Consider the following 56,673-nt stretch of genomic DNA (forward strand, 5'->3'; position numbering starts at 1 on the left):
AGCACGGTAACGTGTGCAGGTGACTGGTACTAATAGGCCGAGGACTTACCACAAAGAAGCTACGCGTCCACTGTGCGGTATCTGAAACAACACACAGATACCATTCACCCCCAACACCCACGAGATTCATCTCGACGGGTGGTTCGGGCGGGGGAATTGAATGTGTGACAGTTTCATAGAGTTACGGCGGCCATAGCGGAGGGGAAACGCCCGGCCCCATTCCGAACCCGGAAGCTAAGCCCTCCAGCGCCGATGGTACTGCACTCGACAGGGTGTGGGAGAGTAGGACACCGCCGAACATCCGTTACCGAAAGGGGACCCAATATACTGGGTCCCCTTTCGTGTTTTTTCTGCATAGCGTGTGTTGTCTGAAAGGAGATGCTGTGTCGGACAACAACGAAGGCCGTCGTTCGTATGGGAGCGGCGGTCCTGACCGCAGTCGGTCGGGGGACAACCGTGGCGCAGGCGCCGGCGGCCCCCGCGGCGGGAGAGGCGATGGCCCCCGCGGCAACACCGGCGGCGGAGCCCGCGGCGGCAGCGGCGGAGGCCGTCCGGATCGGCGCGGCGACGGTCCGCCGAGGCGTCGCGGCGGAGAGGGCAGCTTCGGTCCGCCCCCGCGCGACGGTGGAGCGCACGCCGAGCGACGCGCCCCGCGACCGGAAGAACCGGATCTGCCCGAAGACGTCCAGGCGGGCGAGCTCGACCCGGCCGTTCGTCGGGACCTGCTCAGCCTCGACAAGTCGAACGCCAATGCGGTGGCCCGTCACCTGGTGATGGCAGGCAAGCTGATCGACGACGACCCGCGCCTCGCCCTGGCCCATGCGCGTGCCGCCCGGCAGCGGGCAGGCCGCGTCGCGGTCGTTCGGGAGACCGCGGGCATCACCGCGTATCACGCGGGCGAGTGGGCCGAGGCCCTCTCCGAGCTGCGTGCCGCACGACGGATGGCAGGCGGACCCGGTCTGCTCGCCGTCATGGCCGACTGCGAACGCGGTCTCGGCCGACCCGAGCGGGCGATCGAGCTCGGCCGCAGCGACGAGGCCAGGACCCTGACCGGCGACGAGGCGACGGAGCTCCGCATCGTGGTCGCCGGTGCCCGGATGGATCTCGGCCAGTTCGATCAGGCCGTGGTGACCCTGCAGACGCCGGAACTCGATGCCGCCAAGGATGGCCCGACCGCGGCCCGCCTGTTCTACGCGTACGCCGACGCCCTGGTGGCGGCGGGCCGCATCGAGGACGGCCTCAAGTGGTTCCTCAACTCCGCTGCCGCCGATCACGACGGCGACACGGACGCAGAGGATCGGGTGGCCGAACTCTCCGGCGACCAGTGACGGTGGGGACCCCGCCGTCACTGCGCGACCTGCACGATGTGTTGCTGCTGGACCTCGACGGAACCGTGTACCAGGGTGCACACGCGATTCCGGGGGCCAGGGAGGCGCTCGTCGGCGGGTCGGCACGACTGTTCTACGTGACGAACAACGCGAGCCGCAGCCCGCTCGCGGTCGCGCAGCACCTGCGTGAGCTCGGTTTTCCCACCGCCGAATCGGAGGTGGTGACGAGTTCCCAATCCGCCGCTCGGTTGCTCGCGGAGGGACTCGAGCCGGGTTCGTCCGTCCTGGTCATCGGCACCGAGGCGCTCGCCGAGGAGGTTCGTCTGGTCGGGCTGAAGCCCGTCAGGAGGTTCGACGAGAACCCGGTGGCCGTTGTTCAGGGGCACTCCACGGAGACCGGCTGGGCGATCCTCGCGGAGGCCACGCTGGCGATCCGCGCTGGAGCGCTCTGGGTGGCCTCGAACGTCGACACCACGCTGCCAACCGAACGCGGGCTGTGCCCTGGCAACGGCGCGATGGTGGCGGCCGTGCGGGCGGCGACGGGCCGCGAGCCGCTGGTCGCGGGCAAGCCGGCCCGTCCGTTGATGGACGATGCCCTGCGGCGCAGCGGTTCCGAGCGACCGTTGGTGGTCGGCGACCGGATCGACACGGACATCGCGGGTGCGAACGCCGTCGGTGTGGACTCGCTGCTGGTGCTCAGTGGCGTCAGTACCGTCGCGGACCTGCTGCGCGCGCCCGAGTCGTACCGACCCACCTATCTGGCGTCCCGGCTGGCCGAGCTCGATCTACCGGCCGAGCGGCTGAGCATCCGCCCGCATCCGGGGGTGAGCGTGCGGCGCGAGGGCTCCGACCTGGTCGTGACCTGCGATGCTGCCTTCAGCCCGGACACTCTCGACGTGGTTCGGTCGGTGCTGGACGCGGTCTGGGCCGGGCCGGAGTTCGACGGCCTCATGGCCGGGGATCCGGTCTCCGCAGCGGCCGTGGCGGACCTCGTCGGTTGATCCGGCAAGCGACGCCGCGGGCGGGTTTTCGCCGTGTCGCGGTGTGGGCGTGCGGGCCTCGAATCGGCTAGCGTTGGCCCCGATGAGTACGCCAATGCCACGCCCCGGGCAGCACCTTCCCGGACCACAGACCACCGTCGACCCCGACCGTATCCACGCCGAGGTCGACGTGCTCCTGGCGCGCCTGGACTCGGTGGGGCCAGCGGACGACGATGCGACCGGTCACGGCCGGATCCCGGGACAGGCCCAGCTCCTCGAGCAGGCGCACGAGGTCCTGGTGCACGCGCTCGCCACAGTGGACAAGATCTGAGGTGGCTCGGCGCGCACGGGTCGACGCCGAGCTGGTTCGGCGGGGATTGGCCCGATCAAGAGAACACGCAGCCCAGCTGATCGGGGCCGGCCGTGTCCTGATCGCGGGGACCGTCGCGGTCAAGGCCGCGACCGCGGTCGAGGCGGGCACCCCACTGCTGGTGACCGAAGAGGTCGACGAGGTCTCGTGGGCGTCGCGCGGCGCACACAAGATTCTCGGGGCGCTCGAGGCATTCGAACCATCCGGGCTCTCCGTCGACGGCAAGCGGTGCCTCGACGCCGGTGCCTCCACCGGCGGATTCACCGATGTCCTGCTCAGTCGCGGCGCCCGTGAGGTGGTCGCCGTCGACGTCGGGTACGGGCAGTTGGTGTGGCGACTGCAGTCCGACGACCGCGTCACCGTCGTGGACCGGACCAACGTGCGTTCGCTGGAGCCCGAGCAGACCGGGGGACCGGTCGAGGTGGTGGTCGCGGACCTGTCGTTCATCTCGCTCAAGCTCGTCCTACCCGCGTTCGTCCGCTGCACCGCCGACGGCGCCGACCTGGTGCCGATGGTGAAACCGCAGTTCGAGGTGGGCAAGGATCGGGTCGGATCCGGCGGCGTCGTGCGTGACCCCGCCCTCCGGATCGAGGCCGTCGTCGAGGTGGCAGAAGCCGCGGACGCGCTCGGGCTCCGGACCCTCGGTGCGGTCGCCAGCCCCCTGCCCGGTCCCTCGGGCAACGTCGAATACTTCTTGTGGCTGAGGAAGCAGGCCGAACCAGGGGTGGATTCGATGCGCGAGGTCATCGAGCGAGCAGTACAGGAGGGGCCCCAGTGAACCCGGAACCGGCGACGCCGTCGCCGAGCCGCGAGATCCTGGTCGTCGCCCACACCGGCAGGGCCGAGATCACCGCCACCGCGCTGCGGGTGGCGAAGATCCTCGAGAAGGCCGGCGTCGGATTGCGGGTGCTGGCGACCGAGGCCGACCAGACGGATCCCACCGCTGCGCACGACCACGACTCCTTCCGCCTGCCCGACCTCGCGTTGCGCGTCGTCGAGCCGGGTCCGTCGGCCGCTGTCGGCTGCGAGCTTGTGCTGGTCCTCGGCGGCGACGGCACGTTCCTGCGGGGAGCCGAACTGGCAAGGGCCGCTTCGATTCCGGTGCTCGGCATCAATCTCGGCCGGATCGGGTTCCTCGCCGAGACCGAGGCGGAGCATCTCGAGGAGGCCCTCGCGATGGTGGTCCGGCGTGAGTACCGCGTGGAGCACCGGATGACGCTCGACGTGATCGTCCGGGTGGACGACGAGATCATCGACCGCGGGTGGGCGCTGAACGAGGCCAGCATCGAGAACGTGTCCCGGCTCGGCGTGCTCGAGGTGGTCCTCGAGGTGGACGGCCGCCCCGTTTCGTCGTTCGGCTGCGACGGCGTGCTCGTCGCGACGCCGACCGGGTCGACCGCATACGCGTTCTCCGCGGGCGGGCCGGTGGTGTGGCCGGAACTCGAGGCGCTGCTGGTGATCCCGAGCAATGCGCACGCGTTGTTCGCGCGGCCGCTGGTGACGAGCCCCGAATCGCTGATCGCGGTCGAGACCTTCGCCGGGGGCCACAACGGGCTGGTCTTCTGCGACGGCAGCCGCACCATGAACCTTCCGGCGGGCGGCCGGGTGGAGGTGGTCCGGGGCCGGGAGCCGGTGAAGTGGATCCGGCTCGACTCGGCACCGTTTGCGGACCGGATGGTGCGCAAGTTCGAGCTCCCGGTCAAGGGTTGGCGGGGACGAAGGGCCGACGGCGAAGGGGGCAACACCAGTGCTCGCTGAAATCCGGATCGACGGTCTCGGTGTCATCTCGAAGGCGGCGGCGCAGTTCCACGAGGGGCTGACGGTCCTCACCGGTGAGACCGGTGCGGGCAAGACGATGGTGGTCACCAGCCTGCACCTGCTCAGCGGTGCCCGCGCCGACGCGGGCCGGGTGCGGCTCGGCGCCGACCGCGCCGTGGTGGAGGGCAGGTTCTCCACCGCCAACGCGTCGGCCAGGGTGGTCTCCGAGGTGGACCGGTTGCTCGAGTCGACCGGCGCCGAGCGGGACGAGGACGGCACGATCATCGCGCTGCGCACCGTAAGCAGCGACGGCCGCTCCCGTGCCCACCTGGGTGGACGGAGCGTGCCTGCAGGGGCCCTGTCCGAGCTGACCGGGCCACTCCTGACGGTGCACGGCCAGAACGACCAGCTCCGGCTGCAGCGCCCCGATCAGCAGCGTCAGGCCCTCGACGAGTTTGGCGGCGCACCGATCGGGTCCCTGCTCGACAAGTACCGGTCCCTGCGCGCGGAGTGGATCGAGGCCCGCGACGAGCTCGCCGAGCGCACCCGCAGCAGCAGGGAGTTGGCGCAGGAGGTCGACCGGCTCGAGTTCGGGCTCAACGAGATCAACGCGGTGGCGCCCCAACCGGGCGAGGACCTGTCGATCGTCGCCGACGTCCGGCGCCTGAGCGACCTCGATTCGCTGCGGTCGGCGGCGGCCGATGCGCAGGTCGCCATGCTCGGCGGGGCGGCCGAGGCCGACGGCATCGACGGCGGCGGCGGCGACGGCGTTGGTGCGCTGGACCTGCTGGGGGAGGCGCGCACCCGGATCGAGTCCTCCGACGACCCGGCGCTGACCGCGCTCGGCCCGCGACTGGCCGAGGCCATCGCGGTCGTCACGGACGTCTCGTCCGACCTCACCGGCTACCTGGCGGACCTGCCGTCGGATCCGGGTGCGCTCGACACCCTGCTGAACCGGCAGGCCGAGCTGAAGACGCTGACCAGGAAGTATGCGGCCGACGTCGACGGGGTGCTGGCCTGGGCCGACCAGGCCCGCGAGCGGCTGTCCAAGATCGACGTCTCCGCCGAGGCGCTGGCGGCGCTGGCGGCCAGGGTGGACGACTGTGCGGCCGCGGTTGCCGTCGCCGCCACAGCACTGAGCCAGGCCAGGACGAAGTGTGCGGTCAAGCTCGGCAAGGCGGTGACCACCGAGCTCGGCGGTCTCGCGATGGGCAAGGCCCGGCTGGAGGTCACCGTGCAATTGCTGGTGGCAGGCGCCCAGGACGCCGCGCCGCTGACGGTGGACGGTCGCGAGCTGCACGCCGGGTCCGCGGGAGTCGACGAGGTGGAGTTCCGGCTCGCCGCGCACAGCGGGGCGCAGGCCCTCCCGATCAGCAAGAGCGCCTCGGGCGGCGAGCTGTCGCGGGTGATGCTCGCCCTCGAGGTGGTGCTCGCCGGCGCCGAGGGCAGCGCGACGATGGTGTTCGACGAGGTCGATGCAGGCGTTGGCGGTCGCGCCGCGGTGGAGATCGGCAGGCGCCTGGCGCGCCTGGCGCGTACCCACCAGGTGATCGTGGTGACGCACCTGCCGCAGGTGGCCGCGTTCGCCGACACCCACCTGGTCGTGGACAAGGTCGACGGCCGCAAGGGCGCCGACAGCGGGGTACGGACCCTGACGGAGGAGGAGCGCGTGGTCGAGCTGGCCCGGATGCTCGCGGGTCTCGACAACACCCAGACCGGTCGCGCACACGCCGAGGAGTTGTTGGCGACGGCGAAGGCCGCGCGCACCGAATAAGCGCGGGGTCCACCCCCGATCGCTTCGGTCGCACGTCGCCGCTTTTTGTCCTCCTGTCAGGCCCGTTCGGCGCGCCTCCGCTGGTCCGGGCCCCGACGGGGTCATCATCGATGGCATGAAAATGCCGTCCCTGTTGTCACGAAACACCGAATCGTTGCCGGGGATCAGCGGCATCGCCCGGGTCGACCGAGACACGACGAAGCTGTTGCGTCGCGTCGGCCCAGGCGACATCGTGGTCCTCGACGAACTGGATCTGGATCGGATCACCGCCGACGCGTTGGTGGAGGCCGGGGTGCTCGCGGTCGTCAACGTGTCACCGTCCATTTCCGGCCGCTACCCCAACCTCGGACCCGAAGTCATCGTCGCCAACGGGATCACGCTGATCGATTCCGTCGGCGACGAGGTCTTCAAGAAGGTCAAGGACGGGGCCAAGGTCCGCCTCAACGAAGGCGGCGTCTACGCCGGTGAGCGCAGGCTCGCCAACGGCGTCGAGCAGAGCGAGGCCGAGATCTCCGACCTCATGATCGAGGCGAAGACCGGACTGGTCGATCACCTGGAGGCCTTCTCCGGCAACACCATCGAGTTCATCAGGACCGAGAGTCCGCTGCTCATCGACGGGGTCGGGGTGCCCGACATCGACGTCGACCTGCAGGACCGGCACGTGGTGGTGGTCGCCGACGGAACCGACCACGTCGCCGATCTGAAGAACCTCAAGCCGTTCATCAAGGAGTACTCGCCGATCCTCATCGGCGTCGGCGCAGGCGCGGACGCGTTGGCCGATGCCGGCTACCGCCCGGATCTGATCGTCGGCGACCCGGAGGACATCAGCAGCGCCACCCTCAAGTCCGGTGCCGAGGTCGTCCTGCCCGCGGACCCGGATGGGCACGCGAAGGGCCTCGAACGGATCCAGGACCTCGGGATCGGGGCGATGACCTTCCCGGCCTCAGGGGCACCCGCTGACCTGGCCCTGCTGCTCGCGGACCATCACGGCGCCTCGCTGATCGTCACCGTCGGCAGCACCGTCTCGCTGGACGAGTTCTTCGATCGGGGTCGACGGGAGAGCAACCCGGCGGCCTTCATGACCAGGCTCAAGGTCGGACCCAAGCTGGTCGACGCGAAGGCGGTCGCGACGCTGTACCGCAGCCGTGTCTCGGGCGGCGCCATCGCGCTGCTCGTGCTGGCCGCACTGACGGCGGTGATCGTCGCGCTGGTCGTCTCGAACATCGGCGATGAGGCCCTCGACTGGGCCATCGCGACCTGGAACAGCTTCGCGACGTGGGTGCAGGGACTGTTCACGTGATCTCTATGCGTCAACACGCTATCTCGATAGCGGCGATCTTCCTTGCGTTGGCGGTCGGGGTGGTGCTCGGTTCGGGCACCCTCTCCGGCGGTCTGTTGTCCGGTCTCCGCGACGACAAGTCGGAGCTGCAGGGCCAGGTCAACGCCTTGCAGGAAACGAACAACCAGCTCGAACAGCAGCTCAACTCCGCGGACGGGTTCGATGCGGCGGTGTCCGGCCGGGTGGTGCACGACGCCCTCGCGCAGCGCACGGTGATCCTGGTGACCTCGCCGGACGCCGACCCCGGCGATCTCGAGGGTGTCACCAGGATGATCGGCGCGGCGGGCGGGAGCGTGACCGGCCGGGTCTCGCTGACCGATTCGTTCGTCGACGCCGCCAACGGCGATCAGCTGCGCACCACCATCACCAACGTGATCCCGGCCGGGGTCCAGCTCAGGACAGGTGCGGTCGACCAGGGCAGCCTGGCAGGCGATCTGCTCGGCTCGGTGCTGCTGCTGAACGCCCAGAACGCACAGCCGCAGAGCACCCCCGAGGAGCTGGCGCTCGCGCTCGAGACGCTCCGCTCCGGTGGCTTCATCGCTTACGACAACGGCACGGTCAAGCCCGCCCAGCTCGCGCTGGTGCTCACCGGGTCAGGCAAGGCCCCTGACGGGTCCGAGGGCGGCAACCGGGGCGCGATCATCGCGCGGTTCGCAGGCGCGATGGACTCCCGAGGCGCGGGCACCGTGCTGGCGGGCAGGCCCGGCGCGGCGGCGGGCAACGGTCCCATCGCCGTGGTCCGGTCCGACACGGCGCTGTCGTCTGGCGTGACCACCGTCGACAACGTGGACAGGGAGGCGGGCCGCATCACCACCGTCCTCGGTCTCCAGGAACAGCTCGCGGGGCAGGCAGGCCGCTACGGCACCGGCCCGAACGCGACGGCGATCACAGTCGGCGCTCCGGTCGGCTGAGGTCACAGCAAATGTCCGGCCCACGGGGCGATGACCAGCGGTTCGCGGCGTGCCATGCGGATAAACCGACGCGTTGGTGTTACCGTGAAGTCCCGTGGGTCGGCAGGCCCCAGCTCTACCATTAGCCAAGCCCTGCAAGGTCGTCACGGGAGCTCTTTTGCCACTTTCACGCAGTCAATCGCGTACCGCCACCAAGCACATCTTCGTCAGCGGGGGCGTTGCGTCGTCGCTCGGCAAGGGTCTGACGGCGTCGAGCCTCGGGCAGTTGCTCACCGCCCGCGGGTTGCGGGTGACCATGCAGAAACTGGACCCGTATCTCAACGTCGATCCGGGCACCATGAACCCGTTCCAGCACGGTGAGGTGTTCGTCACCGAGGACGGCGCGGAGACCGATCTGGACGTCGGGCACTACGAGCGCTTCCTGGACCGGGATCTGTCCGGGATCGCCAATGTCACCACCGGCCAGGTCTATTCGTCGGTCATCGCCAAGGAGCGGCGCGGCGAATATCTGGGCGACACGGTCCAGGTGATCCCGCACATCACCGATGAGATCAAGAGCCGGATCCTCGCCATGAGCGGTCCGGACGCGGAGGGCCAGAGCCCGGACGTGGTGATCACCGAGATCGGTGGCACCGTCGGCGACATCGAGTCGCAGCCCTTCCTGGAGGCGGCACGACAGGTCCGGCACGACATCGGCCGGGACAACGTCTTCTTCCTGCACGTCTCGCTGGTGCCGTACCTCGGCCCCTCCGGTGAGCTCAAGACGAAGCCGACCCAGCACTCGGTGGCGGCGCTGCGGAACATCGGTATCCAGCCGGACGCGCTGATCCTGCGCTGCGACCGCGATGTGCCGCAGCCGCTGAAGTCGAAGATCGCGCTGATGTGCGACGTCGACGTCGACGCCTGCATCTCGACGCCCGACGCCCCGTCCATCTACGACATCCCGAAGGTGCTGCACCGCGAGGGTCTCGACGCCTACGTCGTGCGCAAGCTGGGCCTGCCCTTCCGTGACGTCGACTGGACCGTGTGGGGCGCGCTGCTCAAGCGCGTGCACGAGCCGCGCGAGTCGGTTCGGATCGCGCTGGTGGGCAAGTACGTCGACCTGCCGGACGCGTACCTCTCGGTGACCGAGGCGCTGCGGGCGGGCGGGTTCGCGCACCGCGCCAAGGTCGAGATCGACTGGGTGCCCTCCGACGCCTGCGAGACCGAGGCAGGGGCGCAGGAGAAGCTCGGCGAGGTCGACGCGGTGCTGATCCCAGGTGGATTCGGTATCCGTGGCATCGAGGGCAAGCTCGGAGCGATCCGGTTCGCCCGCACCCGCGGGATCCCGCTGCTCGGTCTGTGCCTCGGACTGCAGGCCGTGGTCATCGAGGCCGCCCGTTCGGTTGGCCTCGACGACGCGAACTCCGCGGAGTTCGAGCCGGACACCAAGCATCCCGTGATCTCCACGATGGCCGATCAGGAGGAGATCGTCGCGGGTGAGGCCGATCTCGGTGGAACCATGCGGCTCGGTGCCTACCCGGCGGTCCTGGAGAAGGGTTCGGTCGTCGCGCGGGCGTACGGCTCCGAGAACGTCTCCGAGCGCCACCGGCACCGCTACGAGGTCAACAACGCGTACCGGGACCGGATCGCGAAGAGCGGCTTGAAGTTCAGCGGCACCTCGCCGGACGGACACCTCGTCGAGTTCGTCGAGCTGCCCGCGGACAAGCATCCGTTCTTCGTTGCGACGCAGGCACACCCGGAGCTCAAGAGCCGTCCGACCCGGCCGCACCCGCTGTTCGCGGCCTTCATCGGCGCGGCGCTGAAGTACAAGGCCGCCGAGCGGCTCGAGGTGGACGTGCACCCCGAGGACGCTCTCGGGTCCGCGGAGGACGACGTCGAGTCGGTCGACTCGCCGATCGTGCGCTGACCCACCGGTACACGATGAGCAGGCCGGGAGAGCACGAGTTCGAAACCCTCGACACGCGAACCGTGTACGAGGGCGGCATCATCACGCTGCGGGTCGACCGGGTGGCCATGCCCGGCGGCCGCGCGGCGGACCGCGAGGTCGTCGAGCACTACGGCGCGGTCGCCGTAGTGGCCGTCGACGAGCGGGACCGGCTGATCCTCATCAACCAGTATCGGCACCCGCTGGGCAGGCGGGTGTGGGAGCTGCCCGCCGGGCTGCTCGACGAGGCGGACGAGGATCCCGTCGATGCGGCGCGGCGCGAGCTGGCCGAGGAGACGGGCCTCGCCGCCGAGCGGTGGTCGGTGCTGGTGGACGTCGCGGTCTCGCCGGGCTTCACCGACGAGGTGGTGCGGGTGTACCTCGCGACCGGGCTCACCGACGTGCATCAGCCGACCCCGACCGACGAGGAGGCCGACCTCGAGGTCGATCGGGTGCCGGTCGACGAGGCGGTCGGCCGGGCGCTGTCGGGGGAGATCGTGAACGCGACGGCGCTGTCCGGGATCCTCGCGCTCGCCGCCGCCAGGGCCCGCGACGGCGGCTCGGATGTGACGGGGCGGCCGGCGGATTCGGACTGGCTCGATCGTCCGGTCGCGATGTCGCGGCGCAGGCACGGCGGCCAGAGCGGAGCCGGCGGAGCGAACATCGACGGCTCGAGCGGAGCCGGCGGAGCGAACATCGACGGCTCGAGCGGAGCCGGCGGAGCGAACATCGACGGGGCTTAGGCGTGCTCGCCGACCAGGTGGAGACGTACCTCGACCATCTTGCGGTCGAACGCGGGGTGGCGGCGAACACCCTCAGTTCCTATCGGCGTGACCTGATCCGCTACCAGCGGTACCTGGCGGATCGGGGTATCGATGACCTGGTCACGGTGCGGGAACGCGAGATCAGCGGGTTCGTCGTCGCGCTGCGCAAGGGCGACCCGGTGGCGGAGCTACCGCCGCTGGCCCCGAGCTCGACCGCGCGGGCACTGATCGCGGTCCGCGGGCTGCACAAGTTCGCGACCGCCGAGGGCATCACGGCCGTGGACGTCGCGCGTGAGGTCAAGCCGCACGCGCCCGGCCAGCAGCTGCCGAAGTCGCTGCCGGTGGATCAGGTGCTGGCGTTGCTCGAGGCCACCGGCGGCCCCGACGCGGCCGATCAGCCGCGGGCCCTGCGCGATCGGGCGCTGCTGGAGCTCCTCTACTCCACGGGCGCCCGCATCTCGGAGGCGGTCGGGCTTGACATCGACGACGTCGACGCGGTCGACCGCGCCGTGCTGCTGCGAGGCAAGGGCGGCAAGGAGCGGGTGGTGCCGATCGGCAGGCCCGCGATCGCCGCCCTCGAGGCGTACCTGGTGCGTGGGCGCGCGGCGCACGCGGTACGCGGCGGACCCGCCGTGTTCCTGAACATCCGGGGCGGGCGACTTTCCAGGCAGAGCGCGTGGCAGGTGCTGCGCAGCGCGGCCGATCGGATCGGGATCGCCGAAGGGGTTTCCCCGCACACGCTCCGGCACTCGTTCGCGACCCACCTGCTCGACGGCGGCGCCGACATCCGGGTGGTGCAGGAGCTGCTCGGGCACGCATCGGTGACGACGACGCAGATCTACACCCTCGTGACCGTGGGGGCGCTGCGCGAGGTCTGGGCCGGCGCGCATCCGCGGGCGTTGTGAAGGGGGAGTGAATGGATACGGTCCGATTCTTCGAACTGGTGACGGAATGGTTCGAGGTGCTCGGTGTCCTGTCGATGGTGGTGGGATTCGCCTTCGCCTTCGTGCTCGCCGCGCGAACGTGGAAGCGGACCGGCGACGGCGGTCGGGCGTTCAAGAGCCTGCGGGAGTCGCTGGGCGGAGCGATTCTGCTCGGGCTGGAGCTGCTCGTCGCCGCGGACATCGTCAAGACCGTCACGTCCGTGCCCTCGCTGACGGATGTCGCCGTGCTCGGGATGATCGTGCTGATCCGGACCGTCCTTAGCCTGTCGATCGAGATCGAGATCGACGGCGTCGCTCCGTGGCGGCGGGCGCTCGTCACCGGCCCGCAGGTGCTGGCGCGCGCATCGCGTCGATCCGGGTCGGGAGAACCCGGCGCGACCGAGGACGCCACCGGCGGGTGAGCCGGGCCGCGATGCCCATCGCGGCTGCTCGGGGCCCTGCATGATCGAGCCCGTAGCCGTGCCCCGCGTGTCCGTTGACCGAACGCCGCCCGCCAAGCGGTAGCGTTTGTCCATCAGGGACGACAGACAGGGGAGCAGCAGACCGTGGTGACACCGCAGCCGCCAGCGGCGGAGTCTGAGCGTTCGGGTGCCTACTTCTACACCCGGAAGCCGGAACCGCCTACCCGTCAACAAACCGACCGCACCGAGGGAAACGGTGCCGCACCCGCCGAGGCGGCGCTCGGCCCGACCGGCCGCCCACTTCGCGAGGTGCCCGATCCCACGCCGGTGACCACTCACGGCCCCGCCCAGATCATCGCGATGTGCAACCAGAAGGGCGGCGTCGGCAAGACGACCTCCACGATCAACCTGGGCGCAGCGCTTGCCGAGTGCGGCCGCCGCGTGCTGCTCGTCGATCTCGACCCGCAGGGAGCGCTGTCCGCAGGCCTCGGCGTCGCACATCACGACCTCGAACTGACGGTGCACAACCTGCTCGTCGAGCCGAGGGTCTCGATCGACGAGGTGCTGATGCGCACCCGGGTGGAGAACCTGGACCTGCTGCCCAGCAACATCGACCTGTCCGCCGCCGAGATCCAGCTGGTCACCGAGGTGGGCCGCGAGCAGACGCTCGGGCGGGTGTTGTACCCGGTGCTCGACCGCTACGACTACATCCTGATCGACTGCCAGCCTTCTCTCGGCCTGCTCACCGTCAACGCGCTGGCCTGCGCCGAGGGCGTGATCATCCCGATGGAGTGCGAGTACTTCAGCCTCCGCGGGCTCGCGCTGCTCAACGACACGGTGGAGAAGGTGCACGAGCGTCTGAACCCCAAGCTGTCGCTGTCGGGCATCGTGGTGACGATGTTCGACGCCAGGACGCTGCACTCGCGCGAGGTCATGGCCAGGCTCGTCGAGGTGTTCGGTGATCTGGTCTACGACACGGTGGTGAACCGGACGGTGCGGTTCCCAGAGACCAGCGTCGCGGGCGAACCCATCACCACGTGGGCGCCTAAGTCAGGCGGCGCGGAGGCGTATCGGGCGCTCGCCCGCGAGGTGATACACCGGTCCGGACGGTAGATGGACACCGACGAGGCCGAGCGAGTGGCCGAGGCTCCACCGGGGGAACCGGTCGGCGGGGGGACGGCGGACGACGCACCGATCGAGGAACTGCCGTCGGCCGCCCCTGAGACTGCGGTCGAACCGGGCTTCCGGCTGAAGCTACGCAACTTCGAGGGGCCGTTCGACCTGCTCCTGACGCTGATCAGCCAGCGAAGGCTCGACGTCACCGAGGTGGCGTTGCACAAGGTCACAGACGAGTTCATCGCGTACACCAGGTCACTGGGCAGCGAGATGCCCCTCGACCAGACGACCGAGTTCCTCGTGGTCGCCGCCACCCTGCTCGACCTCAAGGCCGCCCGGCTGTTGCCCTCCGGCGACGTCGAGGACGCCGAGGACCTGGCGTTGCTGGAGGCAAGGGACCTGCTGTTCGCGCGGCTCCTGCAGTACAAGGCGTACAAGCAGGTCGCGATGCTGTTCGCCGAGCTGGAGGCGGCGGCGCTGCGGCGCTATCCGCGTTCGGTGTCGCTGGAGGACCAGTTCGCCGGACTGCTGCCCGAGGTCCTGCTCGGCGTCGACCCCCGGCGGTTCGCGGAGATCGCGGCCACCGCCTTCGCGCCGCGACCGGTGCCGACCGTTGGCCTCGACCACCTGCACGCCCCGACGGTCTCGGTGCCCGAGCAGGCGTCGATGGTGCTCGACATGCTCAAGCAGCGCGGCAAGGGAAACTGGGCGACGTTCGGGGACCTCGTCGCCGGTTGCGACCTGACGGTGCAGATCGTGGCAAGATTTTTGGCGTTGCTCGAGCTCTACCGCGAGCGGGCGGTCGCGTTCGAGCAGCCGGAGCCGCTCGGCGAACTGATGGTCAGCTGGACCGGCGACATCGACGCGGACGGGCAGACGCTGGTGAGTGCGGAGGATTACGGATGAGCGAGCTCGATCAGGCGCCCAGGCTCGACGACGAGGGCGCCCTCGACCAGGACGACCGGCTCGAGGACGAGGAGCTGGAGGCGGCGCTGGAGTCGTTGCTGCTGGTCGTGGACTCGCCCGCGAGCAACGAGGCGCTCGCGTCCGCGGTCGACGACTCGGCCGACCGGGTCGATGCGACGCTGCGCCGGATGTCCGCGGCACTGACCGCACGGCGCAGCGGGATCGACCTCAGGTACGCCGGGGACGGCTGGCGTTTCTACACCAGAAACCAGTACGCGCCGTACGTCGAGCGGCTGCTTCTCGACGGCGCTAGGTCGAAGCTCACACGCGCGGCGTTGGAAACCTTGGCAGTTGTTGCGTACCGTCAACCTTTGACCCGTGCTCGGGTGAGCGCGGTTCGTGGCGTCAATGTGGACGGCGTCGTGCGAACCCTGCTCGCCCGCGGACTGATCTCGGAGGCCGGTGTGGACTCCGAGACCAACGCGACGACGTACTCGACGACGGAGCTTTTCCTCGAGCGGCTCGGGCTCGCCTCGCTGGCCGACCTGCCCGCGTTGGCGCCGCTGCTGCCCGATGTCGACATCATCGACGACATCAGTGACGACATGGAGTCAGACCCCCGGTTCACCAAATTGGGAGCCGGCAGGGCGGGATCCGAACCCGATTTGGATCCCGGCTTAGATACTGAAGAGTGACAGGACACCCAAGTGAACAATTCCGCTCGCCGTGATGGCACACCGGACCGGGGCAGGAGCAATCCCGCCCACAAGAGCTCGAGCCGCAGGGACTCGCCCCAGAAGGGGTCGGGGTCGCGAGGCTCGGCACCCCGCGATTCCGCCCGTGGTGGCGAATCGCGCGGCTCATACGATCGCACCGAGCGTGGCGGAGCCCCTCGCGGTTCCTTCGGCCGCACCGAGCGCGGCGCGACCCCCAGGAGCGGCGAATCCCGCGGCTCGCAGGACCGCTCCCAGCGTGGCGGCGCACCGCGTGGCGCCCAGGATCGCACCGAGCGTGGCGGCGCACCGCGTGGCGCTCAGGATCGCACCGAACGCGGCGGCGCACCGCGTGGCGCCCAGGATCGCACCGAGCGTGGCGGCGCACCGCGTGGCGCCCAGGATCGCACCGAGCGTGGCGGCGCACCGCGTACCGGCGCACCTCGTAGCGGCGGCTACCCCCGCGGCGGCGTACAGCGGCCGGCCCTGTCCAAGCGTGGCAAGCCCAAGGCCGCCAAGCCGCAGCGCGCGCCCTCCGTCGCGCCGACCATCAGCAACGCCAAGCCGGCCCGCCACCAGTACGCGGAGGGTTCGGGTCCCGCGAAGCTGCCCGCAGGCGAGGGCATGCGCCTGCAGAAGGTGCTCGCCCAGGCGGGTGTCGCCTCGCGCCGCGCTGCCGAGGAGCTGATCGAGCAGGGACGCGTCGAGGTCGACGGCCGCATCGTCGTCGAGCAGGGCCTGCGGGTGGACCCCGAGAACGCGGTGGTCCGGGTCGACGGCGTCCGCGTCGTCGTCAAGAAGGATCTGGTCCACATCGCGCTCAACAAGCCGCGCGGCTGGCAGTCCACCATGTCCGACGACCTGGGCAGGCCCTGCATCGGCGACATCGTCTCCGAACGGGTCTCCGCAGGCCAGCGACTCTTCCACGTCGGGCGCCTCGACGCCGACACCGAGGGCCTGATCCTTCTGACCAACGACGGCGATCTCGCGCACCGGCTGATGCACCCCTCCTTCGAGGTGCCCAAGACCTACCTCGCGACGGTGTCCGGCGTGGTCGACCGCAACCTGGGCAAGACGCTCAAGGCCGGCGTCGCGCTCGAGGACGGCCCTGCCAAGGTCGACTCGTTCGCCCTGCTCGACGTGAACCAGGGCAAGTCCCTGGTCAAGGTCGTGCTGCACGAGGGCCGCAAGCACATCGTGCGTCGCCTGCTCGAGGCGGTCGGGCATCCGGTGGTCCGGCTGGTGCGCACCGACATCGGTCCGGTCGCGCTCGGAGACGGACGCCCGGGCACCCTGCGGGTCATCGGCCCCGGTGAGGTCGGCGCGCTGTACAAGGCGGTCGGACTGTGAGCGAGGCAGGCCGCCTGGTGGTGGCCATGGACGGACCGTCCGGTACCGGGAAATCGACAGTCGCCAGGCGGCTCGCGACCGGACTCGCCGCGGAGTACCTCGACACCGGCGCCATGTACCGGATCGCGACGCTGCACGTGCTGCGCTCCGGCGTCGACCCGAGCGACCCGGCTGCGGTTGCCGCTGCCACGAAGGCGCTCGAGCTGACCATCGGCACCGATCCGGCCTCGGACCGGGTGCTGCTCGCCGGTGAGGACGTCACCGACGAGATCCGCGGCGGCGCGGTCACCCAGGCCGTGTCCGCGGTCTCGGCGGTGCCCGAGGTGCGCACGATCCTGGTCGACAAGCAGCGCGAGTTCATCGCGCGCACCGAGCGGATCGTGGTCGAGGGGCGCGACATCGGCACCGTCGTGATGCCCGATGCGGACGTGAAGGTGTACCTGACCGCCTCCGCCGCGGCCAGGGCCGAGCGCAGGAACACGCAGAACATCGCCGAGGGTCGGGGCGATGACTACAAGGCGGTGCTCGCGGACGTCGAGCGCCGCGATCATCTGGACTCCACCCGAGCGGTGTCCCCGCTCCGGCCCGCCGATGACTCGGTGATCGTGGACACCAGCGAACTCGGAATCGATGACGTGATCGGCAGGTTGCTGCTGGTGGTACGTGACAGAACTGGAGCAGTGCAGTGACCGACAGCTTTGACATCGGCGGCCCGATCGCCGGCGACGGCACCTGGAGCGAGGAATCCGACTGGGAGCTAGTCGATTTCGAGGACGGTGAGGAGGGCGAGGGCCACGTCGCCGTCCCGACCCTCGCCATCGTGGGTCGTCCGAACGTCGGAAAGTCCACGCTCGTGAACCGCATCATCGGCCGCCGCGAGGCCGTCGTGCAGGACATCCCCGGGGTCACCCGGGACCGCGTCTCGTACGAGGCGAACTGGGCCGGACGCCGATTCATGGTGCAGGACACCGGCGGCTGGGAGCCCGACGCCAAGGGGCTGCAGCAGTCCGTGGCCCGTCAGGCGGAGCTCGCGATGCAGACCGCCGACGCGATCGTGCTCGTGGTGGACGCGGTCGTCGGCGCCACCGCGACCGATGAGGCCGTGGCGAAGGTGCTGCGGCGCTCGAAGACGCCGGTCCTGTTGGTGGCCAACAAGGTCGACGACGAACGGACCGAGTCCGAGGTCGCGGCGCTGTGGTCGCTCGGCCTCGGCCAGCCCTATTCGGTGAGCTCGATCCACGGCCGCGGCACGGGCGACCTGCTCGACGAGGTCCTCCAGGCGCTGCCGGAGACGCCAAGGGAGGGCACCGGTGGCCAGGGGCCGCGACGCGTGTCGCTGGTCGGCAAGCCGAACGTCGGCAAGTCCAGCCTGATCAACAAGCTCTCGGGCTCGGAGCGGTCCGTCGTGCACGACGTCGCGGGCACCACCGTCGACCCGGTCGACTCGCTGGTCGAGCTCGGCGGCAAGGTGTGGCGCTTCGTGGACACCGCGGGCCTGCGCAAGAAGGTCAGCCACGCGAGCGGCCACGAGTTCTACGCCTCGCTGCGCACCAAGGGCGCGATCGAGGCCTCGGAGGTGTCGATCCTGCTGATCGATGCGTCGCAGCCGATCACCGAGCAGGACCTGCGGGTGCTGAGCATGGTGGCCGACGCCGGCCGGGCGCTGGTGCTGGCGTTCAACAAGTGGGACCTCGTCGACGAGGACCGCCGGTACATGCTCGAGAAGGAGATCGACCGCGAATTGGTCCGGGTGCCGTGGGCGCAGCGGGTGAACATCTCCGCGCACACCGGACGGGCCGTGCAGAAGCTCGTTCCCGCGCTTGAGACCGCACTCGAGTCCTGGGACAAGCGGATCCCGACGGGCCGGTTGAACACCTGGCTCAAGGAGATCGTGGCCGCGACGCCGCCGCCGATGCGCGGCGGTCGCCTGCCCAGGATCATGTTCGCCACCCAGGCAGGCACCCGTCCGCCGACCTTCGTGCTCTTCACCACCGGCTTCCTGGAGGCCGGCTACCGCCGGTTCCTCGAGCGCCGTTTGCGTGAGGAGTTCAACTTCGACGGCAGCCCCGTGCGTATCTCGGTGCGCGTGCGCGAGAAGCGCGATCGCGGCAAGCGCTGACGCCTGCCGAGACGACCCGAACACTGGCAAGTCCCCGAAACCGGGGGCTTGCCAGTGTCGTTCGTGGGGTGCACTCGATGGAGGAAACCCGTCACGAGCAGCCGATTCGCTCAGTCGACTGTCACTGATGTAATCTCATCGAGCGCCCGCAAGGGAGTGGACGGGCTGTGGCGCAGCTTGGTAGCGCACTTGACTGGGGGTCAAGTGGTCGCAGGTTCAAATCCTGTCAGCCCGACCGAAGAAGGCGGCTCCGGAGTAATCCGGGGCCGCCTTTCTCGTTCCAGGGGCGGGCTAGGGTCGACGGATGGACGCGGACCGGGAGCCGACCCTCACTCGTGAGACCTGCGCCGCCGCGCTCGCGTCGTTCGACGCACGGACCGCCGAACGTGCGGGGCATCGCTGCGCGGCGGTCGCGCTCGCGGTGGTGACCACCGACGGGGTGCCCTCGCTGCTGCTCACCGTTCGGCCCAGCACCATGCGGGCGCATCCAGGCCAGTTCGCGCTGCCCGGCGGTGGCATCGACCCGGGGGAGTCACCGGGGGACGCGGCGCTACGCGAGCTGGCGGAGGAACTCGGGGTGCAGGCGCCGCCGTCGGCGGTGCTCGGCCATCTCGACGATCTGGTGACCAGGTCCGGCTACGTCATCACCCCGGTGGTGGTCTGGGTTGGCGAGCTCGACGAGCCGATTCGGCCGAACGCCGACGAGGTGGAGTACGTCTTCCAGGTGAGCCTGGCCGAGCTCGATCACGAACCGCAGTTCTTGTTACTCGAGGGGGCGGCGGGGCCGCTGATCGAGTGGCCGTTCCGAGGCGCGCGGATCTTCGCGCCGACCGCTGCGATCATCTACCAGTTCCGCGAGGTGGCCCTGCACGGGCGGCCGACGCGGGTCGACGATCTCGGTCAGCCGGACTTCGCCTCGCGGTAGGCCTTCCCGCGGCGGAGAAGCCGCCGGAAGCCACTGCGGACGGAGCGGGTGACCGTCTACCGTGGCCGCCATGGGAATCCTGCTCTCGGCCCTACGCAGCCTCGACCGGACCGGAATCGATCCCGTGGCGTGGCGCCCGCCGACCCCGCCGCCGCTCACGGGTCCGTTCGCCCCCAGCGCCGAGCTCGACGGTGCCGAGCGTTGGGCGATGCCGGGGAGCAAGGGACCCGAGGACGTCGCGGTCGATCACCAGGGGCGGCTGATCACCGGCACCGATGACGGCAAGGTCTGGCGCTTCGACGCGTCCGGCCGCGCGACCCTGATCGCCGACACGGGTGGCCGACCCCTCGGTGTCGAGATCCTCGACGACGGCAGGTACCTGATCTGTGACTGCGAGCGCGGGGTGCTGCGCGTCGACGAGGCCGGTCGGGTAGAGACCCTCACCGACACCGCGCTCGGGCGACCGCTGGTGGCGTGCAACAACTCCGCCGTCGGGCGGGACGGCACCATCTACTTCACCGATTCCTCGGCGAAGTTCTCCGTGGCCGAGCATCGCACCGACGTGCTCGAGCACGGCGGCACCGGCAGGCTGATCCGGTTCGACCCGGCGACAGGGGAGACCGACCTGCTGGCGGACGGGCTGCAGTTCGCCAACGGGGTCGGACTGTCCGCGGACGAGTCCTTCGTTGTGGTCGCCGAGACCGGGGCCTATCAGATCCGCCGGGTCGAACTCGCAGGCCCCGAAACGGGACGGGTGTCGATCTGGGCCGAGAACCTGCCCGGACTCCCCGACAACCTGACCTCGCAGACGGCAGGCGGGGTCTTCTGGGTGGCGCTGTACAGCCCCCGTATGCGCCTGTTGGACCTGCTGGCCCCGCACCCGGCGCTCCGGGTCGTCGCCGCGAACCTGCCACATTGGGCACAGCCAGAACCGGACCAGCGTGGCTGGGTGCTCGGGCTCGACGCCTCGGGTGCCGTCGTGCACAGCCTGCAGGGTGGCGCGGGCAGTTACGCGCCGATCACCGGTGTCCGCGAGGCCGATGGCTGGCTCTACCTGGGCAGCCTGACCGCCGATACGGTCGCCCGCGTCCCGGCACCCCCGTCCGCCATGTGAAAGGCTGTTCGAGGCAGTTGGCGGACGAGGGACACGGGGGACGAATGGGCAGCGGAGACCGGCCACACGAGGTGGCGGACGTCGCGACCGCGCCGATCATGTCCGACCGGATCGTCACCGTGCCGAATCTTCTCAGCGTGGTCCGGCTCGTCGGAGTCCCGTTGTTCGTCTATCTGCTGCTCGGCCCGCACGCGGACGGGTGGGCGCTCGCGATCCTGATGCTCAGTGGGTTCACCGACTGGGCCGACGGCAAGCTCGCGCGCCTGCTGAACCAGAGTTCGCGGCTCGGCGCACTGCTGGACCCGCTGGTGGACCGGTTGTACGTGGTCTCCACCCTGGTCGCGTTCGCGATCCGCGGGATCATCCCGTGGTGGGTGGCCGCCGTGCTGATCGGCCGGGACGTGATCCTCGCGCTCACCCTGCCGATCTACCGCAGGCGCGGTCTGCCGCCGCCCGCGGTGCTCTACCTCGGCAAGGCCGCGACCTTCGCGCTGATGTTCGCGCTGCCGCTGGTGCTCGCGGCGCAGGGCGATTGGGCGATCGCGCCGATCGCCAGCGCCTGGGGGTATGCGCTGCTGGTGTGGGGGACCGGGCTCTATGTGTGGACCGCGATCCTGTACCTGCTCGCCGCGCGGAACACCGCGCGGGAGGTCCCGCGAACGGACCGGGCGCGGTGACCGACGGCGAGGTCCGCCGCAATCCGGTGCCCTCGCTGCTCCGGTCCCTGATGAACGACCATCTCGACCCCGGTTACGCCGCGTCGGCAGAGGACCGGGCGAGGGGACACTCACTGCACCGCCCGATGCACTCCGGGAGCTGGCTCGTGGTCGGGGGCATCGTCCTCGGACTTGTCTTCGGGATCGCCTACGCGCAGGCGGACGATCGGGAGCCCGGCACCGACCAGGTGCGCAGCGAGATCCTGGCCAAGGTCCATGCCGCGGAGGAACGCAGTGGCGGCCTCTCAGGCACCAGGGACGAGCTGGCGGTGCAGACCGAGGCGCTGCGCTCCAGGGTGCTCGCGGGCGACGCCGAGGGATCCGACGTACTGGCCCGGCTGGCCGCGATGGAGCAGGCCGCCGGGCTGGACGCGGTGCACGGCGCGGGGCTCACCGTCACGCTGACCGACCCGGCGGCCCGTCCGGACCTGTCCGACCGCGGCAGGCCCGGCGCCGCCCCAGCCAAGGCGGTGGTCCTCGACCGGGACATCCAGTCGGTGGTGAACGCGCTGTGGTCGAGCGGAGCGGAGGCGGTCGCGGTCGGCGGGGTCCGCATCGGCCCCTCGGCCACCATCCGCCAGGCAGGCGGGGCGATGCTCGTCGACAATCAGCCGGTGTTCTCGCCGTACGTGATCTCGGCGATCGGGCCCGCGGACCGGTTGCAGACCGGGTTCGTGGTGAGCGACGCGTACCTGCGGATGTCGGGCGTCGCGCAGCTGTACGGGGTGGGCTTCACCGTCGCCGAAGAAGAAGATGTCAGCCTCCCTGCCGCGAATGCCAGGGAGATCAGAACCGCACACGAGGTGGGTGGCCAGTGAAGCCGGTCAAGGCAGTCAAGAACGGATACGCCGTCTACGGGGTGCTCGCGCTCATCGCGGGGATCGTCGCGGGCGTGGTGTTCCGTCCGCAGGTCCCGGACGCGATTCAGCCGTACCTGCCCATCGCCGTGGTCGCGGCGCTGGATGCCGTGTTCGGCGGGCTGCGCGCCTACCTGGACGAGATCTTCGACGCCAAGGTCTTCGTCGTGTCCTTCGTGTTCAACGTGCTCGTCGCGGCGCTGATCGTGTGGCTCGGTGACCAGCTGGGGGTTGGCACGCAGCTCTCGACCGCGATCGTGGTGGTGTTGGGCATCCGGATCTTCGGCAACGCCGCCGCGCTGCGGCGCCGGCTGTTCGGGGCGTGATCACCGGTGAACGGGCATGAAGGCAAGCACGAATGGCATACCGAGCTGTCCGCCTCGGCGCGTCGCTCCCGGGTCGTCTTCGGGCTGCTGGCGGTGTTGCTGCTGGCCGCGCTCGGGGTCGCCATCGCCACCCAGGTGCGGAACACCGGTTCGGGCGACACCCTGGACTCTGCGCGCCCGGCTGACCTGCTGGTGTTGCTCGACAACCTCGGCCAGCGAGAGGCCTCGTTGCGGCAGGAGATCGCCGGACTCGAGGAGACGCTCGCAACGCTCCAGCGCAGCGGTGGCGGCTCCCAGGCCGCGTTGGACGAGGCAAGGGCGCGCCTGACCGCGCTGTCGATCCAGGTGGGAGCCGTGCCCGCGGCAGGCCCAGGGGTGGTGTTGACGGTCGCGGACCCGGGCACGAACGTCGGCTCCGAGGTGATCTTGGACCTCATCCAGGAGTTGCGGGCGGCGGGCGCCGAGGCGATCTCCATCCGCGGTGAGGGGGGTGAGCCGGTCCGGATCGGTGTCGATTCCTGGGTCACCGGTTCCCCCGGTCAGATCAAGGTCGACGGCACCGACCTGGAGGCACCGTACGAGGTGCTCGCGATCGGCGACCCGCCCACCCTGGCGGCCGCTCTGAACATTCCCGGCGGGGTGATCGACACCGTCGGGCGCAGCGGTGGACGGCTGACAGTGGAGCAATCTCAGCAGGTCACGATCACCGCCTTGCGGGAGACGAAGCCTCGTCAATACGCTCACCCCGGAAACTGAATCCGGTACCGCGCGGTATTCTCGCGCGCCGGTGCGATCGAAAGGACTTCTCACCTTGAGCGAAACCAACATCCCGGCCGAATTCCGTTACACGGCGGAGCACGAATGGGTGCAGCGGACCGGGCCGACGACCGTCCGGATCGGAATCACCGATTTCGCGCAGTCGCAGCTCGGTGACGTCGTCTTCGTGCAGTTGCCCGCGGTCGGCGAGGCCGTGGTCGCAGGCGAGTCACTCGGTGAGGTCGAGTCGACGAAGAGCGTGTCGGACATCTACGCTCCGTTGAACGCGAAAGTCATTGTGGCCAACGCGGATTTGGAGTCCAGCCCCGAGCTGGTCAACTCTGAGCCGTACGGAAACGGCTGGCTGGTCGATCTTGAGGTGGCCGACGAGGCAACCCTGGACGCCGCGCTGGACGCGATGCTGGACGCGCCGGGCTACCAGGAGATCGCGGGCGGCTAGGACACGCGTGGATCGACCTGCGAGTGCCCACGTGGGAGGCATTCGCAGGGTACGGTCGATAGGGAGCACATCCGCCTTGTCGGGGCGTAGGTCCGTATCGGAATGTGATTGTGTCGAGAAGATTTGTCCGGGAGGGTTCCCGGACCGATCGGACTTCAGGAGGAGAAACGGTGAGCGAGAACGACAGCGACGCGGTTTTTGGAGAATCGCCGGCTGAGACAACGTCGGTTTTCCGGGCGGATTTCCTCAACGAGTTGGACAGCACGACCGCTGCTCCGCAGGCCGCTGAGCAGGTCTCCGGAGTGGAGGGCCTGCCTGCCGGTTCGGCGCTCCTCGTCGTCAAGCGTGGCCCGAACGCGGGCTCCCGATTCCTGCTCGACCAGCCGACCACCTCGGCGGGCCGCCACCCGGACAGTGACATCTTCCTCGACGACGTCACGGTCAGCCGTCGGCACGCCGAGTTCCGCCAGGATCAGAACGAGTTCCAGGTGGTCGACGTCGGAAGCCTCAACGGCACCTACGTCAACCGTGAGCCGGTGGACTCGGCCACCCTCGTCAACGGTGACGAGGTGCAGATCGGAAAGTTCCGACTCGTGTACCTCACCGGCCCCCGCGGCGCCGGCAGTTCCGCTGCGGGTGCGGGTAGCTGATGACGGCGGTCGGGCAGCGGACCGAGGGCGGGATGTCGATCGGCTCCGTCCTGGATCGGCTACGTCCCGATTTCCCCGACATCACCATCTCGAAGATTCGGTTCCTCGAGGCGGAGGGGCTGATCAGTCCGGAGCGGACGCCGTCGGGCTACCGACGTTTCTCGCTGGCCGACTGTGAGCGGTTGAGGTTCGTGCTCACCGCGCAGCGCGATCAGTACCTGCCGTTGAAGGTGATCAAGGAACAGCTCGAGGCGATCGACAGTGGCGTCGCGGTGGTCGGGTCGACTGAGTCGGCGCCGCGACGGCCGCGTGCCCTGTCCATCGCGCCCGGCGAAATCTCGCCCGAGGAGTTCCGCGCCAACCGCGAGGTCCGCATCAGCCGTACCGACCTGATCGCGCGATCCGGCGCGGACGAGGCGTTCCTGTCGGAACTGTTGCGCAGCGGGCTGATCGTGCCGGGCGTCGCGGGCTTCTTCGACGAGGACGCGGTCACCCTGGCGCGGGCGGCAAAGGCGATGTCCGCGTTCGGACTCGAGGTGCGGCACCTGCGCGCGTTCAAGCTGGCGGCCGACCGGGAGGCCGGTTTGGTCGCCCAGATCGCCGGTCCCGTCGCAAAGGGCAGGGACGCGGGTGCGCGTGATCGCGCCGAGGAGATGGTGCGTGAACTCGCCGCGCTGTCGCTCACTCTGCACACCTGTCTGGTCAAGGCGGCAGTGCGCGGCGCGCTCGACCGCTGACGATCGCCCGGCCGGCGACGTCACGACCTGCACCTGTGCGGCGAGAGTCGAATGGGCCGCCGGGTTCGCTTAGAATTTGGGTACGGCTTCATGCGATGAATGCGGTCGACGCCGGTGAGGCCGATCAGACGGGAGGCAGACGCGATGAGCGAGATGCGTGTGATCGGGATTCGTGTCGAGCAGCCACAGAATCAGCCCGTACTGCTGCTGCGGGAGGCCGACGGGGATCGGTACCTGCCGATCTGGATCGGCCAGACCGAGGCCGCCGCGATCGCGCTGGAGCAGCAGGGCGTTGAGCCGGCGCGGCCGCTCACCCACGACCTGATCGTCACGCTCATCACGGCGCTCGGCAACGCGCTGCGCGAGGTCCGGATCGTGGATCTCCAGGAGGGCACCTTCTATGCCGACCTGGTTTTCGCCGACGATCTGAGGATCTCGGCTCGGCCGTCCGATTCGGTGGCCATCGCGCTGCGGGCGGGCGTGCCGATCCATGCGGACGAGGCGGTGCTTGCGGAGGCCGGGCTGGTGATGCCCGATGAGCGCGAGGACGAGGTCGAGAAGTTCAAAGAATTCCTCGAATCCGTGTCGCCGGACGATTTCAAGGCAACTGACGGTTAGTGTGATCCCGCCGTCGAGAGACGGCGGCGAAATAGTGGCCCGGGCAACGATACGGTCTCACCCTCAAGTTGAGGTTTAGGCTTCGGCGTGTTGCGTTGACCCTGGTCAATCGTCGCAATAGCTTTGATCCATCGAACGCACACCATGTGATTCACCCCGAGGCGTACTCTGAGTCGAATCCACGGTATGGAATTCCATGCGAGAGGGAGCAGTCAGTGGGAGATCATCCGCAAGAGCCTCAGCGCGGCCTCGCCCCGTCCGAGGGTGTCGAGGATGTTCAGCCGGGCCTCTTTCCCGATGACTCGGTGCCGGACGACCTGGTGGGCTACCGGGTGCCGAGCGCGTGTCAGATCGCGGGCATCACCTACCGCCAGCTCGATTACTGGGCGCGCACCTCGCTGGTCGTGCCGTCGATCCGCGGAGCAGCCGGATCCGGCAGTCAGCGCCTGTACTCGTTCAAGGACATCCTCGTCCTCAAGATCGTGAAGCGATTGCTGGACACCGGCATCTCGCTGCAGAACATCCGGGTCGCCGTCGACCACCTGCGTCAGCGCGGCGTTGGCGACCTGGCCAAGATCACGCTGTTCTCCGACGGCACCACCGTCTACGAGTGCACCTCCGCGGAAGAGGTCGTCGACCTCCTGCAGGGCGGTCAGGGAGTATTCGGGATCGCGGTCAGCGGCGCGATGCGCGAGCTGACCGGCACGATCGCGGACTTCCCGGCCGAGCGGGCCGACGGCGGCGAGAGCGAACTGAGCCCGGAGGACGAGCTCGCGTCGCGTCGCAAGAACCGGGCGAGCCGCGCCGGATAGGCCGAATCGGCGCCCACGCGCTCGACGTGGCGCGCGGCACACCCCGTGGCCGGGCCCGTGGGGTCACAAGGGGTCGAACGTAGCCTAGAATTCGAGGTACGTCGCCGCCGCATGGGAGAGTTCCGGAGCACGATCCGGACGCCGAAGGAGCAATACCTCCCCGTCAATCTCTCAGGCACCGAGGACCGTGCGGGCTACGACGTCTCTGGAAAGCGGTGGGAGCACCCACCCGCCCACGGGGAAAGGGGCCCATACGAAGGCGGCCCTCAATCTCTCAGGCGCTCGCGGCGACGAGCAGGCGACAGAGGGGGAGGAACGTTCCGCCCGGCCCGACAGGGTCGAGCCGAATGCGCCTACGATCCTTCAGCCGCGGGAGTTGCCTTGTCAGACGCCAGTACTCGTTCATTTGTCGATCGCCACATCGGCCCCGATTCCGCCGAGCTCGAGCGGATTCTGAGCGTCGTCGGCGTCGGTAGCCTCGACGAGATGGCCGGGAAGGCCGTTCCCGCCAGCATCCTCGACACCGTCACCGACGGGATCAGCGACGGCCTGAGCGCCCTTCCCGCCGCGCTCACAGAGCACGAGGCGTTGGCCGAGCTCTCCGCGCTTGCCGCCAGGAACACCGTCGCGACCTCGATGATCGGTCTCGGCTACTACGACACCCTCACCCCACCCGTGCTCGTGCGGAACCTGCTCGAGAATCCCGCCTGGTACACCGCGTACACGCCGTATCAGCCGGAGATCAGCCAGGGCCGGCTCGAGGCACTGCTCAACTTCCAGACCATGGTCTCCGACCTCACCGGCATGGAGGTCGCGAACTCGTCGATGCTCGACGAGGGCACCGCGGCCGCCGAGGCGATGACGCTCCTGCGCCGGGCCAACAAGAGCCGTTCCCCGCGCTTCGTCATCGATACCGACCTGTTTCCGCAGACCAGGGCCGTGATCGAGACCCGCGCGACCCCGCTCGGCATCGAGCTGGTGGAGGCCGATCTCAGCGAGGGCCTGCCCGAGGGCGAGTTCTTCGGTGTGCTCGCCCAGCTGCCCGGCGCCTCGGGTCGCGTCGTCGACTACACGGACCTCATCGCGGCCGCCCACGAGCGTGGCGGACTGGTCGCGGTCGGCGCCGACCTCCTGGCGCTGACCCTGCTCACCCCGCCCGGTGAGCTCGGGGCGGACGCCTGTTTCGGCACCACGCAGCGGTTCGGTGTTCCGATGGGCTTCGGCGGACCGCACGCCGGGTACCTGGCGGTACACACCAAGCACGCGCGTCAGCTGCCTGGCCGCCTCGTCGGCATGTCCGTCGACGCCGACGGCGATCCGGCGTACCGGCTCGCGCTGCAGACCCGTGAGCAGCACATTCGCCGGGAAAAGGCCACCTCGAACATCTGCACCGCCCAGGTGCTGTTGGCCATCGTCGCCGCCATGTACGCCAGCTACCACGGTGCCGACGGGCTCAAGGCGATCGCCGAGCGCGTGAACGGGCGCGCCGTCGCCCTCGCGACCGGCCTGCGGTCGAAGGGTGTCGAGATCGTGCACGAGTCGTTCTTCGACACCGTGCTCGCCCGCGTCCCGGGACGGGCGGCGGAGATCGTCGAGACGGCGAAGGGCTGGAACGTCAACCTGCGCCTCGTGGACGCCGACCACGTCGGCATCGCCTGCGACGAGGCGACCACGGAGGCCCACCTCGCGTCGGTCTTCGCCGCCTTCGGGGTCCGGACCGACACCGCGGCGGACGCGTCGACGTCCTCGCTGCCCGCCGAGATGGTGCGCACCTCGGACTACCTGACACACCCCGCGTTCACCAAGCACCGCACCGAGACCGCGATGCTGCGCTACCTGCGGATGCTCTCGGACAAGGACATCGCCCTCGACCGGAGCATGATCCCGCTCGGGTCCTGCACGATGAAGCTCAACGCCACCGCGGAGATGGAGCCCATCACCTGGCCGGCGTTCTCGGGCCTGCACCCGTTCGCGCCGACGGCGGACGCGCCGGGCATGCTGCGGATCATCCATGATCTGGAGGGCTGGCTGGCGGCGATCACCGGCTACGACGCGGTGAGTCTGCAGCCGAACGCAGGCAGTCAGGGCGAGTACGCCGGTCTGCTGGCCATCCGGAACTACCACCTCAGCCGCGGCGACGATCATCGCGACACCTGCCTGATCCCGTCCAGCGCGCACGGCACCAATGCGGCCTCCGCCGTGATGGTCGGCATGCGGGTCGAGGTGGTCGCCTGCCGTCCCAATGGCGACGTCGACCTGGCGGACCTGAAGGCGAAGATCGCGGACCACGCCGAGCGGCTCGCGGCCATCATGATCACCTACCCGTCCACGCACGGCGTGTACGAGCACGAGGTCGCCGACATCTGCGCGGCCGTGCACGACGCAGGCGGACAGGTGTACGTCGACGGGGCGAACCTCAACGCGCTCGTCGGCCTGGCCCGACCCGGGCGCTTCGGTGGCGACGTCAGCCACCTGAACCTGCACAAGACCTTCTGCATCCCGCACGGCGGCGGTGGCCCCGGCGTCGGCCCGATCGGCGTCCGTTCGCACCTGACCCCGTTCCTGCCCGGGCACCCGATGGCGCCGGAACTGGGCGGATCGGGTCCGGTGTCGGCCGCGCCGTACGGCAGCGCGTCGATCCTCCCGATCACCTGGGCGTACATCCGGATGATGGGCGCGACCGGCCTGCGGCGCGCCTCGCTCACCGCGATCGCGTCGGCGAACTACATCGCACGCCGCCTGGACGAGTACTTCCCGGTGCTCTACACCGGTGAGAACGGCATGGTCGCGCACGAGTGCATCCTCGATCTGCGTCCGCTCACCAAGGAAACCGGTGTCACGGTCGACGACGTCGCCAAGCGCCTGGCGGACTACGGCTTCCACGCGCCGACGATGAGTTTCCCGGTGTCGGGCACGCTGATGGTCGAGCCGACCGAGAGCGAGAACCTGGACGAGATCGACCAGTTCTGTGACGCGATGATCGCGATCCGCGGCGAGATCGACCGGGTCGGCGCGGGCGAGTGGCCGGTGGACGACAATCCGCTGCGCGGCGCGCCCCACACCGCGGGCTGCCTGGCGGCGGACTGGGACCACCCGTACTCGCGCGAGCTCGCAGTGTTCCCGCTTGGCAAGGCCAGGGCCAAGGTGTGGCCCTCCGTGCGTCGGATCGACGGTGCCGCGGGCGACCGGAACCTGGTGTGCTCGTGCCCGCCGATCGAGGCCTTCAGCGGCTGATCAGGCTCCGGGCGGTCGCGCGCAGTCGTGAGGAGATCGAAGGGTCCTTGTCTGCCGCGACCCGCCCGGAGGACGATGGGACGGGTATGGGCGGCTCGTCGGCCGCCCTAGTCGAGCCGAAGGTGCAGGCAAATGTTCACCACCATCGCAAGAGCCGCCGCCGCAACCGCCGTCGTGATGTCAGTCGCCGCCCTCGCCGCCCCGGCGGCCTCCGCCGAGGATCGCATCATCGGGGGAGGGTCGTTGCAGTTCTGCTTTGTCGTCCCGCTGCCCGGCTCCGCCGAGATCAACTGGTGCCTCTGAGGTAGGCGGGACGCCGCGGTCAGCCGGCCCGGCGTCAGCCGAGCGCATGGCCGATCGCTGCGCCCAACTCGGGTCCCTGGGTGGACCCGACGGCGGTCAGCGAACCCCCGGTCTGCTCGGCGAGCGCCCGCAGGGTGTCGGCGTCGGAGTTCTCGCCGATCGTGATGACGTCGATGCGGACCGGCTTGCCCTCCACGGTGGTCTCCCGGATTTTCGCCAGTAGTTGCCGGGCAGTGATCGACGTGTCGTCGTTCGGGCCGTCGGTGATCAGCAGCACCGAGTTCGGACGGTCCGCGCCGTAGCCCTGTACCGCGTCCGCGTAGGCGGCCTCGACCGCCGCGTAGGTGGACGTCGCGGTCGCCGGGGTCAGGGACCCGAGCGCCGTGTCGATCGCCTGCCTCCGCGTTCCGGTGCCGACGGTGTCGGTCAGCGACCCCGTCGGGACGGCGATCCTGTATGCCTTGGCGCCGTCGAGGTTCTTGGAGTAGACCCACAGCCCGAGATCGGTGGAGTCCGGTGTCCGGTTCAGCTGCTCGGTAAGCGCCGCGGTCGTGTTCGTCAGCCGCGTCCCGTCGCCCTCGACGTTGCTCATCGAACCCGAGATGTCCAGCAGGACGGTCGATCTGCGGGCGACTGCGGGATTGGCGAGTGTTCGGGTCAGCGTGTCCACCACCGGCCCGGTGGCCGGCTGCAGCGGTGTGTCGATGGGCGCGAAGGGTACCGCCCCCACCGCCGAGGGCGACTTGCCGTCGACTCGGAAACCGGCGTCGCGAATCACCGCGGCCTGCTCGGGACGGCGGAGGTAGTCCGAGAATTCCGCGGCCGCCCGGTTGCGTGCCTCGTCAACCCAGCCCGCGGAGATGATCGCCGTGGGGTGATCGGCCATCGGTGTGGCCCCGGCAGGAAGGAAGGCGGTGAGCGCGTTCGCGTCCGGCTCGGCGGCGTACAGCTGCTGCTCGGTGACCGCAACCGCGTGCAGCGCGCCGGTCCGTGGGTCGTGCTGCGCGCCGAGTGCGCCGAGCGCATCCGCTGTCACGGCGGGCTTGTCGGGAGCAGACGGGAACGCGACGGCGGAGCCGACGGCGAGCGAGGAGAGTGCCGAGACGACGGGCGGCGACGCGGCCTGTGCCTCGGTGACCGGACCCGCGCCCGCACCCGACACCGCCGCGGCGACGGCCTCGGCGGCCTGGGTGGAGGGATCCGAGCCGGGACCGGTCGGCAGGGCAAGCTTCAGTGAGCCCCATCCGGGGAGCCCGAGCCCAGGCAGCGCGTTCGGATCGGACTGGAGGCGCGGGAGATCCTGCCAGCCGACCTTCGAGGCGCTGAGGGCCTCGGCCAGCGTGACCGGGGCAGCCAGCAGCACCGGCGAGGTGGCGAGTGACTTCGGCTGGCCGTCGATCAGGCCGGTCTGCCCACTGAGCTGCGCGATGGACTGGGTGCTCTGTGGAATCCACAGCGCCGGTGCCGGTCCGGGCCCGGACCAGTCTTTCCCTGCGCTCGCGGTCAGTGCCTCGACCACGGTCTGCGAGGTGGCGGGGGTGACGGCAACGGTGATGCAGTGGTCGCGCACGACCGGCGTGGTCTGGCCGTAGCGGTCTGCCAGGGTCTGGATCTGCGGGGCGATGTCGGGATCCGCGGTCACGTCGAGGACGGCGGGACCCTCGACGCACATCTGGGCGGCCTGGGTGCCCTGGTCCGAGATCCGGTCCCTGAGCTGGAACCAGCCGACGACGGCGAGCACGACGGCGATGACCGCTCCCACCGCGATCACCGGGCCCTTGCTCACACCCCTCGTGCCCTGTGTGCCGCGATGCTGCCCCACCTGTGTCCGCCTTGTCGTCGATCGGTGACGGCACGCAGGTCCGCCTCATCGGTACCTCCGCAGTCTACGGACGGCGGCACCCTGGAAGCGGCGAAGCCGCCACCGGACCGGATCGGTCTGGTGGCGGCTTCGCGATGCTGTCGCTACGCGTCAGGCGTTGGCGGCCTTGTACTCCCGCCGACGGCGATGCAGGATCGGCTCGGTGTAGCCGCTCGGCTGCGACGCGCCCTCGAGGATCAGCTCCTTGGCGGCCTGCCAGGCGATGTTGGTGTCGAAGTCCGGCGCCATCGGGACATAGGTGGCGTCACCCTCGTTCTGGCGGTCGACGACCGGCGCCATCCGCTCGAGGCTGGCCACGATGTCCGCCTCGGTGACGATGCCGTGGCGCAGCCAGTTCGCGAGCAGCTGGCTCGAGATACGCAGGGTGGCACGGTCTTCCATGAGCGCAACGTCGTGGATGTCCGGCACCTTGGAGCAGCCGACACCCGCGTCGATCCAGCGGACCACGTAGCCGAGGATGGACTGGCAGTTGTTGTCCAGCTCCTCCTTCTTCTCCGCGTCCGACCAGTCGGTGCTCGGCGCGAGCGGAATGGTCAGGATGTCGTCCACCGTTGCCCGGGGCTTGCCCTTGAGCTCGTCCTGGACGGCGAAGACGTCGACGCGGTGGTAGTGCGTCGCGTGCAGGGTGGCGCCGGTGGGCGAGGGGACCCACGCGGTGTTGGCGCCCGAGCGGGGGTGACCGATCTTCTGCTCGAGCATGTCCGCCATCAGGTCGGTCATGGCCCACATGCCCTTACCGATCTGCGCCTTGCCCTGCAGGCCGGCGGCCAGTCCGGTGTCGACGTTCCAGTCCTCGTAGGCGCCGATCCACTTCTGCTTCTTCATCTCGGCCTTGCGCACCATCGCGCCCGCCTCCATGGAGGTGTGGATCTCGTCGCCCGTGCGATCGAGGAAGCCGGTGTTGATGAAGACCACGCGCTCGCTGGCCTCCTTGATGCACGCGGACAGGTTGACCGTGGTGCGGCGCTCCTCGTCCATGATGCCGACCTTGAGCGTGTTCGCGGGCAGGCCGAGGACCTGCTCGACGCGACCGAACAGCTCGGTGGTGAACGCGACCTCTTCGGGGCCGTGCTGCTTCGGCTTCACGATGTAGACCGAGCCGGTGCGGCTGTTGTTGTGCGGTCCGTTGGCCTCGCTGACGGTCAGGCCGTGCACCGCGCAGAGGCTGGTGATCAGCGCGTCGAGGATGCCCTCGGGGACCTCGTTGCCGTCGGCGTCGAGGATCGCGGGGTTGGTCATCAGGTGTCCGACGTTGCGCACGAACAACAGCGAACGACCGTGCAGGGTGAGCTCGCCGCCGTCGGCCGCGGTGTAGGTGCGGTCGTCGTTGAGCGTGCGAGTGAAGGACTTGCCGCCCTTGCTGATCTCCTCGGCGAGGTCGCCGCGGTTCAGGCCGAGCCAGTTGCGGTAGCCGACAACCTTGTCGTCGGCGTCGACGGCCGCGACCGAGTCCTCGAAGTCCATGATCGTGGTGAGCGCGGACTCGAGGACGACGTCCTTGACCCCGGCCGCGTCGGTCTGGCCGATGGGGGAGCTCGCGTCGATCTGGATCTCCGCGTGCAGTCCGTTGTTGCGCAGCAGGACGGAGGTGGGCGCGTCCTTCTCGCCGAGGTAGCCGACGTACTTCTCCGGCTGCGCGAGCGTGGTGACGGTGCCGTCGGTGAGCTCGACCTTCAGCTCGGCGCCGTCGATCCAGTAGCGCTTGGAGTCGGCGTGGCTGCCCACCGCGAGCGGCGCCGCGGTGTCGAGGAACTCACGGGCCCAGGCGATCACCTTGTCGCCGCGGACCTTGTTGTAGCCCTTACCCTTCTCGGCGCCGTCCGCCTCCGAGATGGCGTCGGTGCCGTAGAGCGCGTCGTACAGCGAGCCCCAGCGGGCGTTCGAGGCGTTGAGCGCGAACCGGGCGTTGAGCACCGGCACGACGAGCTGCGGGCCCGCGGTCGTCGCGATCTCCGCGTCGACGTTCTCGGTCTCGATGCTGAACGGGGCGGGCGTCGGCAGCAGGTAGCCGATCTCCTGCAGGAACGCCTTGTACTCGGCGGCGTCGAAGGCCGGGCCGGAGTGGTCGCGGTGCCAGGCATCGATCTGCGCCTGCAGGTCGTCGCGCTTGGCCAGCAGCGCCTTGTTCTTCGGGGCGAGGTCCTCGATGACCTTGACGGCACCCGCCCAGAACGCGTCTGCGTCTACGCCGGTACCCGGGAGAGCCTCGGTGCCCACGAAATCGTGGAGAACCTTGGCGACCTGAAGACCACCGACCTGCACGCGCTCAGTCATGAAATGCCTCACTTCTCTGGGAATGCCTGATGTAGACGGACTAGATGTTACTCGGCGGTAATCGTCTATCTGTTTGTCCTGGTGGGCTAACAGTCCAACCGTACTGGTTCGGGGTCTATTCCAGGGGCGGTGCAGGCGGGCGTCACGGCACGAATCCGTCTACGAGGAGATTCCGACCGGTGCCGGCAAGTCCCGGTGGTGCCGTCCCTTCAGCCGAAGAGTCGGCTGAAGAATCCTGACTTCCCGGCCGGGGCGGGCTTCTCCTCGCAGACGCAGCGTTCGGAGGCGGGGACCGCCTTCATGACGCCTGCGACGTGCGCCCCGCAGCCTCCCCAGGTCGTCTTCTTGCAGGTCGAACAGGTGACCGGGTAACACATGGGTCCTCCTCTGGATGGATGTGGCACCTCCAATGATACCCATAGGGGTATCTACGGTTCTTGGTTGCATGACGCGCGCGTGAGCTCGCGACCGGGCGGCTGATGCCTACCCGCGCACCCGGATCTGCTGCATACGTCTGCGGACTGGGCGGCGACAGCGGCGGCGCCGTGCTGACCGGCACCAAGGCCCTGGGTATCGCGGTCCAATCCAGCATGGCTAGCCAGGGGACGTGCAATCCCGGGGCCATAGCACCCGAGGTGACCGCGACACCGATCACCAACGTCCTCGGTGCCACCCCCGGCCTGAAGATCCGCACCAACTAGGCGCACAGAATTCCCGAAAAGGGGCCTCGGACGCAGACTTTCGCGTGCGCGGCCTCTTTTCCGTTTCTGGATGATGCCCGGAGCCGCGGGTCCGTGCCGCCGCACGCTGCTGAGTCGATGTTCATCCCATCAATTTTCGGTAGTCAATGGCAATCATTGCCAATACATTCTCTGGCGCTGACCCGGCCCCAGCGCTTGGTCGTACCGGCAACGCTCTATCCGAGAGGTCCCCATGCGTAGTACCCGCGCCCGCCGTGCCGCGATGATCGGCACCGCGGCAGTCCTTCTGGTCGCGCCGTGCGTGGCCCTCGCCCAGGCCGAACCCACCCCACCGGCGCCCGCGTTGCCCGCGGACATGGTGGCCGCGATCCAACGCGACCTCGGACTCAACCCCGCCCAGTACCTCGAGCAGGCAGACACGGGGCAGGAGCTGCTGAGGTTCGCGGACACCCTCCGCGGTAAGTTCCCCACCGCGTTCGCCGGCGTGTGGCTCGATGCGGCCGGCGCGCCGTTGGTCGGTCTGGCCGACGGACCGGACAAGGCCGCCGCCCGCACCGCCGTCGAGGCCGCCGGCTATCAGGTCAAGGACCAGGCGCGCAGTGAGCAGGCCCTGTCCGGCCTACTCGGCCAGCTCAACACCTGGGTTCAGCAGTTGCCCGCACCGCTGGCCGGCCTCATCAACGGCACCGCGATCGACCCCGCCGCCAACGACATCGCACTCGAAGTCAAGGACACCGCCGAGGGCCAGGCCCTGCAGCTGCCCGACTTCCTCAACTTCGTGCACGTGGCGAAGGGACCGGCCGGCTCGTCCGAAATGCCCGGGCTCGGCTCACTCGGCTCATCCGACCCCACCAAGCCCACCACCACCAAGCCCACTGAACCGACCACTACCAAGCCGACCGAACCGACCACCACCAAGCCCACTGAACCGACCACTACCAAGCCGACCGAACCGACCACCACCACCACCAAGCCGACCACCAACCCCGTTGCCTCCGCGGTCGCCCTCGACCCCATCACCGCGGCACCGGGCACCAATGAGTACACGTTGACGGCGAAGGTCACCCCCGTGGCAGCGGGTGGCACCGTCGAATTCAAGGACGGCACCACCGTTCTCGGCACCACACAGGTCAAGGCCGACGGCACCGCCGCCAGGATTTGGTACCCCGAAACCAACGGCAAGCACACCATCACCGCCACCTTCTCCGGCCGCAACGGCGTCACCGGATCCACCACCACCGCGCAGGTCACCGTCACAACGGTCGACAACACCACTCCCATGCCCACCACCACCAAGCCGACCGAGCCCACCAAGCCGCTGGCTGCCGACGCGGTCCTCGGTGGCGACGAATACGGCACCGAGAACGAGAACGGGGACAAGAGCCTCTGCTCGTTCGGTTTCAACGGCACCGACGCATCCGGCCACGCGGTGAACATCTCCGCCGGACACTGCGACAAGGACGCAGCTGAAGCGGGCACTCTTTACGCCTCAATTGCATTCGAGGTCATCGGCGATCGCTTCGAGAATCGTTACGGCACCTTCGACAAGACAGTCATGAACGGCAGTGACTACTCGGTGATCAAGATCGACGACAACGTCGCTAAGCGCTTCGAGAACAACTTTGTTCGCGCCCCCGGCTCGGCCCCGGTCGCGATCACCGGCACGGCAGATCCCGTGGTCGGGGCTCCGGCGTGTAAGTCCGGCAAAAGCACCGGCTACACCTGCGGCAAAATCACCCGTATCAACGAACGCCGCACCCTCGGATCGGCGAAATTGAACAACGCCTTCGGCGCGAACCTCTGTTCGGGTCATGGCGACAGCGGTGGCCCCGTACTGACCGGCACCAAGGCACTCGGCATCCTGAACGGCAGCACAATTCCGTGCGGGGGTTCCCTCAGCACCATCTCGGTACCGATCAAGGAGATCCTCAAGGAGAACCCCGGTCTGAAGATCCGCACCAACTAGCGGGTCAGCAGATCACGCAGACGCTCGGCTGGGATATTCCAGTCGAGCGTTTTGCGTGGACGGCGTTGAGTTGGCGGGCGACGTGTTCGAGGACTACGGGACCATGGCACTCAGGTCGGCGCCCTTCGGAAGTGCTGACGCAGAAGACCATTGGCGTTTTCGTGGGTGGCGAGCTGCCAAAGGGAGGCGGGGTTGCAGAAGTAGACGGGCATGTCGGTGCCATCGTGAACTGCTGGTGCCACGCCATCTCGCAGCCCTTTCCCAGGTCAGCGACCCACGCAGGTGCGCGGACACGGGCGATATGACGGCTATCAGGCCAACCGGTTACCGAACTCGGCCACATTCCTCGAAAACGACCCGGTCGTCGCAACCTCCCAAATCGAGAGTGTTGCGACGACCGTGCGGTGCCACCCCATCAACTCACTTCGGGGCACAACCTAGTTGGTGCGGACCTTCAGGCCAGGGTTGTCCGCGAGGACCGAGTTGATCGGCTGCCCGTACGTCTGCTTGGAGGGGTCACAATCCCAGCCGCTGCCGGCGACCGTGACGCCCAGCGCCTTGGTACCGGTCACAATGGCTCCGCCGCTGTCACCGGGGATCGAACATACCTGCGCGGCGAAGGCATTGGGCACCCTGGCACCTCGGGGACCGGAATTCATGGACACGTCGACGGCGGTGATCTTGCCGCAGGTGAAGCCGGTGACTTGGCCGGACTTGCACACCGGCGCCCCGACCACGGGATCTGCCGTGCCGGTGATCCGCACCGGGTCCCCGCCGTAGGTGGAAACAAAGTTGTTCTCGAATCGACGGCGGTCGTCGATCCTGATCAACCCATAGTCAAAGCCCTCGAAGACGACCTTCTCGAAAGCGCCGACGTAGCTTCCCCCCACGAACACCCGCGGGGAGCCTCCGCGGCTGAGGTCACAGTGTCCGGCGGTGATGTTCACCGGCTTGCCGTCACCGTCGGTGGCGTTGAAACCGAACGAGCAGGGGTCGCTGGCGGTCTCGCCGGACCGGTAGCCCTGGCCACCCATGACGGCGTCGGGGGCCGGCGGCTTGGCCGTGGTGGTGGTGGGCTTGGGGGCCTCTGCGACGGTGACCTGCGCCGTGGTGGTGGATCCGGCGACGCCGTCGCGGCCGGAGAAGGTGGCGTCGACGGTCGCCTTGCCGGCGACCTCGGGGGTCCACTTCAGGGTGGCGGTGCCGTCGGCGCCGACCGGCACTTCGTTGGAGATGTTTCTACCGACCTCGTTTACCTCGAACGCGACGGTGCCACCCTTAGCTGCGGGCGTGACCTTCGCCTTCAGCGTGATCGCCTTGCCGACGGTGGCTCCCTTGATGGGGTCGAGGGTGGTCGTGGAGGCAACGGGGTTGTTGTCGGCGGGTGCGACGGTGACCTGCGCGGTGGTGGTGGATCCGGTGACGCCGTTGCGGCCGGAGAAGGTGGCGGTGATGGTGTGCTTGCCGTTGGTTTCGGGGTACCAAATCCTGGTGGCGGTGCCGTCGGCCTTGACCTGTGTGGTGCCGAGAACGGTGGTGCCGTCCTTGAATTCGACGGTGCCGCCCGCTGCCGCGGGGGTGACCTTCGCCGTCAGCGTGTACTCATTGGTGCCGGGTGCCGCGGTGATGGGGTCGAGGGCGACCGTGGAGGCAACGGGGTTGGTGGTCGGCTTGGTGGTGGTGGTGGTCGGTTCGGTCGGCTTGGTGGTGGTCGGTTCGGTGGGTTTGGTGGGGTCGGATGAGCCGAGTGAGCCGAGCCCGGGCAGATCGGACGAGCCGCCCGGGCCCTTCGCCACGTGCACGAAGTTGAGGAAGTCGGGCAGCTGCAGGCCCTGGCCCTCGGCGGTGTCCTTGACTTCGAGTGCGATGTCGTTGGCGGCGGGGTCGATCGCGGTGCCGTTGATGAGGCCGGCCAGCGGTGCGGGCAACTGCTGAACCCAGGTGTTGAGCTGGCCGAGTAGGCCGGACAGGGCCTGCTCACTGCGCGCCTGGTCCTTGACCTGATAGCCGGCGGCCTCGACGGCGGTGCGGGCGGCGGCCTTGTCCGGTCCGTCGGCCAGACCGACCAACGGCGCGCCGGCCGCATCGAGCCACACGCCGGCGAACGCGGTGGGGAACTTGCCGCGGAGGGTGTCGGCGAACCTCAGCAGCTCCTGCCCGGTCTCGGCCTGCTGAAGGTACTGGTCCGGGTTGAGTCCGAGGTCGCGTTGGATCGCGGCCACCATGTCCGCGGGCAACGCGGGCGCCGGTGGGGTGGGTTCGGCCTGGGCGAGGGCCACGCACGGCGCGACCAGAAGGACTGCCGCGGTGCCGATCATCGCGGCACGGCGGGCGCGGGTACTACGCATGGGGACCTCTCGGATAGAGCGTTGCCGGTACGACCAAGCGCTAGGGCCGGGTCAGCGCCAGAGACTGTAGGGGTCATATCCGCCGCTGCCTACCGAAAATTGATGGGATGAATATCGGAGCGGGGGCATGCGTCGGTGGCCCAGACCTTGCGGGTCGGGGCATAGCCCCTGGAACCAGAAAAGGGGGGCCTCGGGTGAACTACACCCCGGAAGTTGGAGAAGGACTCACACTGGTCAGCCGTTGGGGTTGCCACCAGCGGCGAGCGTTTCGGTTTGGCACATACTGTTGTCGCCTTTGTCGCGAGAACTCACACCGCGCCGTGCAGATCAGGTTCTCGGCGGCGCGTGGGTCTTCGCCTCTTGGATTTTGGCTTGCACCTCACGTGTGAGTTCGAATACCTGCTCAACAATTGAGGGAGTGTGTCGCTCGGCTTCGGCCTTGTAGGCGCGGTGCAGGATCGTGCCCACACCGCCGACCGTTATGCCGACCTCGTCCGCGATCTCGCGTAGTTTGAGGCCCTCGGCGCGCAGTTCCAGCACCCGGCGGCGGCGTTCGGCGGCACGTGCCTCGTACTCGGCCCGGGGCTCGGGCATTCTGTTGCGTACCTTGCGCGGTGAGACACCGAGTTGCTCGGCGCCTTCGCGGGCCGAGCGGGTCCGTCGTGCGGGGGTTTCAGCGCCCACCGGCGGGTTCCTTCCTCATCAGGTCGCGGTCGATCGCACACCGCGGTTGGTGGCCGCGATTTCTCTCGCGGCGCTTGTCGGTCATCGACCGGTCCCACCGGGCTGATGTGCGTGCGCTCAGGCCCGCGGTGTCGACGGCGATGCCGGCGGCCCAGAACGCGGTGCTCAGGCCCCTGCTGGACCAGGGCACTGCGTTAACCTCGCGCCGCTCTGCCGACGGGCGGAACGGTAGTACAAATCGGACAGAGCTGAACAGTAATCCCATACGTATTGACAAGGCACTGTTGTCGGTGGGGATCGCGCGCACGACGGACGACGGAACCCGCCCGTACGGCACCTTCAAGCGCAACTTCGCCGTCGGACTCGGCTGCGACATCACCCATGCAGGCCGGCTCGTCTATGCACGGGGACTGCGCCTCGACGAGCCAGTTGCTCCCAGTCCCGATCGGTACAGGCTGCAAGATCTGCGAGCGGACTGACTGCGCTCAGCGGGCCTTCCCGCAGATCGGACGCTCGATTCGCGTGGACATCGACTTGTAGCCAGATGCCGTACCCGCCAGCCTCCTGACGGCATCCCCTGGAAGAATCCCGCCACTTTTCACTGAAGGTCACAGGGGAGTGGCGACGAGCGACCAGCGCCTCACGTGTCCCAAAAACCTGTCTCAATGCTGGTGTCCCGAAACCTGGTGCTGTCGGTGAGTTCTGGGACACTCACGGCCGTGAGCGCACTGTTGGGTTAAGCCCGGGCCTCGACCGCCGACCAGAACCTTGACCTCCAGACGGACGCTCTCAGCGCCGCCGGGTGTTTCCGAGTCTGGACTGACACCGCCTCCGGCGCGAAGACCGACCGGCCGGAGCTTGCCGCCGTGATGGACGCGCTCCGGCCGGGCGACATTCTCGTCGTGTGGCGGCTCGACCGCCTAGGCCGCAGCCTCCCGCATCTGATCGAGACCGTCACCGAGCTCGAGCAGCGCGGGGTGGCGTTCCGCCCGCTGGCCGAGGCTATCGACACTTCGACCGCCGGCGGGAAGCTGATCTTCCACATCTTTGGTGCGCTCGCCGATTTCGAGCGCAGCCTCATCCGAGAGCGAACTGTCGCTGGCCTCGCTGCCGCCCGCGAGCGCGGCCGAGTGGGGGGCCGCCCGGCCGCGCTCACCGCCGCAAAGAAGCGACAGGCCAACAGGATGCGGGCTGACGGCGTCCCCATGCCCGAGATCGCCGAAGTGCTCGGAGTTGCCCGAAGTACGTTGTACCGGCACCTCGGTGGAGTGTGATCGTGATGCTGCGCGGTTCAGGGCATTTCGTGTATTCAGGAGCCGAGACACGCCGCTAATGATCACCACCGCATGAGCCGCGGCCGTGACACCTCCGGTCGGCGTTGCCGGTGGGCGGTGTCGAGGTGCGACCTCAGTTCTGCGTTGCAGGACCGATGAAGATCCCCTCGGCCTCGACGGTGACGCCCATGGCGTCCGAGAGGGTTCCGACGACGATGGTCTTGCGGCCCTCGTTGCGATCGATCCGGGCCTCGGCGCGCAGCGGTCCGAGTGGGGTGCCGCGCCGGTACCGCAGCGTGAGGGTGCCGGTGAACCGCGGCTCGATCGAACTGGCGGTGGTGCCGAGCAGGTGATCCATCACCAGTGCGCAGATCCCGCCGTGCACCAGCCCCGGTGGGCCCTCGTAGGCGGCGCCCAGGGTGACCTCGGTCCAGTGCAGGCCGCCGTCGTCGGACTCGATGACCAGCGGGGGAGCGATCGCGTTCCGCAGGCCGATCCCCGCGTTGCCCCAGGCGATCGACTCGCCGTCGGCGGTGAACCGCATCCCGAACCCGCCGTCGATCTGTGTCGCGCGCAGCTTCGCGGTGGCGGCGACGATTGTCGCCTCCACCTCGCGGATCACCGCCTCGTCGACCTCGGTGCGAATGGTGGCGTCGACGAGTTCGCGGACCGCCGCGGTGAGCGGGCCGTAGAGCGCCCGGCGCCGGTCGAGTTCCTGGGTGTCGATGTCTTCTCGGGTGAACTTCACCGTGTGATCGTGCAGCACGCGTCCGAAGGACGCGAGCGATTCGGTGCCCTCGGCATTCCCACGTTGCGTCACACCGGGACTCGACCTGTGGAACCATGGATCCGTGATCGAGACCATGGAAAACCTGCCCGCAGGCACCCTGGGATTTCGGGCGACGGGGACGGTGACAGCGCAGGACTACAAGGACGTCCTCGACCCGGCCATCGACGCGAAGATCGCCGAGCACGAGAAGGTCAACATCGTCTATGTGCTCGGCGACGACCTGAGCCGCTACACCGCCGGTGCGCTGTGGCAGGACGCCGAGCTCGAGTCACGTCCACGGCACAGCTGGGGTCGCATCGCACTGGTCACCGATCACGAGTGGATCGACAAGGCGATTCACCTGATCAGCTTCCTCATTCCCTGCGAGGTGCGTTCCTTCGCGCTCGCCGAGGAGCCGGCCGCGATCGAGTGGGCCTCGCAGGGGGCGTGAGCGCCGGCGGAGTCACCGGTTCAGCAGTGCCCCGCACTTGGCCAGCAACTCCTCGCGCAGCGGCGCCGCGCGCTCGGCGAGCGCCGACTGCTCTCGAACGTAGTCCGCTCGGCCCTGCGGGGTCTCGATGGTGACCGGCTCGTAGCCGAGCGCGCTCAGGTCGTACGGGCTCGCCCGCATGTCGAGTTCCCGCGCGGCCATCGCCAGTTCGAAGCACCGCAGCAGCAGGTCGGAGTCGACCAGCGGTGCCAACTTGTAGCACCACTTGTAGAGATCCATGCCCGCGTGCAGGCAGCCCGGCTGTTCCCGCGCTGCCTGGCCCTCGCGCTGCAGTGCGGTGTCGTTGCGGCCCACCGCGTCCGGGGTGAAGAACCGGTACGCGTCGTAGTGCGTGCAGCGCAGGTTCATCGACTCCACCACCGCATCGGTGCCGTCCGGCCCGAGTCGTAGCGGGGTGCCCGAATGCCGGACCGCTTCCGCGCCGCCGCGGTACACCATCGCCCACTCGTGCAGCCCGAAGCAGCCGAGCTGCGCGGGCCGCGCGGCGGTGCCCGCGAGCAGGCGCTGGGTGAACTCGAGCATCGAGCGGCGCTGGGTGAGCATGCGGGGATCGGCCTCGGCGTCGTCGCCGCACCGGTGGTACCCGGAGTAGTCCCAGTACTCGCGCGCCGCGGGCCCGGTCAGCCGCACTCCCAGGCCAGGGTGCCAGCGTCGCAGCTGCGCGGGTCGCAGGCTGTAGTAGGTGAACAGGAAGTCGATCACCGGGTGCTTCTCGCCGCGGGTCTGCCGGGACAGGTGCGGCCCGATCAGGGCGTCCACCCGGTCCCGGTGCGCGTCGCGGCGGGCGGTCCACTCGTCCTGCGTGAGGACGAGTGGACCGCTCGAGAGGTCAGGCCGTGTCACGGTGTCCGTTGCCCCGGCACCGCGTCGTCGATCCGGTGGGTACCGTCGCGCACGGTACCGATGAACTCCTCCACCAGGTCCTCCAGCGCGACGATGCCGATCGTCTGCCCGGTCTCGTCGACCACCGACCCCAGGTGGCTGCTCGCGCGCCGCAGCGTCCCGAGCGCCTCGTCGAGCGGGGTCTGCACCTGCACCTGCGGCAGCGGTCGCACGTCCGAGCGGGGGATCACCGTGTCCGGACCCGCTTCGACGTCACCGACCTCGTCGAGGACGTCCTTGAGATGCAGGTACCCGGCCAGTGTTCCGTCGGCCAGCCGCGCGGGATAGCGGGAGTACCCGGTCTCGATCACCGCCTCCTCGACGGCGCCGAGCGTGGTCCCGCTCGCGGTCAGCGGCACGCTGCGCACCTTGTCGAGCGGGATCAGCACGTCCGCGACGGTCCGGTCGGCGGTGTGCAGCGCCAACGTCAGCCGTCGGTGCTCCTCCTCGTCGATCAGCCCCTCGGACCGGGACTCGCCGATCATCTCGGCGAGCTCCAGCGCCGACACGGTGGTGTCCAGCTCGTTCTTCGGCTGTACGCGCATCAGCCGCAGCGTCGCGTTCGCGCAGAGGTTGTAGAACGCGATGAGCGGGCGGACGAGCCGGATGAACGCCAGGTGCATGGGCACCAGCAGCATCGCACTGCGTTCCGGCCCGGCGATGGCGATGTTCTTCGGCACCATCTCGCCGAGCAGGATGTGCAGCACCACCACCAGCGAGAGCGCGAGCGTGAACCCGATCGGGTGCAGGAACCCGGCAGGCACGCCGAGGGCGTCCAGCGGCGCCTCGATCAGGTGCGCGATCGCGGGCTCGCCGACCCGGCCGAGCAGGATCGAACAGATCGTGATTCCGAGCTGCGCGCCCGCCAGCATCAGCGAGAGGTTCTCGCCTGCCCTGATCACCGTGCGTGCGCGCTTCTTGCCCTGCGCCTCCAGGGCCTCGAGACGGTCGCGGCGCGCCGAGATCAGCGCGAACTCGGCTGCGACGAAGAACGCGTTGCCCGCCAGCAGGAGAACGGTCAGGGCGACCGCGAACAGGTCACTCATCGTCGTGCTCCTTCGTCTCCGTCGAGTGGTCGGCCAGGTCGGCGACCGGGGTCAGCACCACCCGGTCGATCCGGCGGCCGTCCATCGCGGCGACCCTGGCTATCCAGCCGCCTGCGGACCTGCCGTCGTCGTCAGGATGGGGCAGCACCACCTGGTCGCCGACCTCGGGGATCCGGCCCAGGTGGGCAAGGACGAGTCCGCCGAGGGTGTCGTACTCGCCCTCGGGTGCCGAGTAACCGGTGGTCAGGGAGACCTCGTCGATGCGCAGCAGGCCCGAGCAGATCCAGCTGTCGCCGCTGCGCTGCACCTCGATCTCCGGCTCGTCGTGCTCGTCGCGGACGTCGCCGACGATCTCTTCGATCAGGTCCTCCATGGTCACCATGCCCGCGGTGCCGCCGTACTCGTCGACCACGAGCGCGACCTGCATGCCGTCGGCCCTGACGCGCTCCATCACCTCGTCGCCGTCGAGGCTCGACGGCACAACGGGGACCTTCTGCGCGATGGTGACCAGCGGCGTGCTGGCGCGGCCCGCGGCGGGCACCGTGAACGCGTGCTTGATGTGCACGACGCCGACCGTGTCGTCCAGGTCGCCGTCGACGATCGGGAACCGCGAGAAGCCCGTCCGTGACGCGGCCTCGATCAGGTCGGCGACGGTGTCCCGGAGTTCGAGGGTCTCGACCTTCACCCGCGGGGTCATCAGCTCCTCCGCGGTGAGCTCGCCGAACCTCAGCGAGCGATCGACGAGCAGGGCGGTCCCGGCGTCGAGTGCGCCGCGGCGCGCGCTGGTACGCACCAGTGAGCCCAGTTCCTGGGGGGAGCGCGCCGAACGCAGTTCCTCGGCGGGTTCGATGCCGAGCCGTCGGACCACCCAGTTGGCTGATCCGTTGAGCCCGTTGATCGCCCACTTGAACGCCGTCGAGAACCCGGCCTGCAGGCCCGCGGTGGCGCGCGCGGTCTGCAGCGGGCGGGAGATGGCCAGGTTCTTCGGCACCAGCTCACCGAAGATCATCGACAGCGAGGTGGCCAGCACCAGGGCGAGCGTCAGCGAGATCCCGGCTGCGACCGATTCGCTGATGTTGACCGCCGTCAACAGCGGTGCGATGAGCTTGGCCAGCACCGGCTCCGCGAGATAGCCGGTGATCAGCGTGGTGATCGTGATGCCGAGCTGGGCGCCGGAGAGCTGGAACGAGAGCGTGCGGTGAGCGTGCTGCACCTGGCGCGAACGCCGGTCGCCGTCGCGCGCGTGGGAGTCGACGGTGCTGCGCTCGAGCGCGGTGAGCGAGAATTCCGCAGCCACGAACAACGCGGTGCCTGCGGTCAGTGCCGCGAACCCGATGAGGCTCAAGACGGTGAGTGCGATCTCCATCAGCTATCGCCGCCGAGCGTGGGTCCGAACAGTAGGGGCTGTGCGCCGGGTTTGTCGCCCGGCTCGGTAGAGGAGCCCTCCGTAGAGGTGCTCTCGTCGCCTGACTCGGTCGAGTCGACGACGGTGAGAGTGGGTGCCTCAGGCACCTTGTTCCTTCCTGTTGTGCGCAGGCTTTCCCTGCGCGTGTGTGCGTGCAGACCACGATTCTACCGGGCACGGGGGACCGTGCCCGGTAGTCGAGGTGGTGCGTCGGTGTGTCGGCTCGCTACCAGCCGGCCGGCAGCGGGCGCCCCTCGGCGAACCCGGCCGCGGACTGGACCCCGAGCAGCGCCTTCTCGTGCAGCTCCTCGACCGTGCGGGCACCGGCGTAGGTGCAGGTGCTGCGCACGCCGGAGCAGATGTGGTCGATGAGGTCCTCGACGCCGGGGCGGTCCGGGTCCAGGCGCATGCGGGAACTCGAGATGCCCTCCTCGAAGAGGCCCTTACGGGCGCGATCGAAGGCGCTGTCTGTGGCCGTCCTGGCCGCGACCGCGCGCTTGGACGCCATGCCGAAGCTCACCTTGTAGGCGTTGCCCGCCTGGTCCATCCGCAGATCGCCGGGGGACTCGTAGGTGCCGGCGAACCAGGAACCGATCATCACGTTCGACGCGCCCGCGGCGAGGGCCAGTGCTACGTCGCGGGGGTGCCGGACGCCGCCGTCCGCCCATACGTGGGCGCCGAGTTCCCGTGCGGCCGCAGAGCACTCGGCCACCGCGGAGAACTGGGGCCTGCCGACGCCGGTCATCATCCTGGTGGTGCACATCGCGCCGGGGCCGACGCCGACCTTGACGATGTTGGCACCCGCGGCGATGAGGTCCCTGGTGCCTGCCGCCGAGACGACGTTGCCCGCCGCCAGCGGCACACCGAGGTCGAGCGACGCGACGGCGCCGAGCGCGTCGAGCATCTTCTGCTGGTGACCGTGTGCGGTGTCCATCACGAGCACATCCGCGCCCGCCGCGACCAGTTCCTTCGCCTTCGCGGCCACGTCGCCGTTGATGCCGACGGCCGCGGCGACTCGCAGCTTGCCGTCCGCGTCGAGGGCCGGTTCGTAGATGCCCGCCCGGATGGCGCCGGTGCGGGTGAGCACACCGGCAAGGGTGCCGTCCTCGTTGACGATGACCGCAATCGGGTCGTGCTTGGTCTCGAGCAGCTCGAAGACCTCGCGCGGGGAGGCCGTCACGGGCGCGGTGACGAAGTCGGTGATGGCGACGGAGCGGAGCCGGGCGAAGCGGTCGACGTCCGCGCACGCGGCCTCGGTGACGACGCCGATCGGCCGGTCGTTCTCGACGACGACAAGGGCGCCGTGCGCGCGCTTGGGCAGCAGCGCGATCGCGTCGGAGACGGAGTCCTCGGGGCCGAGGGTGACCGGGGTGTCGGCCACCAGGTGGCGGCTCTTGACGAACGCGACGGTCTCGGCGACCGCGGAGGCCGGGATGTCCTGAGGGATGACCACGATCCCGCCGCGGCGCGCGACGGTCTCGGCCATCCGGCGTCCGGCGACCGCGGTCATGTTGGCGACGACGATCGGGATGGTGGTGCCCGATCCGTCGAGCGTGGACAGATCCACGTCGAAGCGCGAGGTGACGTCGGTGCGATTGGGCACCATGAAGACGTCGTCGTAGGTCAGGTCATAGGGCGGCTGCTGGCCGTCGAGGAAGCGCACGTCTTACGAGAGTACCGGCTGCGAGGCCTGGGCGTGGGTGGTCACATCGGCCTGGGATCGGGACAGCCCGACCGTGGTGACGACCATGACGAGCACCGCGACAGCGATCAGCGCGATGCCGGGGCCGTGCACCCGGAGCCGCTCGCCGAGCACCGCGAACCCGAGGGCGGCGGCCACCAGCGGCTCGGCGATGGTGATGGCGGGCAGCGAGGCCGAGAGCGAGCCCGCGTGGAACGCGCGCTGCTGGAGGTAGAACCCGGTGAGTCCGGCGGCGATCAGGGCCCAGGTGGTCCAGTTGCCGAGCACGGCCGCGGGGCCCAGGTGCAGCAGGTCGATGACGGACTTGGTCAGCGCGACCGCCACGCCGTACAGCGCGCCGCTGGCGAACCCGAGCAGCAGGGCCCGCGGGCCGGGGCCGATCCGGGTCATCGCGACCGCGACCGCTGCGGCGACCAGTCCGAGGACCACCGCGAGCGGGATCAGCCAGTCGGCGATCGCCGCCGAATTGTGGCCCTCGGTCGGATTCCCGACGATCAGGAACACGACGAGCGCCGCCGCCAGCGCCAGCGCCATCGCCCAGGTGCGCGCGGTCATCCTGGCGCCGCTGAACCGGGCGGAGAGGGGGAGAGCGAACAACAGCGAGGCCACGATCAGCGGCTGCACCACCAGCACCGACCCGACGCCGAGCGCGATCGCCTGGAAGACGTATCCGCCGCCGTCGCCGAGCAGTCCCGCCCACCAGCGCTTGCTCCGAATCAGCTCGGCGAGCAGGGCATCGTCCTCGGCGACCCCGGCCGCCGCGCTCTGCTGTGCGACGGAGCCGCAGGCGAACAGCAGAGCGCCGATCAGCGCGAATGCGACTGCCAGCAGCGGGGTTCCCGACATCGCTCAGTGTCCTCCTCGGTTGCGGTTGCGGTGGCCGTGTGCCCCTGCGCCGCTGCCGCGCCGCCCGCCCGAGCGGACCGTTGTCGCGCCAGGACGCCTGCCACGGGTACCCGGTCCGGTGGCCCGCTCCTTCGGGGCCGTCGGCGCAGGCGCGGAGGGCGGGGGCACAGGGACGCCGGTGGGCTCGCAGGCGCCGGTCAGGGCGACGAGTTCGGGTGCGCCCGGGCGTACCTCGACGCCGACGACGTCCACGCCTGCCTTCGCGGTGAGCGCGGCGACCTCGCCGCGTTGGTCGTCGGTCACCAGGGTCACCACCGTCCCGGATTCGCCTGCGCGAGCGGTCCGTCCGGCGCGATGCAGGTAGTCCTTCGCCTCGGCGGGAGGGTCCACGTGGACGACCAGGTCGATCCCGTCCACGTGGATGCCGCGGGCCGCGACATCGGTGGCGACGAGAACGGGGGTGTCGCCGTCGGCGAACGCCGCGAGGGTGCGGGTGCGGTTGCTCTGCGTCTTGTCGCCGTGCAGTGCCCCCGCGACGACGCCGGCCGCCCGAAGCTCCTCGGCCACCCGGTCCACGCCGTGCTTGGTGCGAACGAAGAGCAGGGTCTTACCGCTGCGCGAGGCGATCTGGGCGAGCACGACCCACTTGTCGGCCTTGCGTACGTGGAGCAGGTGGTGCTCCATCGTGGCCACCGAGGCGGCCACCGGCGCGGTGGCGTGGGTGACGGGATCGTGCAGGTAGTCCTGGACGAGATCGTCCACTCCGCCGTCCAGGGTCGCGGAGAAAAGCAGTCGCTGACCGTCCTTCGCCGTCTGGTCGAGCAGGGTGGTGACCTGCGAAAGGAACCCGAGCTCCGCCATGTGGTCGGCCTCGTCGATCGTGGTCACGCGGACGTCGGCAAGCGAGGCGGCGCCCTGGGCGATCAGGTCGGCCATCCGGCCGGGCGTCGCCACCAGCAGGTCCACCCCCCGTGCGAGTCGCTGCGCCTGTGCCTTGATGGGTAGCCCGCCGACCACGCAGGCCAGGCGCAGACCGAGCGAGAGCGCGGACTCGTCGAGGGCCTTCTCGATCTGCGCGGCCAGTTCCCTGGTCGGCGCGAGCACGAGCCCGCGGGGGCGCCCTGGTGCGCTGGGGGCTCCCTTGAGCCGAACCAGCATCGGCAGCCCGAAGGCGAGGGTCTTGCCGGAACCGGTCGGCCCGCGCCCCAGCACGTCCCTCCCGGCCAGGATGTCGGGGATCGCGGCGGCCTGGATCGGGAACGGGGCGGTGATCTTCTCGCGGTTCAGCGACTGCACCAGCAGCGGCGGAAGGCCGAGGCCCGCGAACGTGTCTGCGGGTCCTGTGGTGGCTGGGTCGGACATGTCGCGGTTGCCTCCGAGTGTTGGGCCGCGGGGCGCCCCCGATCTCACGGAACGTCGTCGGCGCGTGCAGTGAGATTACCGCTCCGAAGCGTGGGTTCCGTCATTCGTGCTGCATGACGTCGCCGCGGGTGCGCGGTGTCGGTGGCACGGCGCATGATCTTGATCGAACGTACATTCGATCTCGGGAGGGTGGTCATGTGTGAGATCTGCGAGGGGATGACGCCGGAGCAGGCGCATCGAAAGATGCTGCGGAACATCGACAGGTTCGGATGGGCGCTGCAGTATGTCGAGTCCTCCGTCGACGAGCGGGGCGTCCATCCCGCCTTCTGTTACACGGTCGGGTTGACCGAGATCGGCTGCCCCGAGGTGATCGTCACCGGCAGAACCGCGGACGAGTCGGTGGCGGTCCTTGGCGGCCTCGCCCGCCGGTTGTGGCACGGCGATCGGCTCGTGCCGGGGGAGCGGCTCGAGGTCGGCGGGCTCGAGGTGTGCCTGATCCGGGCGCGCGAGTACGAGTCCTGGCTGTTGCGCGCGGTCGGGTTGTACGGGCCAGGGGACGTGTCCGCGGTTCAGGCGGTCTGGGCCGACTGTCAGGGGCTGATGCCGTGGGAGGCCGCGATCAGCTCGACCATCGTGCAGCCGCTGCTGGGACCGCCGCCGGGCGGCCGGATGGTGGCCTGACGAGTCGAGCCCGGCCTCCCGTCGGCGGACACACTTCGGTGTGCGCCTCGGGAGGCCGGGCTCGCGGGACGTCGGCGACTGCTACGCCTCGACCTCGCTGCGGTCACCGCTCCAGAGCGTGTGGAACTTGCCGGGACGGTCGGTGCGCTCGTAGGTGTGGGCGCCGAAGAAGTCGCGCTGCCCCTGCGTGAGCGCGGCCGGCAGGCGCTCGGCACGCAGGCCGTCGTAGTACGACAGGGAGGAGGCGAAACCGGGGACCGGGATGCCGAGCATGGTCGCCGTGGCGACGACGCGGCGCCAGCTGTCGATGCCCGCCTCGATGGACTCCCGGAAGTACGGGGCGAGGATCAGGCTCGGCAGGCCCGGGTTCTCCTCGTACGCGTCCTTGATGCGGTTGAGGAACTGCGCGCGGATGATGCAGCCGCCTCGCCAGATGGTTGCCAGGTCGGCGGGCTTGAGGTCCCAGTTGTACTCGGCACTGCCCGCCGCGATCTGGTCGAACCCCTGGGCGTACGCGATGATCTTCGACGCGTAGAGGGCGGCGCGGATGTCCTCGGTGAATTGCGCTGCATCGCTCGGCTTCTCGCCGAGCTCGCCGGATGCGAGGCCCGCCGCCTGGGCGGCCGCGCGCTGGGCGCGCGAGCCGGAGAGGGCGCGGGCGAAGACGGCCTCGGCGATGCCGGTGACCGGGACCCCGAGGTCGAGCGCCGACTTGACCGTCCAGCGGCCGGTGCCCTTCTGCTCGGCGGCGTCGACGATCACGTCCACGAGCGCCTGACCGGTCTTGGCGTCCTTCTGGCGCAGCACCTCCGCGGTGATCTCGATCAGGTAGGACTCGAGGGTGCCTGCGTTCCACTCGGTGAACACATCAGCGATCTGGCCGGCGTCGAGGCCGAGCGCGTCGCGGAAGAGGTGGTAGGCCTCCCCGATCAGCTGCATGTCGGCGTACTCGATGCCGTTGTGCACCATCTTCACGAAGTGGCCTGCGCCGTCGGGGCCGATGTGGGTGCAGCACGGGGTGCCGTCGACCTGAGCCGCCACGGACTCGAGCAGCGGTCCGAGGGACTCGTAGGACTCCTTGGGGCCGCCCGGCATGATCGACGGGCCGTTCAGCGCGCCCTCCTCGCCGCCGGAGATGCCGGCACCGACGAAGTGCAGTCCGCGGTCGCGGAGGGAGGCCTCGCGGCGGATCGTGTCCGTGTACAACGCATTGCCACCGTCGATGATGATGTCGCCCGGCTCCATCGCGGAGGCGAGCTCCTCGATCACCGAATCCGTGGCGTCTCCCGCCTTCACCATGATCAGGACGCGGCGCGGCTTCTGCAGTGCCGCAACGAACTCTTCGACGGTCTCGGTGCGGACGAAGTCTCCGTCACCGCCGTGCTCGGCGATGAGGGCGTCGGTCTTCGCGACGCTTCGGTTGTGCAGTGCCACGGTGTGTCCGTGCCGGGCGAAGTTCCGGGCGATGTTGGAGCCCATCACGGCAAGTCCGGTGACGCCGATCTGCGCGCGGGCGGTCGTGCTGCTGTTCTCGGTCATGCCGTACACCTTCCCTTGCTGGGCCCGCGAAGAAAAGCGCGGGGTCCCGATAGCTGTCGACGGGGGCGGGTGCCGTCCGTCGTGTGCCGGATAGCCCAGACGCCACCGACCGCGGGTGCGGTCGGTGGCGTCTGGGTGTCTGTGTCGAGCGCGTCGGCGCTCAGCGATCAGCGATCGCCGCGCGGGCCTTCGAATCCGTCGTACGAGCGGCGCTCGGTCCGGCTACGGAAGCCGCCGGAACGCGAGGAATCGCCGCTGCGCTGGGGGCGATCCCCGTAGCTGCGCTCGCCGTTGCCGGAGTCGCGGTTCGGGCGGTCGCCCTGCGGGCGGTCGCCGTAGGGACGGCTGCCGTGCGAGCGCTGGTAGCCACCCTCGCTGCGCTGGGGGCGGTCGTTGTACTTGCGCTCGCCCTGGTAGCCGCCCTCGGAGCGGTTGCCCTGGTAGCCGCCCTCGGTGCGGGGACGGCTGCCCTGGTAGCCGCCGCCGTCACGCTGCGGGCGGTTGCCCTGGTAGCCGCCACCCTCACGGCGGGGACGGCTGCCCTGGTAGCCGCCCTCGCGACGGGGCCGGTCGCCGAAGCGATCGCTCTTGAAGTGCTGTTCGCGGACCGGCTCGCCGCTCGGCGCCTTGGCGCCGGTGATGGTGGCCAACTCCTCGGATCCGGGCGCGACGTTCACCGCGGTGGCGTCCACCCCCGCCATCCCGGTGAGCTTGCGGACCAGACGGCGCTGGTTCGGCAGCACGATCGCGACGACCGTGCCCTTCTCGCCCGCGCGGGCGGTCCGGCCTGCGCGGTGCAGGTAGTCCTTGTGATCGGCGGGCGGATCGACGTGCACGACCAGGTCGATGCCGTCGACATGGATGCCGCGGGCCGCGACGTCGGTGGCGACCAGCACCGGGGTGCGGCCGCTCTTGAAGCGCTCGAGGACGCGGGTGCGCTGGTTCTGGGCCTTGCCGCCGTGCAGCGACTCGGCCGGGATGCCAACCGCACGAAGGCGATCGGTGATGCCCTCGCAGCCGAGCTTGGTCCTGGCGAACATGATGGTGCGGCCGTCGCGGGCGCCGATCTCGGCGAGGACGACGTCCTTCTGGCCACGATCGACGAGGAGCACGTAGTGCTCCATGGTGTCGACGCTGGCCTTGCCGTCCTCCGTCGAGTGCGTCACGTGGTCTGCCAGGAACTGCCGGACCAGGGACTGGACCTCGCGGTCGAGGGTCGCGGAGAACAGCAGTCGCTGACCGTCGGGCCGGGTCTCGCCGAGGATCGAGCGGACCTCCGGCAGGAAGCCCATGTCGGCCATCTGGTCGGCCTCGTCGAGCGCGGTGATCTCGACCTGGTCGAGGATGCAGGTGCCCTGCCGCAGGTGGTCGCCGAGGCGGCCGGGGGTGGCGACGAGGATGTCGACGCCGCGGCGCAGCTGCTCGACCTGCTTGGTGAACGGCATGCCGCCGACGGCGGCGAGCACGCGCACGCCGACCGAGGACGCGTACGGGTACAGCGAGTCGACGACCTGGATCGCGAGCTCACGGGTGGGCACCAGGACCAGGGCGCGCGGCCGCTTGGCCGCGGGACGGTCCTCGTGCTGCGCGAGCCGGGCCAGCATCGGCAGGCCGAATGCGAGGGTCTTGCCGGAACCGGTCTGGGCGCGACCGAGGACGTTCCGGCCTGCGATGGCGTCCGGGACGGCCATGGCCTGGATCGGCGACGGCACGGTGATGCCGTTCTTGGCGAGGGCGGCGACCACGGGTGCGGGCAGGCCGATCTCGGCAAAGGTGACGGTGGGAGTCTCCTCGGCGGGCGAGGGGGACTCGAGCGGCTCCAGTTCCTCGGGGGAAACGGGGGCAGCAGAAGACATGTGGACAGCGTCGGTCACGCGGATACCTCTCCGGACGTCGGGCGCGTCGCGGAGCGCGAGCTGTCATGCAGCACGCAAAGAGACGAGCCAGGGCACATTTTCGCCTGGCCTTTCCCGGTGACATTACGGCCGGGGGCGGGGCTGGGTGCCTGAACAATCAATTGGTGGACCGCGATTGCGGCCGTCGTTCAGTGTACGCGAGCCGCCGGAAAACCACACGTCAGCGGGGTTGTGACGTGGGCAACTGCCTGACTGGCGGCCGTTGGAGCGTGCGGAGTCCCTGTGCACCACCAGGATTCGCCGGTTAGCATCGCCTGGTGACCGACACCCACGTGACCGATGCGGCTATGGCCCTCGTCCGTCGTCGGCACATCGATCTTGCGCTGGTGTGTGCCGCCGCTTGTCGCGGCCGCTGATCCGACCTGAACCGCGACCGTCGCTCGCGGAGTCGAATCCTGCGACGTTCACCAACATCCTGCGCAAGGAGACTTTTCCATGTCCACGATCAATGCTGCGACCACCACGACCCCGATCCCCGATGCCGCGACCTCACATCTGGGCGGCATCATCCGCGCGACCACCGACGCCGTCCGCAAGGATCGCGCCAACGCACAGGTCCGGTTCACGGCGAATGCGACCGCACACGACGCCGTCGCCAGCACCGTCCGAGCAGGCAAGCACTTCGTCGAGGTGGACGAGCCGCCCGCGCTCGGCGGCGGATCGACCGCGCCCAACCCCGTCGAGTACTACCTGGCGGCGCTGCTGTCCTGCCAGGTGGTGACCTATCGGTTCTGGGCGGACAAGCTCGGCCTCGAGATCGGGGACATCACCGCCACCGCGGAGGGAGACCTCGACGTGCAGGGCTTCTTCGGTCTCGACGAGGCGGTTCGCCCCGGTTTCGGCGAGGTGCGGGTGACCGTCACTCTCACCGGACCGGAGAGCGCCGAGCGGTACGCGGAACTGCAGGAAGTGGTCGACGAGCACTGCCCGGTGCTGGACCTGACCCGCAATCCGACCCCGGTGCGGACCGTGCTCCAGGTCGCCTGACACGGCGACGGGTCGGGCTCAGCCCCGGAACAGGCGGCTGAGCTCGACCAGCCAGGGCACCGCGACGGCGATCGTCGGCACCACGAGGATGGCAACCGACGTGAGGTACGCGGCGGCCGCGAGCTGCAGATCGTTGCCTTCGCCGCCGAGCCGTTTGATCCTGGTCAGGGTGTGCGGACCGCCTGCCGCCATGGCGCCGACGGGGGCGCTGGAACCCGAGCAGGCGACGAGCGCGCGGGCCAGGGGAGTGGGTCCGGTGACCTTGAGGGCCGAGTCGTCGGCGAGCATCTCGACGAGCAACTGGACGCAGCCGAGAGCGGACTTGCTGCGGACCACCCGAGGGAAGGCCTCGTTCACCGCGGTGAACGCCTCGAGCACCAGGTCGTGCCTGGCGCGAAGGTGGGAGCGCTCGTGCATCAGGATCGCCGTGATCTCCTCCCGCTGGAGGCTCGCCAGGGTGCCCTCGCTGAGCACCACCCGTTGGCGGAGGCCTGGCAGGCAGTACGCGATCGGTTCGGCGGCGCTGAGCACCCGGAGGTTCGAGTTGCGTCCGCGCTGCGGGTCGCGCTGGTCGAGGAGATCGACGAGCATTCGGTGCCGGGCGCGGCGCCTGCGCGTGCGCACACCGACCGAGGCGATGGAGAACACCAGCTTCGCGCCGATCAGGAGGGTGAGCGCGAGCACCACTACGTAGGCGATCCACAGCGGCAGCCCGAGCGCGTCGATCTCGGCGGTGGGCGCGGTGGTCGGCCTGCCGTCGGGGCCTGGTACCAGCAGTTCCGTCGCGATCGCCAGCCCGGAACTGAACGCAGACAACACGGCCGCGAGCGCGATGGCCTGCCACAGCACCAGTGCCGCCCTTGGCGCCCGATGGGGCCAGGTGGCCCGGGAGAGGAGGGCTGGCACCGGCCCTGCAAGCAACAATGCGAGCAGCGCGAAGGCCAGTGCGGTGGTGGGGTTCATTGCCCACCCATCATCCACATTGTGGGGTCAGCTGGCGCGATCGGTCCCCGGATCGACGCTCCGGAGGGTGGCTTTGGACGCCTCCGACGCCTCGAGCGCGGCGAGTGCCTCACGCAGCGCGGCCGCCTCGTCGGCGCCCACCTGCCCGACGAAATGCACCAGCGCGGCGACCCGGCCGTCGGATTCGTCTGCCTGCTGCAGTGCGTCGACCATCAGGCTCGCGACGAGCTCGTCGCGGCCGTGCACGGGTACGTAGCGGTGCGCGCGATCGTCGCGCTGCTGAATCACCAGGTTCTTCTTGGCGAGACGCTGCAGGACCGTCATCACGGTCGTGTAGGCCAGCTCGCGGCGCGTGGCGAGAGCCTCGTGCACCTGTCGCACGGTCTGCGGTTCGGAACTGGACCAGAGGTGGTCCATGACTGCGCGCTCGAGTTCCCCAAGTCCTGCCATAGGAACAGTGTACGGACTGTCCGACGCACATGCGTACTACTACTCGTAGTACGAGATTCAAGGATCCGTGCTATGTGTGGAACGGCACATTGCGGTACCGGCGAGGGGTCGCCGGAGGGAATAGTCTGCTGTCACCCAGTCGAGAGGCGTTACCCGTGGATTGGCTGCTTCGCTGGTCACTGACCTCAGGCCCGCTGCCCTGGTTCGTCGCGGCCCTGGGCGCGGTCGGCGGACTCTGGTTGCTGCTGGCACCGACCACGGACCCGCGTCGGTACCG

General features: G+C 69.4%; 56 protein-coding genes, 1 tRNA gene, 1 rRNA gene, 2 pseudogenes and 1 riboswitch (1 of these 61 only partly in view). Of the genes and pseudogenes, 43 read left to right on the forward strand and 17 right to left on the reverse strand.

Annotated elements, in window-relative coordinates; genetic code table 11:
* Positions 1-182 precede the first annotated feature (182 nt).
* From rrf to ACWFRB_RS03500, 33 genes are all read left to right on the forward strand, one after another.
* Positions 183-299, forward strand: a 5S ribosomal RNA gene (gene rrf / locus ACWFRB_RS03340).
* 84 nt (positions 300-383) lie between these two features.
* Positions 384-1,328, forward strand: coding sequence for a tetratricopeptide repeat protein (locus ACWFRB_RS03345; RefSeq protein ID WP_452638835.1), 945 nt, complete (start codon positions 384-386; stop codon positions 1,326-1,328).
* Positions 1,325-2,329, forward strand: coding sequence for an HAD-IIA family hydrolase (locus tag ACWFRB_RS03350; protein ID WP_452638836.1), 1,005 nt, complete (start codon positions 1,325-1,327; stop codon positions 2,327-2,329). Before ACWFRB_RS03345 ends, ACWFRB_RS03350 begins: the two co-directional genes overlap by 4 nt.
* 82 nt (positions 2,330-2,411) lie before the next feature.
* Positions 2,412-2,639, forward strand: coding sequence for a hypothetical protein (locus tag ACWFRB_RS03355; protein WP_452638837.1), 228 nt, complete (start codon positions 2,412-2,414; stop codon positions 2,637-2,639).
* 1 nt (position 2,640) lies between these two features.
* Positions 2,641-3,456, forward strand: a complete 816-nt coding sequence (locus tag ACWFRB_RS03360) for a TlyA family RNA methyltransferase (RefSeq protein WP_452638838.1) — start codon at positions 2,641-2,643, stop codon at positions 3,454-3,456.
* A complete protein-coding gene (locus ACWFRB_RS03365; protein ID WP_452638839.1) occupies positions 3,453-4,436 on the forward strand; it encodes an NAD kinase in 984 nt (327 codons plus the stop codon). Before ACWFRB_RS03360 ends, ACWFRB_RS03365 begins: the two co-directional genes overlap by 4 nt.
* Positions 4,426-6,210 (forward strand): DNA repair protein RecN, encoded by a 1,785-nt coding sequence (gene recN, locus ACWFRB_RS03370; RefSeq protein WP_452638841.1) that lies wholly within the window; start codon positions 4,426-4,428, stop codon positions 6,208-6,210. The genes ACWFRB_RS03365 and recN overlap by 11 nt, the downstream gene beginning before the upstream one ends.
* A 115-nt stretch (positions 6,211-6,325) precedes the next feature.
* Positions 6,326-7,510, forward strand: a complete 1,185-nt coding sequence (steA, locus tag ACWFRB_RS03375) for a putative cytokinetic ring protein SteA (protein WP_452638842.1) — start codon at positions 6,326-6,328, stop codon at positions 7,508-7,510.
* The gene (locus ACWFRB_RS03380) at positions 7,507-8,460 is read left to right on the forward strand and encodes a copper transporter (protein ID WP_452638843.1); all 954 of its coding nucleotides are present in this window, start codon (positions 7,507-7,509) and stop codon (positions 8,458-8,460) included. The genes steA and ACWFRB_RS03380 overlap by 4 nt, the downstream gene beginning before the upstream one ends.
* A 157-nt stretch (positions 8,461-8,617) precedes the next feature.
* Positions 8,618-10,369 carry a CTP synthase gene (locus ACWFRB_RS03385; RefSeq protein ID WP_097213390.1) on the forward strand — a complete coding sequence of 584 codons (1,752 nt, stop codon included), beginning with the start codon at positions 8,618-8,620 and terminating at the stop codon, positions 10,367-10,369.
* A 14-nt stretch (positions 10,370-10,383) separates the two neighbouring features.
* Positions 10,384-11,130 (forward strand): NUDIX domain-containing protein, encoded by a 747-nt coding sequence (locus ACWFRB_RS03390; RefSeq protein ID WP_452638845.1) that lies wholly within the window; start codon positions 10,384-10,386, stop codon positions 11,128-11,130.
* A 2-nt stretch (positions 11,131-11,132) separates the two neighbouring features.
* Positions 11,133-12,056 (forward strand): site-specific tyrosine recombinase XerD, encoded by a 924-nt coding sequence (locus ACWFRB_RS03395; RefSeq protein ID WP_452638846.1) that lies wholly within the window; start codon positions 11,133-11,135, stop codon positions 12,054-12,056.
* An 11-nt stretch (positions 12,057-12,067) separates the two neighbouring features.
* Positions 12,068-12,496, forward strand: a complete 429-nt coding sequence (locus ACWFRB_RS03400; RefSeq protein WP_452638848.1) for a DUF1622 domain-containing protein — start codon at positions 12,068-12,070, stop codon at positions 12,494-12,496.
* Positions 12,497-12,640: 144 nt separating this feature from the next.
* Positions 12,641-13,609 (forward strand): ParA family protein, encoded by a 969-nt coding sequence (locus ACWFRB_RS03405; RefSeq protein ID WP_452638849.1) that lies wholly within the window; start codon positions 12,641-12,643, stop codon positions 13,607-13,609.
* Positions 13,610-14,518, forward strand: coding sequence for a segregation and condensation protein A (locus tag ACWFRB_RS03410; protein WP_452638850.1), 909 nt, complete (start codon positions 13,610-13,612; stop codon positions 14,516-14,518).
* The gene (gene scpB, locus ACWFRB_RS03415) at positions 14,515-15,213 is read left to right on the forward strand and encodes an SMC-Scp complex subunit ScpB (RefSeq protein ID WP_452638851.1); all 699 of its coding nucleotides are present in this window, start codon (positions 14,515-14,517) and stop codon (positions 15,211-15,213) included. Before ACWFRB_RS03410 ends, scpB begins: the two co-directional genes overlap by 4 nt.
* A 12-nt stretch (positions 15,214-15,225) precedes the next feature.
* Complete coding sequence (locus tag ACWFRB_RS03420) at positions 15,226-16,581, forward strand: pseudouridine synthase (RefSeq protein ID WP_452638853.1); 1,356 nt, start codon at positions 15,226-15,228, stop codon at positions 16,579-16,581.
* 26 nt (positions 16,582-16,607) lie between these two features.
* Complete coding sequence (gene cmk / locus ACWFRB_RS03425) at positions 16,608-17,270, forward strand: (d)CMP kinase (protein WP_452639013.1); 663 nt, start codon at positions 16,608-16,610, stop codon at positions 17,268-17,270.
* A complete protein-coding gene (gene der / locus ACWFRB_RS03430) occupies positions 17,267-18,700 on the forward strand; it encodes a ribosome biogenesis GTPase Der (protein WP_452638854.1) in 1,434 nt (477 codons plus the stop codon). The genes cmk and der overlap by 4 nt, the downstream gene beginning before the upstream one ends.
* A gap of 161 nt (positions 18,701-18,861) precedes the next feature.
* Positions 18,862-18,935: transfer RNA gene (locus ACWFRB_RS03435), tRNA-Pro, on the forward strand.
* Positions 18,936-19,004: 69 nt separating this feature from the next.
* On the forward strand, positions 19,005-19,625 hold the full coding sequence (locus ACWFRB_RS03440) for an NUDIX hydrolase (protein ID WP_452638855.1): 621 nt from the start codon (positions 19,005-19,007) through the stop codon (positions 19,623-19,625).
* A 70-nt stretch (positions 19,626-19,695) separates the two neighbouring features.
* Positions 19,696-20,739, forward strand: coding sequence for an SMP-30/gluconolactonase/LRE family protein (locus tag ACWFRB_RS03445; protein ID WP_452638857.1), 1,044 nt, complete (start codon positions 19,696-19,698; stop codon positions 20,737-20,739).
* A gap of 44 nt (positions 20,740-20,783) precedes the next feature.
* Positions 20,784-21,416 carry a CDP-alcohol phosphatidyltransferase family protein gene (locus tag ACWFRB_RS03450; RefSeq protein WP_452638859.1) on the forward strand — a complete coding sequence of 211 codons (633 nt, stop codon included), beginning with the start codon at positions 20,784-20,786 and terminating at the stop codon, positions 21,414-21,416.
* A 50-nt stretch (positions 21,417-21,466) separates the two neighbouring features.
* Complete coding sequence (locus ACWFRB_RS03455; RefSeq protein ID WP_452639014.1) at positions 21,467-22,273, forward strand: DUF881 domain-containing protein; 807 nt, start codon at positions 21,467-21,469, stop codon at positions 22,271-22,273.
* Positions 22,270-22,638, forward strand: coding sequence for a small basic family protein (locus ACWFRB_RS03460; protein WP_072749712.1), 369 nt, complete (start codon positions 22,270-22,272; stop codon positions 22,636-22,638). Before ACWFRB_RS03455 ends, ACWFRB_RS03460 begins: the two co-directional genes overlap by 4 nt.
* A gap of 6 nt (positions 22,639-22,644) precedes the next feature.
* Positions 22,645-23,394: a DUF881 domain-containing protein gene (locus ACWFRB_RS03465; protein WP_452638861.1), complete on the forward strand. Its 750-nt coding sequence runs from the start codon at positions 22,645-22,647 to the stop codon at positions 23,392-23,394.
* A 55-nt stretch (positions 23,395-23,449) separates the two neighbouring features.
* The gene (gcvH, locus tag ACWFRB_RS03470; RefSeq protein WP_452638862.1) at positions 23,450-23,854 is read left to right on the forward strand and encodes a glycine cleavage system protein GcvH; all 405 of its coding nucleotides are present in this window, start codon (positions 23,450-23,452) and stop codon (positions 23,852-23,854) included.
* 170 nt (positions 23,855-24,024) lie between these two features.
* Positions 24,025-24,504 (forward strand): glycogen accumulation regulator GarA, encoded by a 480-nt coding sequence (garA, locus tag ACWFRB_RS03475; protein WP_072749715.1) that lies wholly within the window; start codon positions 24,025-24,027, stop codon positions 24,502-24,504.
* The gene (gene ftsR / locus ACWFRB_RS03480; RefSeq protein ID WP_452638863.1) at positions 24,504-25,241 is read left to right on the forward strand and encodes a transcriptional regulator FtsR; all 738 of its coding nucleotides are present in this window, start codon (positions 24,504-24,506) and stop codon (positions 25,239-25,241) included. Before garA ends, ftsR begins: the two co-directional genes overlap by 1 nt.
* 144 nt (positions 25,242-25,385) lie before the next feature.
* Entirely contained in the window at positions 25,386-25,859 is a 474-nt protein-coding gene (locus ACWFRB_RS03485; RefSeq protein WP_452638864.1) for a bifunctional nuclease family protein, read from the forward strand.
* Between the two features lie 215 nt (positions 25,860-26,074).
* Positions 26,075-26,671, forward strand: coding sequence for a MerR family transcriptional regulator (locus ACWFRB_RS03490; protein WP_077041768.1), 597 nt, complete (start codon positions 26,075-26,077; stop codon positions 26,669-26,671).
* A gap of 102 nt (positions 26,672-26,773) precedes the next feature.
* Positions 26,774-26,869: riboswitch (glycine riboswitch) on the forward strand.
* Positions 26,870-27,052: 183 nt separating this feature from the next.
* Positions 27,053-29,905, forward strand: a complete 2,853-nt coding sequence (gcvP, locus tag ACWFRB_RS03495; protein WP_452638865.1) for an aminomethyl-transferring glycine dehydrogenase — start codon at positions 27,053-27,055, stop codon at positions 29,903-29,905.
* 132 nt (positions 29,906-30,037) lie between these two features.
* A complete protein-coding gene (locus ACWFRB_RS03500) occupies positions 30,038-30,208 on the forward strand; it encodes a hypothetical protein (protein ID WP_169310496.1) in 171 nt (56 codons plus the stop codon).
* A 34-nt stretch (positions 30,209-30,242) separates the two neighbouring features.
* Here ACWFRB_RS03500 and ACWFRB_RS03505 read toward each other — a convergent pair whose 3' ends face one another.
* The 3 genes from ACWFRB_RS03505 to ACWFRB_RS03515 form a co-directional block, all read right to left on the reverse strand.
* Positions 30,243-32,030 carry a substrate-binding domain-containing protein gene (locus tag ACWFRB_RS03505; RefSeq protein ID WP_452638866.1) on the reverse strand — a complete coding sequence of 596 codons (1,788 nt, stop codon included), beginning with the start codon at positions 32,028-32,030 and terminating at the stop codon, positions 30,243-30,245.
* A 150-nt stretch (positions 32,031-32,180) separates the two neighbouring features.
* Complete coding sequence (locus tag ACWFRB_RS03510; RefSeq protein ID WP_452638867.1) at positions 32,181-34,364, reverse strand: malate synthase G; 2,184 nt, start codon at positions 34,362-34,364, stop codon at positions 32,181-32,183.
* A 209-nt stretch (positions 34,365-34,573) separates the two neighbouring features.
* Positions 34,574-34,741, reverse strand: a complete 168-nt coding sequence (locus ACWFRB_RS03515) for a hypothetical protein (protein WP_452638868.1) — start codon at positions 34,739-34,741, stop codon at positions 34,574-34,576.
* A gap of 102 nt (positions 34,742-34,843) precedes the next feature.
* Between ACWFRB_RS03515 and ACWFRB_RS03520 the strand changes: the two genes are divergently transcribed.
* Positions 34,844-35,065 carry a hypothetical protein gene (locus ACWFRB_RS03520; protein ID WP_452638869.1) on the forward strand — a complete coding sequence of 74 codons (222 nt, stop codon included), beginning with the start codon at positions 34,844-34,846 and terminating at the stop codon, positions 35,063-35,065.
* A gap of 232 nt (positions 35,066-35,297) precedes the next feature.
* Positions 35,298-37,031: an Ig-like domain repeat protein gene (locus ACWFRB_RS03525; protein ID WP_452638871.1), complete on the forward strand. Its 1,734-nt coding sequence runs from the start codon at positions 35,298-35,300 to the stop codon at positions 37,029-37,031.
* On the opposite strand, the pseudogene ACWFRB_RS03530 reads toward ACWFRB_RS03525, so the two are convergent.
* The 3 genes and pseudogenes from ACWFRB_RS03530 to ACWFRB_RS03540 form a co-directional block, all read right to left on the reverse strand.
* A pseudogene (locus ACWFRB_RS03530) lies at positions 37,028-37,322 on the reverse strand (IS30 family transposase); the annotation flags it as partial. The gene ACWFRB_RS03525 and the pseudogene ACWFRB_RS03530 sit on opposite strands and share 4 nt — an antisense overlap.
* A 146-nt stretch (positions 37,323-37,468) precedes the next feature.
* Complete coding sequence (locus ACWFRB_RS03535; RefSeq protein ID WP_452638873.1) at positions 37,469-39,379, reverse strand: Ig-like domain repeat protein; 1,911 nt, start codon at positions 39,377-39,379, stop codon at positions 37,469-37,471.
* Positions 39,380-39,706: 327 nt separating this feature from the next.
* Positions 39,707-40,063: a sigma factor-like helix-turn-helix DNA-binding protein gene (locus ACWFRB_RS03540; RefSeq protein ID WP_452638875.1), complete on the reverse strand. Its 357-nt coding sequence runs from the start codon at positions 40,061-40,063 to the stop codon at positions 39,707-39,709.
* Between the two features lie 74 nt (positions 40,064-40,137).
* Here ACWFRB_RS03540 and ACWFRB_RS03545 point away from each other — a divergent pair, with 74 nt between their 5' ends.
* The 4 genes and pseudogenes from ACWFRB_RS03545 to ACWFRB_RS03560 all read left to right on the forward strand — a co-directional run bounded on the left by ACWFRB_RS03545 (position 40,138) and on the right by ACWFRB_RS03560 (position 41,337).
* Positions 40,138-40,542 (forward strand): short-chain fatty acyl-CoA regulator family protein, encoded by a 405-nt coding sequence (locus ACWFRB_RS03545; protein WP_452638876.1) that lies wholly within the window; start codon positions 40,138-40,140, stop codon positions 40,540-40,542.
* Positions 40,493-40,603, forward strand: a complete 111-nt coding sequence (locus ACWFRB_RS03550) for a short-chain fatty acyl-CoA regulator family protein (protein ID WP_452638878.1) — start codon at positions 40,493-40,495, stop codon at positions 40,601-40,603. The genes ACWFRB_RS03545 and ACWFRB_RS03550 overlap by 50 nt, the downstream gene beginning before the upstream one ends.
* Before the next feature lie 260 nt (positions 40,604-40,863).
* Positions 40,864-41,133, forward strand: a pseudogene (locus tag ACWFRB_RS03555) (recombinase family protein); the annotation flags it as partial.
* Positions 41,134-41,247: 114 nt separating this feature from the next.
* A complete protein-coding gene (locus ACWFRB_RS03560; protein WP_452639016.1) occupies positions 41,248-41,337 on the forward strand; it encodes a helix-turn-helix domain-containing protein in 90 nt (29 codons plus the stop codon).
* A gap of 133 nt (positions 41,338-41,470) precedes the next feature.
* On the opposite strand, the gene ACWFRB_RS03565 is transcribed toward ACWFRB_RS03560, so the two are convergent.
* Positions 41,471-42,085: a PaaI family thioesterase gene (locus tag ACWFRB_RS03565; protein ID WP_452639018.1), complete on the reverse strand. Its 615-nt coding sequence runs from the start codon at positions 42,083-42,085 to the stop codon at positions 41,471-41,473.
* A 103-nt stretch (positions 42,086-42,188) separates the two neighbouring features.
* Here ACWFRB_RS03565 and ACWFRB_RS03570 point away from each other — a divergent pair, with 103 nt between their 5' ends.
* Complete coding sequence (locus ACWFRB_RS03570) at positions 42,189-42,557, forward strand: STAS/SEC14 domain-containing protein (protein ID WP_452638879.1); 369 nt, start codon at positions 42,189-42,191, stop codon at positions 42,555-42,557.
* A 12-nt stretch (positions 42,558-42,569) separates the two neighbouring features.
* Here ACWFRB_RS03570 and ACWFRB_RS03575 read toward each other — a convergent pair whose 3' ends face one another.
* The 6 genes from ACWFRB_RS03575 to ACWFRB_RS03600 all read right to left on the reverse strand — a co-directional run bounded on the left by ACWFRB_RS03575 (position 42,570) and on the right by ACWFRB_RS03600 (position 49,860).
* Positions 42,570-43,460, reverse strand: coding sequence for a 3-methyladenine DNA glycosylase (locus ACWFRB_RS03575; protein ID WP_452638880.1), 891 nt, complete (start codon positions 43,458-43,460; stop codon positions 42,570-42,572).
* Positions 43,457-44,545: a hemolysin family protein gene (locus tag ACWFRB_RS03580; protein WP_452638881.1), complete on the reverse strand. Its 1,089-nt coding sequence runs from the start codon at positions 44,543-44,545 to the stop codon at positions 43,457-43,459. Before ACWFRB_RS03580 ends, ACWFRB_RS03575 begins: the two co-directional genes overlap by 4 nt.
* On the reverse strand, positions 44,538-45,911 hold the full coding sequence (locus tag ACWFRB_RS03585; protein WP_452638882.1) for a hemolysin family protein: 1,374 nt from the start codon (positions 45,909-45,911) through the stop codon (positions 44,538-44,540). Before ACWFRB_RS03585 ends, ACWFRB_RS03580 begins: the two co-directional genes overlap by 8 nt.
* 265 nt (positions 45,912-46,176) lie before the next feature.
* The gene (guaB1, locus tag ACWFRB_RS03590; protein ID WP_452638884.1) at positions 46,177-47,613 is read right to left on the reverse strand and encodes a GMP reductase; all 1,437 of its coding nucleotides are present in this window, start codon (positions 47,611-47,613) and stop codon (positions 46,177-46,179) included.
* A gap of 3 nt (positions 47,614-47,616) precedes the next feature.
* Positions 47,617-48,498: a DMT family transporter gene (locus ACWFRB_RS03595; RefSeq protein ID WP_452638885.1), complete on the reverse strand. Its 882-nt coding sequence runs from the start codon at positions 48,496-48,498 to the stop codon at positions 47,617-47,619.
* A gap of 3 nt (positions 48,499-48,501) precedes the next feature.
* Entirely contained in the window at positions 48,502-49,860 is a 1,359-nt protein-coding gene (locus tag ACWFRB_RS03600; RefSeq protein ID WP_452638887.1) for a DEAD/DEAH box helicase, read from the reverse strand.
* A gap of 195 nt (positions 49,861-50,055) precedes the next feature.
* Here ACWFRB_RS03600 and ACWFRB_RS03605 point away from each other — a divergent pair, with 195 nt between their 5' ends.
* Positions 50,056-50,541, forward strand: a complete 486-nt coding sequence (locus ACWFRB_RS03605; protein ID WP_452638888.1) for a DUF4262 domain-containing protein — start codon at positions 50,056-50,058, stop codon at positions 50,539-50,541.
* Positions 50,542-50,622: 81 nt separating this feature from the next.
* On the opposite strand, the gene gndA is transcribed toward ACWFRB_RS03605, so the two are convergent.
* Both gndA and ACWFRB_RS03615 read right to left on the reverse strand, forming a co-directional pair.
* A complete protein-coding gene (gene gndA / locus ACWFRB_RS03610; protein ID WP_452638889.1) occupies positions 50,623-52,080 on the reverse strand; it encodes an NADP-dependent phosphogluconate dehydrogenase in 1,458 nt (485 codons plus the stop codon).
* A gap of 167 nt (positions 52,081-52,247) precedes the next feature.
* Positions 52,248-53,936, reverse strand: a complete 1,689-nt coding sequence (locus ACWFRB_RS03615) for a DEAD/DEAH box helicase (RefSeq protein WP_452638891.1) — start codon at positions 53,934-53,936, stop codon at positions 52,248-52,250.
* A gap of 495 nt (positions 53,937-54,431) precedes the next feature.
* Here ACWFRB_RS03615 and ACWFRB_RS03620 point away from each other — a divergent pair, with 495 nt between their 5' ends.
* Complete coding sequence (locus ACWFRB_RS03620; protein ID WP_452638893.1) at positions 54,432-54,983, forward strand: OsmC family protein; 552 nt, start codon at positions 54,432-54,434, stop codon at positions 54,981-54,983.
* 18 nt (positions 54,984-55,001) lie between these two features.
* On the opposite strand, the gene ACWFRB_RS03625 is transcribed toward ACWFRB_RS03620, so the two are convergent.
* Together ACWFRB_RS03625 and ACWFRB_RS03630 are read right to left on the reverse strand one after the other, a co-directional pair.
* On the reverse strand, positions 55,002-55,946 hold the full coding sequence (locus ACWFRB_RS03625; protein WP_452638894.1) for a M56 family metallopeptidase: 945 nt from the start codon (positions 55,944-55,946) through the stop codon (positions 55,002-55,004).
* Between the two features lie 27 nt (positions 55,947-55,973).
* Complete coding sequence (locus ACWFRB_RS03630; protein WP_452638896.1) at positions 55,974-56,396, reverse strand: BlaI/MecI/CopY family transcriptional regulator; 423 nt, start codon at positions 56,394-56,396, stop codon at positions 55,974-55,976.
* A 155-nt stretch (positions 56,397-56,551) separates the two neighbouring features.
* On the opposite strand from ACWFRB_RS03630, the gene ACWFRB_RS03635 reads away from it, so the two are divergent.
* Positions 56,552-56,673, forward strand: the beginning of a protein-coding gene (locus ACWFRB_RS03635; protein ID WP_452638898.1) for an alpha/beta hydrolase. It continues 1,189 nt past the right edge of the window; only the first 122 of its 1,311 coding nucleotides appear in the window; it begins with the start codon at positions 56,552-56,554; the stop codon falls past the right edge of the window.

Source organism: Rhodococcus sp. NPDC055112 (genome assembly GCF_053607505.1).

Coding starts and splice junctions, on each gene's coding strand:
- ACWFRB_RS03615 (WP_452638891.1), bottom strand. CDS start 53,936: ATGTCTTCTGCTGCCCCCGTTTCCCCCGAGGAACTGGAGCCGCTCGAG.
- ACWFRB_RS03500 (WP_169310496.1), top strand. CDS start 30,038: ATGTTCACCACCATCGCAAGAGCCGCCGCCGCAACCGCCGTCGTGATG.
- ACWFRB_RS03400 (WP_452638848.1), top strand. CDS start 12,068: ATGGATACGGTCCGATTCTTCGAACTGGTGACGGAATGGTTCGAGGTG.
- ACWFRB_RS03620 (WP_452638893.1), top strand. CDS start 54,432: ATGTCCACGATCAATGCTGCGACCACCACGACCCCGATCCCCGATGCC.
- ACWFRB_RS03455 (WP_452639014.1), top strand. CDS start 21,467: ATGAACGACCATCTCGACCCCGGTTACGCCGCGTCGGCAGAGGACCGG.
- ACWFRB_RS03585 (WP_452638882.1), bottom strand. CDS start 45,911: ATGGAGATCGCACTCACCGTCTTGAGCCTCATCGGGTTCGCGGCACTG.
- ACWFRB_RS03600 (WP_452638887.1), bottom strand. CDS start 49,860: ATGTCCGACCCAGCCACCACAGGACCCGCAGACACGTTCGCGGGCCTC.
- ACWFRB_RS03595 (WP_452638885.1), bottom strand. CDS start 48,498: ATGTCGGGAACCCCGCTGCTGGCAGTCGCATTCGCGCTGATCGGCGCT.
- ACWFRB_RS03410 (WP_452638850.1), top strand. CDS start 13,610: ATGGACACCGACGAGGCCGAGCGAGTGGCCGAGGCTCCACCGGGGGAA.
- ACWFRB_RS03525 (WP_452638871.1), top strand. CDS start 35,298: ATGCGTAGTACCCGCGCCCGCCGTGCCGCGATGATCGGCACCGCGGCA.
- cmk (WP_452639013.1), top strand. CDS start 16,608: ATGGACGGACCGTCCGGTACCGGGAAATCGACAGTCGCCAGGCGGCTC.
- ACWFRB_RS03630 (WP_452638896.1), bottom strand. CDS start 56,396: ATGGCAGGACTTGGGGAACTCGAGCGCGCAGTCATGGACCACCTCTGG.
- ACWFRB_RS03520 (WP_452638869.1), top strand. CDS start 34,844: ATGCCTACCCGCGCACCCGGATCTGCTGCATACGTCTGCGGACTGGGC.
- ACWFRB_RS03445 (WP_452638857.1), top strand. CDS start 19,696: ATGGGAATCCTGCTCTCGGCCCTACGCAGCCTCGACCGGACCGGAATC.
- ACWFRB_RS03535 (WP_452638873.1), bottom strand. CDS start 39,379: ATGCGTAGTACCCGCGCCCGCCGTGCCGCGATGATCGGCACCGCGGCA.
- ftsR (WP_452638863.1), top strand. CDS start 24,504: ATGACGGCGGTCGGGCAGCGGACCGAGGGCGGGATGTCGATCGGCTCC.
- ACWFRB_RS03390 (WP_452638845.1), top strand. CDS start 10,384: ATGAGCAGGCCGGGAGAGCACGAGTTCGAAACCCTCGACACGCGAACC.
- ACWFRB_RS03450 (WP_452638859.1), top strand. CDS start 20,784: ATGGGCAGCGGAGACCGGCCACACGAGGTGGCGGACGTCGCGACCGCG.
- steA (WP_452638842.1), top strand. CDS start 6,326: ATGAAAATGCCGTCCCTGTTGTCACGAAACACCGAATCGTTGCCGGGG.
- ACWFRB_RS03605 (WP_452638888.1), top strand. CDS start 50,056: ATGTGTGAGATCTGCGAGGGGATGACGCCGGAGCAGGCGCATCGAAAG.
- ACWFRB_RS03510 (WP_452638867.1), bottom strand. CDS start 34,364: ATGACTGAGCGCGTGCAGGTCGGTGGTCTTCAGGTCGCCAAGGTTCTC.
- ACWFRB_RS03355 (WP_452638837.1), top strand. CDS start 2,412: ATGAGTACGCCAATGCCACGCCCCGGGCAGCACCTTCCCGGACCACAG.
- ACWFRB_RS03485 (WP_452638864.1), top strand. CDS start 25,386: ATGAGCGAGATGCGTGTGATCGGGATTCGTGTCGAGCAGCCACAGAAT.
- scpB (WP_452638851.1), top strand. CDS start 14,515: ATGAGCGAGCTCGATCAGGCGCCCAGGCTCGACGACGAGGGCGCCCTC.
- ACWFRB_RS03440 (WP_452638855.1), top strand. CDS start 19,005: ATGGACGCGGACCGGGAGCCGACCCTCACTCGTGAGACCTGCGCCGCC.
- ACWFRB_RS03580 (WP_452638881.1), bottom strand. CDS start 44,545: ATGAGTGACCTGTTCGCGGTCGCCCTGACCGTTCTCCTGCTGGCGGGC.
- ACWFRB_RS03515 (WP_452638868.1), bottom strand. CDS start 34,741: ATGTGTTACCCGGTCACCTGTTCGACCTGCAAGAAGACGACCTGGGGA.
- ACWFRB_RS03625 (WP_452638894.1), bottom strand. CDS start 55,946: ATGAACCCCACCACCGCACTGGCCTTCGCGCTGCTCGCATTGTTGCTT.
- ACWFRB_RS03560 (WP_452639016.1), top strand. CDS start 41,248: ATGCGGGCTGACGGCGTCCCCATGCCCGAGATCGCCGAAGTGCTCGGA.
- gndA (WP_452638889.1), bottom strand. CDS start 52,080: ATGACCGAGAACAGCAGCACGACCGCCCGCGCGCAGATCGGCGTCACC.